This window comes from Pseudomonas sp. AMR01, from assembly GCF_041946035.1.
In the GTDB taxonomy this organism is placed as follows: Bacteria; Pseudomonadota; Gammaproteobacteria; order Pseudomonadales; family Pseudomonadaceae; genus Aquipseudomonas; species Aquipseudomonas antarctica_B.
The window spans coordinates 56,280-113,950 of the sequence record NZ_JAUTYR010000008.1; the positions used below are offsets into that span (position 1 = coordinate 56,280).

At 58.5% G+C, this 57,671-nt stretch carries 42 protein-coding genes and 2 pseudogenes (2 of these 44 cut by a window edge); 29 read left to right on the forward strand and 15 right to left on the reverse strand.

All coding sequences use genetic code 11. From position 1 onward, the window contains the following. The 8 genes in view from Q7C20_RS10050 to Q7C20_RS10085 are tightly spaced (at most 52 nt apart) and all read left to right on the forward strand, a layout consistent with a single transcriptional unit that may run on beyond the window. Positions 1-1,253: the 3' portion of an ABC transporter ATP-binding protein gene (locus tag Q7C20_RS10050; protein ID WP_375067047.1), read on the forward strand. 112 nt of this gene lie to the left of the window's left edge; 1,253 of the gene's 1,365 nt are visible here — the last part of the coding sequence; the start codon falls outside the window, past its left edge; the stop codon is at positions 1,251-1,253. Continuing rightward, positions 1,246-6,120, forward strand: a complete 4,875-nt coding sequence (locus Q7C20_RS10055; protein WP_375067048.1) for a glycosyltransferase — start codon at positions 1,246-1,248, stop codon at positions 6,118-6,120. The genes Q7C20_RS10050 and Q7C20_RS10055 overlap by 8 nt, the downstream gene beginning before the upstream one ends. Before the next feature lie 52 nt (positions 6,121-6,172). Then, complete coding sequence (locus Q7C20_RS10060) at positions 6,173-7,438, forward strand: DUF2142 domain-containing protein (protein WP_375067049.1); 1,266 nt, start codon at positions 6,173-6,175, stop codon at positions 7,436-7,438. Next, entirely contained in the window at positions 7,435-8,061 is a 627-nt protein-coding gene (locus Q7C20_RS10065; protein WP_375067051.1) for a hypothetical protein, read from the forward strand. Before Q7C20_RS10060 ends, Q7C20_RS10065 begins: the two co-directional genes overlap by 4 nt. A gap of 14 nt (positions 8,062-8,075) precedes the next feature. Continuing rightward, entirely contained in the window at positions 8,076-9,185 is a 1,110-nt protein-coding gene (locus Q7C20_RS10070; RefSeq protein ID WP_375067052.1) for a DegT/DnrJ/EryC1/StrS family aminotransferase, read from the forward strand. Next, positions 9,179-10,123: a glycosyltransferase family 2 protein gene (locus Q7C20_RS10075; protein ID WP_348058143.1), complete on the forward strand. Its 945-nt coding sequence runs from the start codon at positions 9,179-9,181 to the stop codon at positions 10,121-10,123. Before Q7C20_RS10070 ends, Q7C20_RS10075 begins: the two co-directional genes overlap by 7 nt. Beyond that, positions 10,110-11,063, forward strand: a complete 954-nt coding sequence (locus Q7C20_RS10080; RefSeq protein WP_348058145.1) for a WxcM-like domain-containing protein — start codon at positions 10,110-10,112, stop codon at positions 11,061-11,063. Before Q7C20_RS10075 ends, Q7C20_RS10080 begins: the two co-directional genes overlap by 14 nt. Further along, the gene (locus Q7C20_RS10085; RefSeq protein ID WP_375067179.1) at positions 11,063-11,476 is read left to right on the forward strand and encodes a GtrA family protein; all 414 of its coding nucleotides are present in this window, start codon (positions 11,063-11,065) and stop codon (positions 11,474-11,476) included. The genes Q7C20_RS10080 and Q7C20_RS10085 overlap by 1 nt, the downstream gene beginning before the upstream one ends. Before the next feature lie 93 nt (positions 11,477-11,569). On the opposite strand, the gene Q7C20_RS10090 is transcribed toward Q7C20_RS10085, so the two are convergent. The 4 genes from Q7C20_RS10090 to Q7C20_RS10105 all read right to left on the reverse strand — a co-directional run bounded on the left by Q7C20_RS10090 (position 11,570) and on the right by Q7C20_RS10105 (position 17,403). Next, on the reverse strand, positions 11,570-12,979 hold the full coding sequence (locus Q7C20_RS10090; RefSeq protein WP_375067055.1) for a hypothetical protein: 1,410 nt from the start codon (positions 12,977-12,979) through the stop codon (positions 11,570-11,572). A gap of 157 nt (positions 12,980-13,136) precedes the next feature. Further along, positions 13,137-14,735, reverse strand: a complete 1,599-nt coding sequence (locus Q7C20_RS10095) for a hypothetical protein (protein WP_375067057.1) — start codon at positions 14,733-14,735, stop codon at positions 13,137-13,139. An 87-nt stretch (positions 14,736-14,822) separates the two neighbouring features. Next, positions 14,823-15,713 (reverse strand): DMT family transporter, encoded by an 891-nt coding sequence (locus Q7C20_RS10100; RefSeq protein ID WP_348058151.1) that lies wholly within the window; start codon positions 15,711-15,713, stop codon positions 14,823-14,825. Between the two features lie 64 nt (positions 15,714-15,777). Next, positions 15,778-17,403, reverse strand: a complete 1,626-nt coding sequence (locus Q7C20_RS10105) for a methyl-accepting chemotaxis protein (protein WP_375067059.1) — start codon at positions 17,401-17,403, stop codon at positions 15,778-15,780. 387 nt (positions 17,404-17,790) lie between these two features. On the opposite strand from Q7C20_RS10105, the gene aceK reads away from it, so the two are divergent. From aceK to Q7C20_RS10130, 5 genes are all read left to right on the forward strand, one after another. Next, a complete protein-coding gene (gene aceK, locus Q7C20_RS10110; protein WP_375067061.1) occupies positions 17,791-19,500 on the forward strand; it encodes a bifunctional isocitrate dehydrogenase kinase/phosphatase in 1,710 nt (569 codons plus the stop codon). Positions 19,501-19,715: 215 nt separating this feature from the next. Beyond that, on the forward strand, positions 19,716-23,627 hold the full coding sequence (gene hrpA, locus Q7C20_RS10115; RefSeq protein WP_375067063.1) for an ATP-dependent RNA helicase HrpA: 3,912 nt from the start codon (positions 19,716-19,718) through the stop codon (positions 23,625-23,627). Positions 23,628-23,988: 361 nt separating this feature from the next. After that, the gene (locus Q7C20_RS10120) at positions 23,989-25,110 is read left to right on the forward strand and encodes a beta-ketoacyl-ACP synthase III (protein WP_348061422.1); all 1,122 of its coding nucleotides are present in this window, start codon (positions 23,989-23,991) and stop codon (positions 25,108-25,110) included. Positions 25,111-25,239: 129 nt separating this feature from the next. Further along, complete coding sequence (locus Q7C20_RS10125; RefSeq protein WP_348061424.1) at positions 25,240-25,854, forward strand: RNA polymerase sigma factor; 615 nt, start codon at positions 25,240-25,242, stop codon at positions 25,852-25,854. Continuing rightward, positions 25,848-26,081: an anti-sigma factor family protein gene (locus Q7C20_RS10130; protein ID WP_375067066.1), complete on the forward strand. Its 234-nt coding sequence runs from the start codon at positions 25,848-25,850 to the stop codon at positions 26,079-26,081. The genes Q7C20_RS10125 and Q7C20_RS10130 overlap by 7 nt, the downstream gene beginning before the upstream one ends. 121 nt (positions 26,082-26,202) lie before the next feature. On the opposite strand, the gene Q7C20_RS10135 is transcribed toward Q7C20_RS10130, so the two are convergent. Next, positions 26,203-27,525 carry a putative porin gene (locus Q7C20_RS10135; protein ID WP_348061428.1) on the reverse strand — a complete coding sequence of 441 codons (1,323 nt, stop codon included), beginning with the start codon at positions 27,523-27,525 and terminating at the stop codon, positions 26,203-26,205. Between the two features lie 281 nt (positions 27,526-27,806). Between Q7C20_RS10135 and Q7C20_RS10140 the strand changes: the two genes are divergently transcribed. Then, positions 27,807-28,931, forward strand: a complete 1,125-nt coding sequence (locus tag Q7C20_RS10140; protein ID WP_375067068.1) for a GNAT family N-acetyltransferase — start codon at positions 27,807-27,809, stop codon at positions 28,929-28,931. A gap of 152 nt (positions 28,932-29,083) precedes the next feature. On the opposite strand, the gene Q7C20_RS10145 is transcribed toward Q7C20_RS10140, so the two are convergent. The 4 genes from Q7C20_RS10145 to Q7C20_RS10160 all read right to left on the reverse strand — a co-directional run bounded on the left by Q7C20_RS10145 (position 29,084) and on the right by Q7C20_RS10160 (position 33,308). Continuing rightward, positions 29,084-30,916 (reverse strand): ABC transporter ATP-binding protein, encoded by a 1,833-nt coding sequence (locus tag Q7C20_RS10145; RefSeq protein WP_375067070.1) that lies wholly within the window; start codon positions 30,914-30,916, stop codon positions 29,084-29,086. A gap of 83 nt (positions 30,917-30,999) precedes the next feature. Then, entirely contained in the window at positions 31,000-31,563 is a 564-nt protein-coding gene (locus Q7C20_RS10150) for a peptidylprolyl isomerase (protein WP_375067071.1), read from the reverse strand. Positions 31,564-31,566: 3 nt separating this feature from the next. Next, positions 31,567-32,370, reverse strand: coding sequence for an alpha/beta fold hydrolase (locus tag Q7C20_RS10155; protein ID WP_375067073.1), 804 nt, complete (start codon positions 32,368-32,370; stop codon positions 31,567-31,569). 14 nt (positions 32,371-32,384) lie between these two features. After that, on the reverse strand, positions 32,385-33,308 hold the full coding sequence (locus Q7C20_RS10160) for a LysR family transcriptional regulator (RefSeq protein ID WP_375067075.1): 924 nt from the start codon (positions 33,306-33,308) through the stop codon (positions 32,385-32,387). A gap of 49 nt (positions 33,309-33,357) precedes the next feature. Between Q7C20_RS10160 and Q7C20_RS10165 the strand changes: the two genes are divergently transcribed. From Q7C20_RS10165 to Q7C20_RS10175, 3 genes and pseudogenes are all read left to right on the forward strand, one after another. Continuing rightward, positions 33,358-33,672, forward strand: coding sequence for a 3-phosphoglycerate kinase (locus Q7C20_RS10165; protein WP_375067077.1), 315 nt, complete (start codon positions 33,358-33,360; stop codon positions 33,670-33,672). A gap of 151 nt (positions 33,673-33,823) precedes the next feature. Continuing rightward, positions 33,824-34,423 (forward strand): annotated as a pseudogene (locus Q7C20_RS10170) (FMN-dependent NADH-azoreductase). Between the two features lie 203 nt (positions 34,424-34,626). After that, a complete protein-coding gene (locus Q7C20_RS10175; RefSeq protein WP_375067079.1) occupies positions 34,627-35,493 on the forward strand; it encodes a carboxylate/amino acid/amine transporter in 867 nt (288 codons plus the stop codon). A 122-nt stretch (positions 35,494-35,615) separates the two neighbouring features. On the opposite strand, the gene Q7C20_RS10180 is transcribed toward Q7C20_RS10175, so the two are convergent. Continuing rightward, on the reverse strand, positions 35,616-36,914 hold the full coding sequence (locus Q7C20_RS10180) for a mechanosensitive ion channel family protein (RefSeq protein WP_375067080.1): 1,299 nt from the start codon (positions 36,912-36,914) through the stop codon (positions 35,616-35,618). Positions 36,915-37,107: 193 nt separating this feature from the next. On the opposite strand from Q7C20_RS10180, the gene Q7C20_RS10185 reads away from it, so the two are divergent. After that, a complete protein-coding gene (locus Q7C20_RS10185) occupies positions 37,108-38,454 on the forward strand; it encodes a DEAD/DEAH box helicase (protein WP_348061565.1) in 1,347 nt (448 codons plus the stop codon). A gap of 50 nt (positions 38,455-38,504) precedes the next feature. Here Q7C20_RS10185 and Q7C20_RS10190 read toward each other — a convergent pair whose 3' ends face one another. Continuing rightward, a complete protein-coding gene (locus Q7C20_RS10190; RefSeq protein ID WP_375067082.1) occupies positions 38,505-38,780 on the reverse strand; it encodes a hypothetical protein in 276 nt (91 codons plus the stop codon). Between the two features lie 155 nt (positions 38,781-38,935). On the opposite strand from Q7C20_RS10190, the gene Q7C20_RS10195 reads away from it, so the two are divergent. Further along, positions 38,936-39,325: a transcriptional regulator gene (locus Q7C20_RS10195; protein ID WP_375067084.1), complete on the forward strand. Its 390-nt coding sequence runs from the start codon at positions 38,936-38,938 to the stop codon at positions 39,323-39,325. A gap of 113 nt (positions 39,326-39,438) precedes the next feature. On the opposite strand, the gene Q7C20_RS10200 is transcribed toward Q7C20_RS10195, so the two are convergent. The 3 genes from Q7C20_RS10200 to Q7C20_RS10210 form a co-directional block, all read right to left on the reverse strand. Beyond that, on the reverse strand, positions 39,439-40,305 hold the full coding sequence (locus tag Q7C20_RS10200) for a DUF6279 family lipoprotein (protein ID WP_375067085.1): 867 nt from the start codon (positions 40,303-40,305) through the stop codon (positions 39,439-39,441). A gap of 65 nt (positions 40,306-40,370) precedes the next feature. Then, positions 40,371-41,093 (reverse strand): TorF family putative porin, encoded by a 723-nt coding sequence (locus Q7C20_RS10205; RefSeq protein ID WP_348061572.1) that lies wholly within the window; start codon positions 41,091-41,093, stop codon positions 40,371-40,373. 205 nt (positions 41,094-41,298) lie between these two features. Continuing rightward, on the reverse strand, positions 41,299-41,478 hold the full coding sequence (locus Q7C20_RS10210; RefSeq protein WP_003193095.1) for a hypothetical protein: 180 nt from the start codon (positions 41,476-41,478) through the stop codon (positions 41,299-41,301). 324 nt (positions 41,479-41,802) lie between these two features. Here Q7C20_RS10210 and Q7C20_RS10215 point away from each other — a divergent pair, with 324 nt between their 5' ends. The 3 genes from Q7C20_RS10215 to Q7C20_RS10225 all read left to right on the forward strand — a co-directional run bounded on the left by Q7C20_RS10215 (position 41,803) and on the right by Q7C20_RS10225 (position 44,730). After that, positions 41,803-42,639 (forward strand): S1 RNA-binding domain-containing protein, encoded by an 837-nt coding sequence (locus tag Q7C20_RS10215; RefSeq protein WP_054897831.1) that lies wholly within the window; start codon positions 41,803-41,805, stop codon positions 42,637-42,639. Positions 42,640-42,691: 52 nt separating this feature from the next. Continuing rightward, on the forward strand, positions 42,692-43,090 hold the full coding sequence (locus Q7C20_RS10220; protein ID WP_348062307.1) for a DUF2177 family protein: 399 nt from the start codon (positions 42,692-42,694) through the stop codon (positions 43,088-43,090). A 197-nt stretch (positions 43,091-43,287) separates the two neighbouring features. Beyond that, positions 43,288-44,730, forward strand: a complete 1,443-nt coding sequence (locus tag Q7C20_RS10225) for an NCS1 family nucleobase:cation symporter-1 (RefSeq protein ID WP_348062306.1) — start codon at positions 43,288-43,290, stop codon at positions 44,728-44,730. Here Q7C20_RS10225 and Q7C20_RS10230 read toward each other — a convergent pair. Then, a pseudogene (locus tag Q7C20_RS10230) lies at positions 44,642-45,841 on the reverse strand (MFS transporter). The gene Q7C20_RS10225 and the pseudogene Q7C20_RS10230 overlap by 89 nt on opposite strands. 104 nt (positions 45,842-45,945) lie before the next feature. Between Q7C20_RS10230 and Q7C20_RS10235 the strand changes: the two are divergent. The 7 genes from Q7C20_RS10235 to relA all read left to right on the forward strand — a co-directional run. After that, positions 45,946-46,839: a LysR substrate-binding domain-containing protein gene (locus Q7C20_RS10235; RefSeq protein ID WP_375067092.1), complete on the forward strand. Its 894-nt coding sequence runs from the start codon at positions 45,946-45,948 to the stop codon at positions 46,837-46,839. A gap of 155 nt (positions 46,840-46,994) precedes the next feature. Next, on the forward strand, positions 46,995-47,117 hold the full coding sequence (locus Q7C20_RS10240) for a PA1414 family protein (RefSeq protein ID WP_003193089.1): 123 nt from the start codon (positions 46,995-46,997) through the stop codon (positions 47,115-47,117). 193 nt (positions 47,118-47,310) lie between these two features. Continuing rightward, on the forward strand, positions 47,311-47,907 hold the full coding sequence (locus tag Q7C20_RS10245; protein WP_348059511.1) for a DTW domain-containing protein: 597 nt from the start codon (positions 47,311-47,313) through the stop codon (positions 47,905-47,907). Between the two features lie 57 nt (positions 47,908-47,964). Beyond that, on the forward strand, positions 47,965-53,847 hold the full coding sequence (locus Q7C20_RS10250) for an NEL-type E3 ubiquitin ligase domain-containing protein (protein ID WP_375067094.1): 5,883 nt from the start codon (positions 47,965-47,967) through the stop codon (positions 53,845-53,847). 107 nt (positions 53,848-53,954) lie between these two features. After that, entirely contained in the window at positions 53,955-54,857 is a 903-nt protein-coding gene (cysM, locus tag Q7C20_RS10255; RefSeq protein WP_348059507.1) for a cysteine synthase CysM, read from the forward strand. Further along, positions 54,857-56,209, forward strand: a complete 1,353-nt coding sequence (gene rlmD / locus Q7C20_RS10260; RefSeq protein ID WP_375067097.1) for a 23S rRNA (uracil(1939)-C(5))-methyltransferase RlmD — start codon at positions 54,857-54,859, stop codon at positions 56,207-56,209. The genes cysM and rlmD overlap by 1 nt, the downstream gene beginning before the upstream one ends. A 137-nt stretch (positions 56,210-56,346) precedes the next feature. Continuing rightward, positions 56,347-57,671 carry the 5' portion of a GTP diphosphokinase gene (gene relA / locus Q7C20_RS10265; RefSeq protein ID WP_348059503.1) on the forward strand. It continues 919 nt past the right edge of the window, so only the first 1,325 of its 2,244 coding nucleotides appear in the window; it begins with the start codon at positions 56,347-56,349; its stop codon lies off the right edge, out of view.

The window sequence follows — 57,671 nt, forward strand, 5'->3', positions numbered from 1 at the left end:
GGGCGGGTGACAAAGTCACCAGTTACGGCAAGGAATTCTGGGCGCTGCGCGACATCAGCTTTGAAGTCGAAAAAGGTGAAACCGTCGGTATCGTCGGTCGTAATGGTTCGGGAAAGTCCACGCTGTTGCAGATTATCTGCGGCACGCTGACGCCGACCATCGGCGCGATCGAGACACGTGGCCGCATCGCTGCGCTGCTGGAGTTGGGCTCGGGGTTTAACCCGGAGTTTACCGGTCGCGAAAACGTCTACCTGAATGCGGCAGTGCTGGGGCTAACGCACGACGAAGTGAATGATCGCTTTGATGCAATCGCAGGCTTTGCCGATATTGGCGAGTTCCTCGATCATCCGGTCAAGACCTACTCCAGCGGTATGGCGGTCAGGCTTGCATTTGCGGTTCAGGCCCAAGTTGATCCTGAGATTCTCGTAGTCGATGAGGCGCTTTCGGTGGGCGACGCACGCTTTCAAGCCAAGTGCTTCGAGCGTCTTCGCCAACTTAAAGAGAATGGCACCAGCATTCTGTTAGTGACCCATTCCAGTGAGCAAGTGGTCACCCATTGCTCGCGGGCGATCCTGCTGGAGCAAAGCCGGGTTGAAATGATTGGAGCGTCGCGCCCGGTTATCAACCGCTACACCGACATCCTGTTTGGTCGCACTGCCAGTCCCGACGCAGGCAGTGCAGAACAGGACATTCCGGCAGGGGTGGTTGAGGCTGCCGCGCCCGCTGTGCAAACCGTACAGCTGTCGCTGGAAAGCGACAGGTACGCATCACGTGTGGGTTATAACGCTCACGAGTACCGCTGGGGCGATGGTGCTGCCACGTTGATGGATTTTCACTTGAGTGCCGGCGGGCGAGAGTTTCCAGCAAGCGTCACATCAGGTGAAGAAATCGTTCTTGGCCTGTCGCTTAAATTCAACCGCCCCGTGATTAACCCGATTCTTGGGTTCACCATCAAAACCAAAGAAGGTGTAACGGTATATGGCACCAACTCCTATTTGTTGGCGTGCGTCGAGACCCGGGCAATGGGCGAACCCGGAACAGTGGCGACTGCCAGTGTGAAGTTCACCAACAGATTGGCCACTGGCGATTACTTTATATCCATAGGGATTGCGTCCAGAGAGGGCGAGCACATCGTTCCCCATGATCGGCGTTACGACTCTATTCACTTTGTTGTCGAACCTACCCCGACGCTACTGGGATTGATTGACCTCGCCGCGACCATGAGCATCGATCAGGTAAGCCCTAATGTTTAAACTTGATCAATATGGTTATTCCAGGGATCGCGACACGGGTGTCTGGATGCGCTCGGACTACCAGGGCATCGCCTACAGCGACGGGGATGCTGCGGAAGTCGAACTGGCCAGCGTCATCAGCAACGCCAGCGACGTTTCAGTGTTATCGGATGAACTGCCGCAATATTGCACTGACTGGGCCAAGCTCTATCACCTGAGCGCGACACGCGCGAACATCCTGCGGCCCTTCGAGCACCTGTTCAACGCACGGATATTGGAAATTGGCGCCGGTTGCGGTGCCATCAGCCGTTACCTCGGTGAGTGCGGCGCCGACTTGCTGTGCCTGGAAGGAAGCCCACGCCGAGCGGCCATTGCAGCGAGCCGTACACGTGACCTGGATAACGTCACGGTGTTGGCCGAGCGCTTCGATGACTTTCAAGTCGAAGAGCAATTTGACGTCGTGACACTGATTGGCGTGCTTGAATACGCCAGTTTGTTCAGCAATGCGCCAGACCCCGCGTTAGCCATGCTCACGCGTGTTCGCCAGCTGTTAAAGCCTGACGGTCATCTTTTTATTGCCATCGAAAACCAGCTGGGATTGAAGTACTTTGCCGGTGCGCCGGAAGATCACGTCGGCATCACCATGTACGGTATCGAAGGCAGATATGAGCAGGGCCAGCCCAAGACATACGGCAAGAAAGGGCTCGAAGACCTTATAGCGCGTGCTGGTTTTACCTCTTCAAACTTCCTGGCGCCGAGCCCGGATTACAAGCTTCCCAACTCGATCATCACCGAGAATGGCTTTGAGTGTGCGGCGTTCGACGCCGCTGCATTGGCATGGCAAAACGTCAAGAAAGACCCGCAACTTCCAGAGCTGACAACCTTCAATCTCGAGAAGGCCTGGTCGGTGGTTATCGACAACCGTCTGGGGATGGAGCTTGCCAACTCCTTTTTGATTGTTGCCTCCTGCGCTGACGATCAACCCCTTGCCGATGATGTGCTTGCTTTCCACTACAGTACGGGCAGAAAGACGCGCTATTGCAAGGAGTCACTGTTCGTCAATACGCCGAACGGTATTCAGGTTCAGTACAGAAAACTGGGCAATGTGACGGGCGATGAGCCTGAAATACTTGCCGACGACGGCTTCAAGTATGTACTTCCGCGCGTGGACGCTTACGCGAAAGGCAGTGTATTGAGCTTTGAGTTCCTGGATGTCGCCTCGCGCCGCGATTGGAGCGTCGAGGGCTTTACGCCGTTTTTGCAGAAGTACCTCGCTTGCCTGCAGACGTTGCTGGACGAAGAGGGCGGGGGTATCAAGTTGCTGTCGGCCAAGACATTGCTGCCTGGCCGTTATATTGATGCCGTTCCGCAAAATATTGTCATTACCGCAGACAACACGCCCAAGTTTATTGATATTGAGTGGGAGATGCATGAAGGGGTCGAACTCGGCTACTTGATGATGCGAGCGCTGCTGCTGCTCATGGCGGCCGCAAACCCTTTCTACCCCAGCAGATCCTCGGTCAGCCGCCAGGCGTTTGTGACTCAACTGCTGGCAAGCGCGGGCATGGACATCAGCGCTGAAGACCTGACGCGTTATATAGCGACTGAGGCTGGCTTTCAGGAGCGAGTCACCGGCGAAGACGCCGACCAGTTCCTCAACTGGTCACCGGATGCCATGATTCACAAGATAGGCGCGCGGCATCTTCCTCCCAGGCACGCCAAGCTTTATATCAGCAATGAGGCTGGACACTTTTCTGAAGAGTCCGCCCTGGTTGACGTAGTTAATGACGGGCACCAACTGATCAGGTTCCGGCTGCCAGCTCTGCCCCGTGGCGCAGTGTTGCGATTTGATCCCGTTGATCGACGCCAAAGTTTCGCGATTGAAGCCATCAAGGTGTATTCCAGCACCGAATCGATTATGGGGTGGCAGGATGGCATCAGCGAGCCGCTGGTCATTGCGTCCGCCATGCGTATTTCCCGGGTCGGTCGCCACACGCTGTATCTAGCGTTGAGTGATGACCCGAGTGTAACGATCCCTATAGAAGACCACATACTATGTGGCACTGATCTGCTTGAGATTGAAGTAAGCCTTACTTTATTCACGGACGAGCAACTGGCTCAAGAGATCAATGTGCTGAACCAATCCGGACTCACCCGTCCCAACCCCGAGTTGCAAGACACACTCGATCAGCTTCTCGATTCAAACAGCAAACTGGATCAGCTGCTCGATTCAAACCGCAAGCTCGATCAAATTCTCGATTCCAACAGCAAGCTGGATCAGTTGCTCGATTCAAACCGTAAGCTCGATCAGATTCTCGATTCAAACAGTAAACTGGATCAGTTGCTCGATTCAAACCGCAAACTCGATCAACTTCTCGACTCAAACAGCAAACTGGATGAGCTGCTCGACTCAAGCGGCAAGCTGGATCAGATTCTTGATTCAGCCATCAAGCTCGATCAGATCGTCGATTCGAATCGAGCGATCACAGATGTGCTGGAATTGTTGAAGGCATCCGTTAACTCTACGCATGCCGAGATAATTGCTTACGCTGTAGGTGAGAAAGAGAAAGAAGTTAAAGCGGTGCTCAAGCGGCTGCGCTTGGCGGTTCAAGAACACCACACCTCCCTTCAATTGATGACTGAGCAGAAAAATCTCGAGCTGGATGAAAAAGACATTCAGATCAGTGAGTTTATAGCCTCGGTGGCGTTGGGAAATGCCCATTCGGAATCCGAGCGGCTGCAGATAGTCGAGGCGTTGAATGAACAGATAAGGATCAAGGATGATGCGGTGCAAAGTACGCTGGCGTCCTGGAAGGAGTCCTTGCAGGATAAAGATGTTCATATCGCCAACCTCGAAGAGCAGTTGCGGGCGCATCAGGTTCAAAAAGATACCCATATCCACAACTTGAACCTGCAGATTATCGCGATGCAGTCATCGTCCAGCTGGAAGGTAACGGCGCCGATTCGCACGTTGATCAGGCGTGTGGGGCAAGCCAAAAAAGGTATGCTTTTGTTGCCGGCGGTCATTCGTCGCGGTGGTGGCCTGAGCAACACCGTGCGCAAGGCCATCAAGGTGGCGCGCGAACAAGGTCTTGCGGGGTTGAAGGCTCGGGTCGTGTATGTCGCAACGTCGAGTAATCTTGCCTTTGTCGGCCAGGAAACGCGGGACGTGCCTGATCGCTTTGACTACGCCCGGTGGGTCGAGTATTACGACACGCTGGATGACAATGGCCGTTGGAAGCTCAGCGAAGAGATTCGCAAGTGGAAAACGAAGCCTCTGATTTCGATCATCATGCCTGTCTACAATCCGCCGCTTGACCTGCTGCGTGAGGCGATTGAAAGCGTCAAATCCCAGCTCTACAAGAACTGGGAGCTGTGTATTGCAGACGATGCGTCGACCGATGAAGAGGTTATCGCTTACCTCAAGACGCTGAGCAGCCAGGACAAGCGCTTCAACGTCATGTTCCGCACGGAAAACGGTCACATTTCCAAAGCTAGTAATTCGGCGCTGGAACTGGCCTCGGGGCAGTACATCGCGCTCATGGATAATGACGACCTCATTGCGGAAAACGCGTTGTATTGGGTAGCGCGGGCCATTCATGACAACCCGGATGCCGGCATTATTTACTCCGATGAAGACAAGATTGATGCCAGCGGAAAGCGCAGCTCGCCTTACTTCAAGTCGGACTGGAACGAGTTTTTGTTCCGCTCCCAAAACATGGTCTGCCACTTGGGGGTGTACCGTCTTGACCTGGTAAAAGCCGTGGGCGGCTTCCGCGAAGGCTTTGAAGGTGCACAGGATTACGATCTCGCGTTGCGCTGCGCCGAACAACTCGATCGCGCAAACATCGTGCACATCCCGCGTGTGCTGTATCACTGGCGGATTCACTCGGGCAGCACTGCCATGGCCGGGCAAGAAAAGCCTTACGCTGCCCTTGCCGGTGTGAAGGCGCTGGACGAGCATTTGCAGCGTAAGGGAAACATCGGTAGCACTGAGTTGCTGCCGATGGGCATGTACCGCGTACGCTACGCCCGTCCTGTCGAGGCGCCACTGGTTTCGCTGATTATTCCTACGCGTAATGCCTGTGATCTGGTCAAGCAATGCATCGACAGTATTCAGCGTCTGACGACGTACCCCAACTACGAAATTATCTTGATCGATAACGGGTCCGATGATCCTGCGTCGCTTGAGTATTTTGCGGCGCTTGATAGCCAGGACAACATTCGAGTCTTGCGTGACGATGGCCCGTTCAACTATTCCGCGCTGAACAATGGCGCTGTAAAAATTGCTCGCGGCGAGCTGATCGGCCTGATTAACAACGATATTGAAGTGATTTCGCCTGAGTGGCTCGATGAGATGGTGTCCATCGCATTGCAGGCCAATGTCGGGGCCGTGGGCGCTCGGCTGTGGTACCCGGATGACCGCTTGCAGCATGGCGGCGTTGTTGTCGGGGTTGGCGGTGTAGCGGGCCATTCCCATAAGTACTTGCCCAAGGGTGACTACGGCTACTTCTGCCGAGCAGGGTTGATTCAGGAGTTTTCGGCAGTGACTGCTGCGTGCCTGATCATCAAGAAGTCCACTTTCGAGCAAGTCGGTGGCCTGGACGAAGAGAACCTCAAAATCGCCTTTAATGATGTCGACTTCTGCCTGAGGGTTCAGGAAGCAGGCTACATCAATGTCTGGACGCCTTTTGCAGAGCTGTATCACCACGAGTCGGCGACACGCGGCCTTGAAGATACACCTGAGAAAAAACAACGGTTCTCCGGAGAAGTCCTGCATATTCAAGCGCGTTGGCCGAAGATCCAGGAAGACTACTCTTACAACCCGAACCTGACGCTGGATCATGAAGATTTCGGTTTGGCGTGGCCACCCAGGGTAAAACGCTAAGAAGTTCTACCTGCGAGACGGCTAATTTTCGATTAAGCATGGAGGCCTGATAGTGAATAATGAAATTCGAACCTGTAGTGCTACAGGCCTATCTGACTCCAGTTGGCAATGGATACTGGCAGTGTGTTACTTCCTGCTGGTAGCAGCGTGGTCGTTGGGCATTGCCTTTAATGGCGGGCCCGATGAGTCGACGCATTTTTTCTTGCTGGAGTTTCTGAAGGGCGCTCACGCTTTACCGCTCGCTTCTGAACCGCACGACGCCTTCGTCGGTGCGATATCCGGGCACACATGGCAAAAGGGTGAGTTCTGGTACCACGGGCTGCCGTTTCCTCACCTGTTGGGCGCATTGGCGACCACCTATGTCAGCAGCTGGCTGGTGTCACCCGACATGCTCTATCTGGGCGCTCGCAGCTTCAACTGGCTTTTGGGGGGCGTATTCATCTGTGCGCTTTTCCGCACTTCACGCGCCAGTGGTTTGTCGTCAGTCATGTCGGCCGTAATCGCCACCATTGTTGCGCTGATTCCCCAAGTAACTTTCGTGTTCTCCTACCTCAACAGTGATGCTTATGGGCTGGCGAGCATTGCGCTATTGATAAGCACACTGACGCACTTCATCCAGTCGCCCACCCGAAAGCGAGCCCTGTATTTTGGGCTGGCGATAGGCCTGATGTTGATGGCCAAGCTGTATTTCATTCCGGCGCTGGTGTTCGCTTTAGTGATGGTGGTATCGGTTCGAGTGTTCAAGAACAAGCAACTGCTTGTACACCTGCCAACCACGCTAATTGCCGCTGTGGTGTTAGCCGCACCGATGTTGATAGTGGTCTATCACACCTATGGCGAAATCTCCGGCATCTCGGGACAGATTGAATTCGTGAACTTGCACAGGCTCAATCCGGCAGCGGGGTTTGGTACCTGCTACTACCTGTGCGGGCACGATTTCTTGAACACCGGTAACGTGTGGCCCTGGTTGGGACTGACGTTTAAAAGCTATTTTTCGGTAACGGGCTGGATGAACCTGTTTCTGCCTAACGCCTATTACCAACTATCAGCGTTTGCCCTGATTGGTGTTATTGGCGTTGCGATCGACCAAATCAAACCTTTGAACGTGACCGAGTCCAGGCAGGACATTTTGCTGGATTACGTTTTGCCACTTGTCATGATTGTTGGGCTGTTTCCCGCCATGACATTGTTCAGTCTGATTGCATCGCAAAACTCACTACCGCAGCCGCAGGGCAGGTACTTGTTCGTGACGATTCCCTTTTTGGGGCTTCTTCTTTCTTTAACCGCCAAGCGGCTGGAAGAAAGGATGGTCAAATGACTGCTCATGAACGTATAAACAACAGTGCTGCAAAAAAAATCAGCATCGCTCTGGGTGTGTTACTCATTTTTATGATGTTGAGTAACCTGCTGAGTTGGAGTGCCAATATTACCGCCGCCGCTAACTTGAAAGGGTCGGTAATCGGCGGTGCGATCCAAAACGCTTTTTATCAAAGCCTCGGCAAAGGCGCCACGAGCAAGTTTTCACTGGCTCAAGAGGAAATCTTCAGCCGGCTGGTTGTCCCGGAAAAAACGCCGGCGTATCTGACCTTGCCTCGTTCTGCCGACTCAGTGGCGATGGGCAGTATTGATCAGGGCTTCAAGGTCGACAAAGGCTGGAAACTCAGCGGTTGGACCTATGTGCCGGAAAGCGTAGGCACAGCGGAATTCGTGATTGCCGTTGAAAATGAAAAGGTTATTGGCGTGTTGGCGATTGATGTGGAGCGACCGGATGTCGCCAAAGCACTCAATGCGCCAAGGGCTCTGCGCACCGGCTATTCGGGCCAGATAACAAGCCAGCTTGATACCGAGGGTTGCAAGGTAACGCTCTACACGCTCACCTCATCTTTGAAGCTTTTGGCGATGCCAAGCCTGTGTGACAAGGCCAACCATTCAGCTCAGTGACCAAGGACTTTTTTATGGAAAATATTGTTCTTTTCTCGGCTGTAAAGGCAAACGCTGGCCTTGATTTCCTCACCCCTCTGACCGCTGTACTGGACAGCCACTGGTACGTTTTGGGGAACGAGGTGACGCTGTTCGAGCAGGCATTCGCAGACTACGTGGGCATCAAACACTGCATCAGCGTAGCCAATGGCTCGGATGCACTTGAGCTCGCGCTGAAGGGGCTGGGCGTTGAAAGCGGCGATCGCGTCGTGGCGGTGGCCAATGCCGGTTTCTACGGCAGCACGGCGATTCACGCGGTGGGTGCGCAACCTCTCTACGTAGACATCGATCCGTCCAGCCTGACGATCTGCCCCAAGGCGTTTGCGGCCGTGCTCGACAGCAAGCCTGCCGCTGTGATCGTTACGCACCTCTACGGTCAACTGGCCAACGTCGAGGAAGTCGTGCGTATCGCCTCGGCTGCCGGCGTTGCGGTGCTGGAAGATTGCGCCCAATCCCATGGTGCCCGACGCAATGGCAAACGGGCTGGCAGCTTCGGCACCGTTGCCTGCTTCAGCTTTTACCCGACCAAAAACCTGGGTGCCCTGGGTGATGGCGGTGCGGTGGTCACCGATGACGACGCGCTCGCTACCCGCATCCGCCAGTTGCGCCAGTACGGCTGGAGCCAGAAATACCATGTGTCCATTCCGGGTGGCCGTAACAGTCGGCTGGACGAAATGCAGGCTGCGATCCTTCGCGTAAAACTGCCGCATCTGGACACCTGGAACGAGCAACGGCGTTCGATCGCAAAGCGCTACAACGCCGCCTTCGCAGCGCTGGATATGCAACTGCCATGCTCCACCGGCGAAGATTACGTGGCCCATCTCTACGTTGTGCGTGTCAAGACGCGAACCGAATTTGCCGCGGCCCTGAAAGAAAAAATGGTCACCACCGACATTCATTACCCAGTCGCCGACCATAAACAGCCGGCATATGCGGTCGTGAGCCCGCAAGCGTTGAATGCCACCGAGCAGGCGTGTGAGACGGTCATTTCGCTGCCTTGCTACCCTGGCCTGACGGGCGAAGAGGTCGAGCGCGTGATTGAGGCCGTCACCGCTTACTTTTCCGAGGGGAAACAACCGTGCTGACCTTGGTTATCCCCGTCTATCGCAACGAGAGCAATCTTCCCGATTTGCTCCTCGCCATTGCAGGCCTGAATACACAGCTGAATAACGACCTTGAAGTCGTGTTCGTTGTGGACGGCAGTCCTGACCGTTGCTATGAGATTTTGCGCGAGACACTGCCTTCGCAGCCTTTGCGGGCCAAGCTGATTTTGCTGTCGAAAAACTTTGGCTCGTTCATGGCCATTCGCACCGGGCTGCAAAACGGCACCGGCGATCGATTTGCAGTGATGGCCGCAGACCTGCAAGAGCCGCCAGAACTGGTTCTTGAAATGAATCGCGTGCTGTTGGGCCAGGATACCGATGTGGTCGTGGGCGTTCGCGAAGGTCGGCAGGACCCATGGGCCAGTCGCATGGCGTCGCAGCTCTTTTGGGGGCTTTACCGCCGTTATGTCATCCCGGAAATTCCACCGGGCGGTGTCGACATGTTTGCCTGCAATCGGGCTTTCAGGGACACGCTGCTCACCCTGGATGAGCGGCACAGCTCGCTGATTGCGCAGATTTTCTGGTTGGGTTATCGCCGCAAAGTCGTGACGTACTGCCGCCAGGAAAGAGTCCATGGCACGTCGGCCTGGACCTTGCGCAAGAAAGTCAATTACTTGATGGACAGTGTGTTTTCCTTCACTGACTTGCCTATCCGGTTGTTGACCCGCGTCGGCGCTTTCGGGTCGGGGCTCGCTGCGCTGTGCGGCTTATTCACTCTGGCGGCGAAGTTGCACGGCATGATCGACGTGCCGGGCTACGCGATGATCATGCTGACCATCACTTTTCTGGGCTGTTTGAATCTTCTGGGGCTGGGGATCGTAGGTTCCTATGCATGGCGTACCTACGAAAATACCAAGAATCGCCCACTGGCCATACCCATGCGTATTGAAGATTTTGGAGGCAAGAATGAGCAGCGCTAAGGATTTTTTCGTCCACAGCCATGCACTGTGCGAGTCCGACAATATTGGTAAAAACACGCGTGTCTGGGCGTTCGCGCACATTTTGCCAGGCGCCACCCTGGGCAGTGAGTGCAACGTATGCGACAACGTGTTTATTGAAAATGATGTGATCATCGGCGATCGCGTCACGCTCAAGTGCGGTGTGCAGGTGTGGGACGGCATTACGATCGAAGACGACGCCTTCATTGGCCCGAATGCAACCTTTACCAATGATCTGTTTCCGCGCAGCAAGGTATACCCGCAAGCCTTCGAGCGTACCGTCATACGCAAGGGCGCCTCGCTCGGTGCCAATTGCACCATCCTTCCGGGCCTTACCATTGGCATCAACGCGATGGTTGGCGCCGGTGCGGTTGTAACGCGGTCCATCCCGCCCAATGCCATCGTTGTCGGTAACCCTGCCAAAATTATCGGTTACGTTGACGCCAAACCTGTCAGCACCACCCAGGACGCAGCCGCTAATGCAGCGCTAAAACCGGGGGCGGTTCAGACCTCGGTCAAGGGCGTGACGCTGCACATGATGACGGCAGTCGCCGACATTCGTGGCAGTTTGTCCGCTGGCGAATTCGAGCGTACCGTCCCGTTCAAATCGGAACGGTATTTCCTGGTGTATGACGTGCCGACCGCAGAAACGCGTGGCGAACATGCGCACAAGGTCTGCCATCAGTTTTTGGTCGCCGTTAAGGGCTCGGTGCATGTGGTCGCGGACGACGGCAAGAACCGGGAAGAGTTCGTGCTGGACAGGCCGAGCAAGGGTATTTACCTGCCTCCCCTGACGTGGGGCATTCAGTACCGTTACTCCCACGATGCAGTGCTGATGGTGTTCGCGTCGCATTACTATGATTCGGCCGACTACATTCGTAACTACGATGATTTCAAATCGCTGATTGCTGTCGGTCAATGATGCAGGTGTTCAAAACAGCCGCAGCTAAAATTCTTCAAATGGATATTGCCCGGTTCTTGGTCTCGGGCGGTTTTAACACCGTTGTGACCTACGGGCTGTATTTGCTGCTGTTGAATGTGGTGTCCTATACAACAAGCTATACGATCGCGTACGTGGCCGGGATAGTGCTTGCGTACAGCCTGAACCGGTATTTTGTGTTCAAGAGCCATCAGGGCATCAAGTCGGTGGCGCTGTTTCCCCTGGTCTATCTGGCGCAGTACCTCACCAGCCTGTTGATACTTTGGGTGTGGGTTGAAAGGCTTGGATGGGACAGCCGTATTGCTCCGTTAATCGCTATTGCGATTACGGTACCCATGACTTTTGTTCTTTCCAGGTATGTGTTCTCGACTACCAAAAGTGATGTCGGCAAGTAAACGGGTCAACTGAGCCCTGAGCTGCTCGCGGTCACTTGATTGCCTGAATCAAGCTTCAGGGGCCAGGGCCTTGTTATGGGTGTGTCGTGAGCCTTAGCTTTCGACCTCGACAGCTTTTTTGTTGCCGGTTGCACCCAGGTACAGATAGGTAACAATCACTATGATCAAGGCGACCACGCCGGACTCATAAGACTCCACAGACATCCAAGGGCCTTGCCGCCCAAAGTAATACTGCCATTCGGAGCTCTGCAGCCCCAGCGTGTGCTCGACCGCTGTCTGCGAAGCCTCTCTGAGCCCGAACAGGGTAAACAGAGAGAATACCGCCAGGACCGCCATGAACACCTGCTGCCGCCAATTAATCTCCATCAGTGCGTAGATCACAATCGCCACCGGAAAGATCCCGATCCACTGCCGGCTCTCGGAGCCAAAGCTCAGAAGTGGAGAGAACAGGGTGAAAATCACCAGCAAACTGATCGGCACCTTACGGTCGCCGTTGAATGACCAGCGAATGCAGTACACGGCAACCAGCAAGACACAGAAACCAAAGTACAGGAAGTGCGAAATCCAGGGTTTGAGCGGCGCACCGGCGCTCTGCATCATCAGGTTGTCGAGCAGTGGGGGCCCTTGAAAACCTGTCGAAAAATCAATCAGCGTGCGCATTGTCAGAAAGCTGATGCCAACCGTGCAGACGCCCAGCACCAGGCCTTGCACGCTGAGGCCTCGATACAGTTGCGGGCTGCACGCAATACTCGCCGCTATCCAGGCGAGCAACCCGATAATGACCGATTGAATCAGTATCGAGATCGGTATGAAGCCCACCAGCGCGGTTTTACCACCGCTGATTATGTGGGTGGCAATTTTCATCTCAGTGATGTCTTTCATGAAGTGATGATAAGCCGCCAGGCCAACCACTAGAAAAACAGCAAATAGCGATTTCTGTATACGTTTTGAATGGGTGATGTGAAACGTGGTTGTGTTTTTATGCGCGTAAGGAAAGACAATTAAACCAAGTGGAACGACAAACAGCGCCGGGAATAACCAGACGAACCACGCGCAGATAATATGCAGCGCAACTGTTTTCTGATTAACCCAACACCACAAGGCGATGCAGCAAAAAGGAATGGCCAGATTATCGCTCAACAGTGGATAGAAAACAGGCATCACCAGGCCAGCCCAACTGAACGTAAACAAGGCCAAGGATAAAATTGCTTTATGCGGTGTAACGCCCAATGTGCGCAGGCAACTGAACAAGCAGCCAGTGCCAATGGCCATGCACCCAATGTCAAATAACAGCTGGATGAAAATCAGTGTTTCCTTGCCTTCTCCACGCCAGGCGAAAGGCATGAGCTGAAGGAACCCCGACATTCTGACCAGTCGATAGGGGTCATTGGTGATGGGTACGCCGGAGGCCAGCATCTGCACGTAGGCCACGTAATCGTTGCCGTCCCATCCCGCGCCGTCATGGAGTGGGATAAAGCCTATCCAGAAGTAGGTCAGGAACATCAACGCAACGACGGCTATCGCTATATGCCGGCCGGAAAGTCCGTCAAGGTGTCGATTAAAGTTAACCAAAACTGACCCATCCTCTTCAATAGGACGCTATATAACCATTACCGTGCACGCGGGCGGCGAGTTTACAAATCAACTGGCTATATTTTGATCACTCTACAACCTTTTCCCCGGTCAGTTTGTTTTTCGCCTCTGGAAGCGCCTTATAAATCTGATAAGCCGGGTCGGGTGTAGGCTGCACGGCTTCAAAATGGCTACGAACATAGTCGTCCACTAAACGGTGCGAATTGGAAAACCTCAGCGCTTCTCGACCGTCCATCGCCAGGTTAAAGACCAGTACAAACCCCGGATCGGCTTTTTTTATCCGTTCAATTTCTGCGCGCTGAAAGTCATCGGAGCGAGGTGATAGGGCGTAAATCTCCCACAGTGGTGCTTTGCGTTCCAGCAAGGGATAGGCGCCCGGCCAGAAGGGCAGTACCAGCACGGTTCTGCCGTCAGGGGCATAACGGTCTGTCAGGTCGCGCAAGAGTTTCACTGCATCGGCGGTGCCGGCGTCCATGGATAGCGTCGAGCCAGAAACCTCAACCTGCTGCCAGCCGTCCTGAGTGCGAGCGAGTATGCCAGGCTGCCACGCGGCCAGGATGAACAGGCTGATACAGGCAGTGAGTGCGGCCAGTGTCAATTTCCACGCCCACGAGTGGAGTGCCGCCAACAGGATGAAGGTGCCCAGCAGCACGGGGTAAATACCCTGGGCGAGGTGGCCGACGTCTGCCCGCGCAAAGGCAAAGTGCGCGTACGGCAGGGCAGCGCACGCCACTGCCACCAGTTCAGGGCGTACCGCTTTACCCTGCAGCCGTTGTTTGAACACCCAGCCGAGTGCGCCGATGCCGAATGCCAGCAATGCCATGAAGCACAGCCCGACAAGGAACCATCGCGTCTCGATGACAACGCCGGCGGTACCAAAGCCAACGGTCCAGGGCCATGGGATGGGCAGCGGCAGGTTGGTGTTTCCTTGCTCCAGCATGAACACGATCGTGTCGATGAAGGCTGAAAAATAACCGGGTATCAGCAAGCACAGGGCGACTACCGGCAGGTAGCCCACGACAACGCCCGCCATCCAGGCCCGGATGCCTTTGAAACCAGGGGCCGTGTGGGGCGCCTTGATGGCGAGCCAACCCATGGCGGTCACACTGGCGAGCGCGCCATACACCCCATGATTACGGCCGAATACCGCCGCGAGGCCGACAATGACGCCCAGCAGAAAGTAGCGCTTTACGCTTGGATTGAGCAGCAGGTAGGCCAGGCCTGCGACGATGATCATTGAAATGGATATATCAAAGATCTTGTGTCGCGGGTACATCCACGCCATGAGCGCGACGCCTGAAATAAACAGAAAAGCGAACTTTTTCAGCGCGCTTGCGCGTAGCGCAATGGAAAGCGTCCACAACCCCGCGTACATGCCCACCACCTGAAACACCGCGACGGAGGCGCGCAACGCGATGATTCCCGTATCGCCTGCGAGAGCAAAGTACCCCGCCGACCAGTAGTACCGGCCAGGGTCGTAGGCCATGAAATCCCGGATGGGCACCTGGCCGGCAATTATTTGCCTGGCGCCGTACCACAGGAACCCTTCATCCCACAGGTTGAAGCTGTCATGCCCTTGCCAAAGAAAATTGCCGATGACGAAAAAAGCCGACAAGGCCAAAAGAACGAATATGTTGACCGCCCGTCCATGTGCAGCGTTATTCATGGTTTATTCCGCGTCATTTCACAACGGCCTGCACCGTGCCTTGTCATGGGGCGCGGGGTAGGTGAGTCGATGGTTTTGCCAGCGCAGTCATCTGGCCAGCTTCCCGGCGCGTAACACCAGCCACAACGCCGCCCCGATCAACACGCCGCCATACAGGTGCGCCATTGAGAGCGGCTCATCCAGCAGCAACGCGCCCCACAGCACGCCAAATGGCGGAATCATGAAGGTCACCGTCATCGACTTGACCGGCCCGATGGACGATAGCAGGCGGAAGTACAGAATGTAGGCAAACGCCGTACACACCAGCCCCAACCCCAGCAATGACAACCACACGTGCCAGCCACCCCAGCTCGCCGGCGGGTGGCTGATCGCGCTGTAGGCAAAAAACGGCAGCAAGAACAGCGTGGCGCCGAGCATGCTGCCCAGGGCCGAGAGGCGGCTGTCCAGCCCGCCGCGCTGGTCGAGCCAGCGCCGTGCGAGGAAACCGGCAAAGCCATAGCACGTGGTGGCCAGCAGGCAGGCTAATGCGCCTGTCAGCAATTCCCTGTCAAACGCCACCGGCCCGGCACGGGACAGTACGCCCACGCCAAGCAGGCCTAGGCACACGCCGGCAATTTTGGAAGGTGTGAGGCGCTCACTGAAGAACAGCCCGCCGATCAACACGCCCATCAGCGGCGTGGTGGCGTTGAAGATTGCCGAATAGCCGGCGGGCAGCACTTGGGCGGCCACCGAGTACAGCGTCGCCGGAATCCCGGAGTTGATCACGCCCAGCAGCAGGACGGTCTTGAACTTGCCCTGGAAGTCCCATTTCACGCGCATCGCGGTGAAGATCACCAGCAAACCGGCAGCGGCAATCGACACGCGGAAAAACGCGGTCGGCACCGTGCCGATTTCTGGCGCGATGATGCGCATGAACAGAAAGCTCGCGCCCCAGATGGCAGCGAGCCCCAGCAAGTACAACGTATCGACAGGTCTCACGGCGCGCGCCTCTCTTCATAAGGCCGCGATTCTTGCCCAGTGGCCTGCCCGATACAATCGCTAATTACAGGACAAACCGGGTTACCAGGCCATTGAGGTCCACCGCCAGGCGTGACAGCTCCTGGCTGGCAGCCGACGTCTGGCTGGCACCGGCGGCAGTTTGCGAGGACAGGTCACGAATGTTCACCAGGCTGCGGTCCACTTCACGGGCCACCAGCGCTTGTTGCTCGGCCGCGCTGGCGATCACCAGGTTGCGCTGGCTGATTTGCGAGATGGCGGCGGTGATTTTTTCCAGGGCACTGCCCGCGCCGTTTGCCCGCTGCAAAGTCTGGCCAGCGTGCTCGGCGCTGCTGTTCAGCGCGCCGACGGTGTTCTGTGTGCCTTGCTGGATGCCGGTGATCATCTGTTCGATTTCTTCGGTGGAATCCTGCGTGCGTTGCGCCAGCGAGCGCACCTCGTCAGCGACCACCGCAAAACCGCGCCCGGCTTCGCCTGCGCGCGCGGCTTCGATGGCGGCGTTCAGCGCCAGCAAATTGGTTTGCCCGGCAATGCCGCGAATCACTTCCAGCACTTTGCTGATGTCTTGAGCCTGCGAAGCCAGACCTTCGGCTTTATTGGAGGCGCCGAGCACTTCGTCTACCAGGTTCTGGATCGAGCTGATGGTTTCGCTGATCTGATAATGGCCGTGCTTGCTGTCTTCATCGGAGGCCTTGGACGCTTCGGCGCTGGACACTGCATTGCCCGCCACTTCATCCACCGCCGCGCTCATCTCGTTGACGGCGGTGGCGGCTTGTTCGATTTCATCGTTCTGCGCCTGCAGGCCGCGTGTGCTCTGTTCCATCACCGAACTCATCTCTTCGGCGGCGGAGGCCAGTTGCTGCGCCGAGTCGCTGATGCCCCTGATGGTGGTTTGCAGTTGCGCTTGCATCGCGGCCAGCGCCGTCAGCAATTGCGCCGGCTCATCACGGCCACTCACCACAATGGGTCGGCTCAAGTCACCGGCGGCGATGGTGCGTGCCACGGCCAGCGCCTGGGCGATGGGCGTGGTGATGCTGCGGGTCAGTAACCATGCCAGCACCAAGGTCGCAACCAGTGCGCAGCCGATAATCAGGCCGACCACCCATTGGGCGCTGGTATACATTTGCGCCGCCGAGTTTGCCGCGCCCTTCACGCCTTTCTGGTTGAAGCTGATCAGGGCCTCAAGGCTTTTGTTGAGCACGGCGCCTTGAGGCGCGATGCGACTGGTGAGCAGATCAATGGCGTCTTGCTGCTGGCCCTTGTCCACCAGGGCGACCAACTGGCTGACAAGGGTGACGTAGGTGTTCACGTCGGCCTTGAGCTGCTCGAACATGGCGCGCTCCTCGTCGCCGCTCAACAGGTTTTCATGATGCTCAAACAGTGTTTGCAGTTCGCCGCGCTGGTGGGTGATCTGGCTTTTGCTGGTGTCGCGTATGCGCGACTCGTCGGTGGTCACCAGGCGCAGGGATTCCAGGCGGATAACCGCGATGTACGCGGCAGCGTCGTGGATACTCTCGATGTTCGGCATCCACGAATCTTCGATAACCAGTGCACTTTCTCGCAACTTGGCCATTTGCCCCAGGCTGAACATCCCGACGATCACCAGCAGACTTGCCAGCACGCCAAAACTCAGGCTGGCGCGCAGACCGATCCTCATATTCCTCAATGACATCTTATTGCTCCTTAGACGATTAGAACCTGTTCCCGGATCGGTCTTCTGACCTTGTTAGGGTGGGAAAGGGCGCGCTGTATAGCAAAGTGCCATTGATGTGGTAATCGGGGTTTCCCTTACGCTGTTTCAAAGTGTTTATAAGTGTGTAAGGTTGGGACAGCGTCGAGTTTTTACGGATCAGGCGCAAAGACGCGGGATAAAGGCTTGCAGGCGAAACGTGAGGCGTTTTGGAGTGATTTTTTTTGACCGTTTGGTCTGGTTATGAAGTGCAAAATAAATGTACGAATTCCAATAACTTGTACAACGTCGTTTGAAAAATCTTCCTTCTCCTGCCTTCGTTCACTGGCTAAGCTCAGGGCTTCCCGATGCCCGTTCGAGGTTTCCCGCATGTCGCAATCCGCCCTTGCCATCGCCCGGATGATCCTCGATGGATTTGACGATTACCGTGAGCAGTTTCGCCAGATCACCGACGGCGCCCGCGAACGTTTCGAGAAGGCGCAGTGGCAGCAGGGGCAAATCGCTTCAGCGGCGCGCATCAACTTGTACGAGGAGAAAGTCAGTGAGGTGACGGCGCGATTGCGCGCCGGCTTTGACCAGGCGACGTTGCTTGAAGTCGACGCGTGGCCTGTGGTCAAAAGCGCCTACATCGGCCTGATCGACCTGCGCTTTGACGATGAGCTGTCCGAGACCTGGTACAACTCGATCTTCTGCGGCCTGTTCAGCCATGACTTGATCAGCGACGCCTGCATGTTCATCCACACCACGCGGCCGAGCCTGGGCCGGGCGCGCGCTGCCCAAACACGCTTGTACACGCCGGCCGGCAAGATTGCCGAGATGCTCGCGCAGATCTTCGCCGATTACAGTTTCAGCGAACCCTACGCCGATTTGCCCGCCGACCTGCGCCGCCTCGAAGCACAGTTGCGCGAGAACCTGCCCGATTGGGTGTGCAAAGACCCGGACCTCAACGTCGAGCTGTTCTCCTCGGTGCTCTACCGCAATAAAGGTGCGTACCTGGTAGGACGCCTCTACACCCGCGACGAGCAATGGCCGCTGGCGATTCCGCTGCTGCACCAGGAAGGGCGCGGCATCCAGATTGACGCGCTGATCACCGACGAAGCCGACGTGTCGATCATCTTCTCGTTCACCCGTTCCTACTTCATGGTCGACGTGCCGGTGCCGGCGGAATTTATCGGCTTTCTCAAGCGCATCCTGCCCGGCAAACACATTGCCGAGCTGTACACCTCCATCGGTTTCTACAAGCATGGCAAGTCGGAGTTCTACCGCGCGCTGATCGACCACCTGGCAGGCACCGATGATCAATTCATCATGGCTCCCGGCGTGCGCGGCATGGTCATGAGCGTGTTCACCCTGCCGGGCTTCAACACCGTGTTCAAGATCATCAAGGACCGTTTTTCGCCGTCGAAAAACGTCAACCGCGCCACGGTGATCGAGAAGTATCGTTTGGTGAAAAGCGTCGACCGGGTAGGGCGCATGGCCGATACCCAGGAATTTGCCGATTTCCGCTTTCCCCTGAGCAAATTCGAACCCGAGTGCCTGGCCGAACTGCTTGAGGTTGCCGCCGGTACTGTCGAAGTCGACGGCGACACCGTGTTGATTCGCCACTGCTGGACCGAGCGGCGCATGACCCCGCTCAACCTCTACCTGGAAAACGCCAGCGACGCCCAGGTGCGTGAGGCGCTTGAGGACTACGGCCTGGCAATCAAGCAACTGGCGGCGGCGAACATCTTCCCCGGCGACATGCTGCTGAAAAACTTTGGCGTCACCCGTCACGGCCGCGTGGTGTTCTACGATTACGACGAAATCTGCTTTCTCACCGAGGCCAACTTTCGCCACATCCCCGCGCCCCGTACGCCGGAGGACGAAATGGCTTCCGAACCCTGGTATTCCATTGGCCCGCTGGACGTGTTCCCCGAAGAATTCCCGCCGTTCCTGTTTGCCGACGCCGCTCAGCGCAGGCTGTTCGACGAGTTGCACGGTGAGCTGTACAACGCCGACTACTGGAAAAGCCTGCAAGCGGCGATTCGCGCGGGCAAAGTCATCGACGTGTTCCCGTACCGGCGCAAAGAACCTCTGTAAACGCCGATCTCCTGTGGGAAAGAGCTTGTGTGGGAGCGGGCTTGCTCGCGAATGCTGGGTGTCAGTCAATGCATCTGTTGATTGATCCACCGTATTCGCGAGCAAGCCCGCTCCCACACAAGCCCGCTCCCACATTTGCATAGCTGTCTGCCCGATAAGGCGCTTTTCTGCCACACTTGGCGGCCGTGCCTATATAGATAACCGTCAAGTACCTGATGACTGACCAAGCGCCCACTATCGACCAACTGCTCAAAACCCTCGATCACGCCATGCTCGCCGACCGCAATCGCTTGCGGCGCCAGTTGCTTGAGCTGCGCAAGAAGCCCGACGAGGAGAAGCTGGCGCAGTGGGTCACGCGCATGCAGGCGTCCTGCGCACAAGTGACCGCGCGGCGCGCCAGCCTGCCGGTGATTCGCTACGACGACAGCCTGCCGATCGCCGCCAAGCGCGATGAAATCAAGGCCGCGCTGAACAAGCATCAAGTGCTGATCATTGCCGGTGAGACCGGTTCGGGTAAAACCACGCAGTTGCCGAAGATCTGCCTGGAAATCGGTCGCGGCCAGTACGGCCTGATCGGCCACACCCAGCCACGCCGAATTGCCGCGCGCAGTGTTGCCAGCCGGGTTGCCGAAGAACTGGCCACGCCATTGGGCGCGCTGGTCGGCTATCAGGTGCGCTTTGAAGACCAAAGCGATTCGAACACCCTGATCAAGCTGATGACTGACGGCATCCTGCTGGCGGAAACCCAGAACGACCGCTACCTCGAACGCTACGACACGATCATCGTCGACGAAGCTCACGAGCGCAGCCTGAACATCGACTTCCTGCTGGGCTACCTGAAAACCCTGCTGCCGCGTCGCCCCGACCTGAAAGTCATCATCACCTCGGCGACCATCGATCTTGAGCGCTTTTCCAGGCACTTCGACGACGCGCCGATCGTCGAGGTCTCGGGTCGCACTTTCCCGGTGGACACCTGGTATCGCCCGCTGACGCTGGAGCAGGACGAGGAGGGCAACCGCGTCGAGGACGACTTGACGGTCGACCAGGCAATCCTCGCTACCCTCGATGAAATCGCGGCCTACGAACGCAGCGAGCGCCGCAGCCCCGGCGATGTGCTGGTGTTTCTGCCGGGCGAGCGCGAGATCCGCGACGCCGCTGAAATGCTGCGCAAGGCTCAGCTCAAACACACCGAAATTCTGCCGCTGTACGCGCGTCTGTCGCCGGCTGAGCAGCAGCGGATTTTTCAGTCGCACCCTGGCCGGCGTGTGGTGCTGGCAACCAACGTCGCCGAAACCTCGCTGACCGTACCGGGCATTCGTTATGTAATCGACAGCGGCACCGCGCGCATCAGCCGCTACAGCTACCGCGCCAAGGTCCAGCGCCTGCCGATCGAGGCGATTTCCCAAGCCAGCGCCAACCAGCGTAAAGGCCGATGCGGCCGGGTTGAGCCGGGTATTTGCATTCGGCTGTTCAGCGAAGAAGATTTTATCGGGCGCCCGGAATTCACCGACCCGGAAATTTTGCGCACCAACCTTGCCGCTGTAATCCTGCAGATGCTGCACCTGCGCCTCGGCGAGATCACCGACTTCCCGTTTATCGAACCGCCGGATGGCAAGGCCATCAGCGACGGTTTCAACCTGCTGCAAGAGCTTTCGGCGGTCGACCGCAACAGCCAGCTCACGCCGCTTGGCCGCCAATTGGCGCGCCTGCCGGTGGACCCGCGCATGGGCCGCATGCTGCTGGAGGCGGCCAAACTCGGCAGCTTGCAGGAAGTGCTGATCGTGGCCAGCGCCATGTCGATCCAGGACCCGCGCGAGCGCCCGCCGGAGCGTCAACAAGCCGCCGATCAGGCGCACGCACAATGGAAAGACCCAGACTCGGACTTTGCCGGCCTGGTGAATCTGTGGCGCGGCTTTGAAGAGCAGCGCCAGGCGTTGACCGCCAGCCCGTTGCGTAACTGGTGCCGCAAGAATTTCCTGAATTACCTGCGCCTGCGTGAGTGGCGCGACTCCCATCGCCAACTCAGCCTGATCTGCCGCGACATGCAGCTGACGATCAACAAAGAGCCGGCGGACTTCCCGAAACTGCACAAGGCGGTGCTGTCAGGTCTGTTGAGCCAGATTGGCCAGAAAACCGAAGATGGCGATTATCTTGGCGCGCGTCAGCGACGCTTCTGGATTCACCCGTCGTCGGGCATCGGCAAAAAGCGCCCGCAATGGCTGATGACTGCCGAACTGGTGGAAACCACCAAGCTGTACGCGCGCATGGTGGCGAAAATCGACGCCGACTGGATCGAGCCGCTGGCAGGGCACCTGATCAAAAAAAACCACTTCGAGCCGCACTGGGAGAAGAAGCGCGGCCAAGTGGTGGCGTTTGAGCAGATCACCCTGTTCGGGCTGATTGTGGTCGGGCGCCGCCCGGTGCATTACGGGCCGATTGACCCGGTGGTGTCACGCGAGCTGTTTATCCGTGAGGGGTTGGTGCGTGGCGAGATTCAGTCGCGGGCCAAGTGCCTGACGGCCAATCAGCAACTGCTTGAGCGGCTCGATGAGCTGGAGGCCAAGGCGCGCCGCCGCGACATTCTGGCGGATGAAGAAACCCTGTACGCCTTCTATGACGCGCGCTTGCCGGCGGAGATCCATCAAACCGCCACGTTCGACAGCTGGTACAAGGTCAACAGTCAGAAAGACCCGCAACTGCTGATCATGCGCGAAGAAGACGTGCTGGCCCGCGAGGCCAGTGAAGTCACCGCTCTGCATTACCCTGACACGCTGCACCTGGGCGATCTGGAGTTGGCGCTGAGTTACCACTTCGAACCCAACCACCCGCGCGACGGTGTGACCCTGCGCGTGCCGGCGCCGCTGTTGCCGGCCTTGCCGCCGGAACGTCTGGAGTGGCTGGTGCCTGGAGTAATCGAAGCCAAGTGCATCGCGCTGGTGCGCAACTTGCCGAAAGCGCTGCGCAAAAACTTTGTACCGGTGCCGGACTTCGTCAAGGCCGCGCTGCAACGCATTGAGTTCGGCCAGGGCTCGCTGCCCCAGGCGCTGGGGCGCGAATTGCTGCGCATGACCGGCGCGCGGGTCAGCGATGAAGCGTGGGCCGAGGCGGCGCAGCAGGTGGAAAACCACTTGAAGATGAACCTGGAAGTGGTCGACGGCCAGGGCAAGTTCCTCGGCGAAGGCCGCGACCTCGCCGAGCTGACCGCGCGCTTTGCCGAGGCCAGTCAAGCCGCGTTGGCCGTGCCGCAAACCGCGAAAAGCCAGCAGCCGGTGGAAGCCAAGGTGTTTGCGGCGGTGGCCGAGAAGACCCAGCAAAAGATCGCCGGGCTGTCGATGACGGTTTACCCGGCGCTGGTCGAAGAAAACGGCACGGTCAAGGAAGGGCGTTTTTCGACGGCCGCCGAAGCCGAGTTCCAGCACCGCCGCGCATTGCAGCGTTTGCTGCTGCAACAACTGGCGGAACCGGCAAAATTCCTGCGTGGCAAACTTCCGGGGCTGACCGAACTGGGCCTGATGTACCGCGAGTTGGGGCGTATCGATGCGCTGGTGGAAGACATCCTGCTGGCCAGCCTCGACACCTGTGTACTTGAAGGCGAAGCCAGCCTGCCACGCGACGGTGCCGGGCTGGCGGCGTTGGCCGAACGCAAGCGGGGCGGCTGGACCGAGCACGCTGAACGCCTGGCGCGGCTTACCCTGGAAGTGCTGAAGCTGTGGCACGGCCTGCAAAAGCGCTTCAAAGGCAAAATCGACCTGGCCCAGGCGGTTGCGTTGAACGACATCAAGCAGCAACTGAGCAACCTGGTGTATCCGGGTTTCGTGCGGGAAACCCCGTCTCAGTGGTTCAAGGAGCTGCCGCGTTTCCTCAAGGCCATCGAACTGAGGCTGGAAAAACTGCCGAGCCAGGTGCAAAAAGACCGCGTGTGGAGCGGCGAGTTGGCCGGTTTGTGGGTTCAGTACGAAAACCGCCTGGAAAAACACGCCCAGGAAGGCAAGCGCGACCCGCAGTTGGAGCTCTACCGCTGGTGGCTTGAGGAGTACCGCGTGTCGTTGTTTGCTCAGCAACTGGGCACGAAGGTGCCGATTTCCGATAAGCGTTTGAGCAAGCAATGGAGTTTGGTCGAAGCCTGAGTCGGTTCTCGGTCTCCAGGGCGAAGCAGGTCAAAATGTGGGAGCGGGCTTGCTCGCGAATGCGGTGTATCAGTCAAGCAAGCAGTGACTGACACGCCGCATTCGCGAGCAAGCCCGCTCCCACACTCAATCCAGGGTCCCTCAGTGAGAGCGGAACTCACCCTGGAAATAGCGCCAAATCCCCGAGATTGTGGCAAACTTCGCGGTTATAAATGCCGGGATCGTCGTGATGCGCTGTTGCAGTCACGGCGTGATGGAATAAAGCGTTGCCAGTTTGATGCCCGCTGGAAGGCATCGGACGACTTAATATTTGGTACGACGGTACCAATATCTTCTGCCTGACAGATTTAGAGGAACGACCGTGCATAACGTCGTCATCAGCGGCACTGGCCTGTACACACCGGCCAACAGCATCTCCAATGAAGAGCTGGTGCAGTCTTTCAATGCTTACGTGCAACAGTTCAACGACAGCAACGCCGCCGCCATCGAGCGCGGTGAGGTGCAGGCGCTGACTGAATCCAGCGCAGCGTTTATCGAGAAAGCGTCGGGCATCAAGAGCCGCTTTGTGATGGACAAAGACGGCATCCTCGACCCGCAACGCATGGCCCCGCGCCTGCCCGAGCGCAGCAATGACGAATGGTCAGTGCTCTGCCAGATGGCCATCGGTGCTGCCGAACAAGCCTTGCAGCGCGCTGGCAAGACCGCTGCCGATATCGATGGCGTGATCGTCGCCTGCTCCAACCTGCAGCGCGCTTACCCGGCCATCGCCATTGAAGTGCAGGAAGCCCTGGGCATCGAAGGCTTCGGTTTCGACATGAACGTGGCGTGTTCCTCGGCGACGTTCGGCATTCAGAACGCCGCCAACAGCATCCAGCTGGGCCAGGCCCGGGCGATCCTGATGGTCAACCCGGAAGTCTGCACCGGCCATTTGAATTTCCGTGACCGCGACAGCCACTTCATTTTCGGCGATGCGGCCACTGCGGTGGTCCTGGAGCGTGCTGATCTGGCCACCTCCGAGCACCAATTCGACGTGGTAAGCACCAAGCTGCTGACCAAGTTCTCGAATAACATCCGCAACAACTTCGGCTTCCTCAACCGTACCGCGGAAGAAGGCGTTGGCGCTCCCGACAAGTTGTTTGTGCAGGAAGGCCGCAAGGTATTCCGTGACGTGTGCCCGATGGTCGCCGAGCTGATCGGTGTGCATTTGCAGGAAAACCAGCTGAACGTCGGCGATGTGAAGCGCTTCTGGCTGCATCAGGCTAACCTGAGCATGAACCACCTGATCGTGAAAAAACTGTTGGGCCGCGAGGCTTCGATCGAAGAGGCGCCGGTAATTCTCGATACCTACGCCAATACCAGCTCAGCCGGTTCGGTGATTGCGTTCCACACCTATCAGGACGATTTGCCGAAAGGTGCCGTCGCAGTGCTGAGTTCGTTTGGTGCCGGTTATTCGATCGGCAGCGTAATCCTGCGTAAACGCTGATAGACAGCCAGAATGCGGTTAATGTGGGAGCTGCCTTGCCTGCGATGACGAGGGTGAATTCACCGCCGCTATCGCAGGCAAGCCAGCTCCCACAGGTGTCGGATTTCCACAGCAGGATTGAGGTAAACGATGGCAGCAGCGGACGACACGCACCTGCTTGAACGATTGCTCAAGGGCGAGCAGCGGGCCTATAAGGAATTGGTCACCACCTACCAGAGCGCCATGCGTGCGGTGGCTTATGCGATTGTTGGCCAACGCCATGCTGACGAAGTGGTGCAGGATGCCTGGCTGTCTGTAGTGCGCAACCTGGCCAATTTCGAAGGGCGTTCCAGCCTCAAGACCTGGCTGCTGACCATCACCGCCAACTCCGCCAAAGGCCGCTACAAAAAAAATCGCCGGGAAGTGTTGCTCGACGATTTGCCTTCGCCCCACGGCACCATTGGTGACGACCGCTTCGTGCCAGACGATGGCCACTGGGCCGTCGCCCCGTATGCCTGGCACCAGGACACCCCGGAAGCCTTGCTGACCGAGGATGAATTGCGCAAATGCCTGGAACACACATTGTTGAGTTTGTCGGAGCTGCAAAGCAGCGTGCTGGTGCTGCGTGAACGCCAAGGACTGGAATTGGAGGAGATCTGTAATCTTCTGACTCTCTCGCTCTCCAATGTCCGTGTGCTGTTGCATCGAGCACGGCTTAAAGTCTTCGCCACGGTGGAGCATTTTGAGGAAACGGGCGAATGTTGACCTGTAAAGAACAAGTGGCCCGCTCCAGTGATTACCTCGATGGGCAATTGACCATTCGCGAGCGTCTGCTGGTGCGTCATCACTTGATGTTCTGCCCCAACTGCCGGCGTTTTATCCGTCAGATGCGCCTGATGCAGGCGACACTGAAAATCATGCCGGAGGAGCCGGTAAAGGATGCTGACGCATTGGCTGAACGGCTTGCGGCCGAACGGCTGAAAGATCAGTAAAGGCGGGGGAAAAGGCAGGCTCGCGTGGGTGAGTCGAACGGATGATGGGGATCGACCTGCCCACGAGAGGCTGTTGCAACCGCCTCGGGCCGTCCTGGCCCAAGGCTTTTCACACTTACCTTTAGAACTTGGCTTCAGCATCCAACTGCAGGGTGTTGGTGTTGGCATCACGCTGAGTGCGGCTGGCAAAGTCAGCCTTGGTCAGGAAGTACGTGGCGCCCAGAGCGAAGTTCTTGTCGATGTCGTAGCTGACCTTCATCTTGTGACCGCGCGAGCCGGTGGTGCCGTTGGCGAAGTCCGAATCGGTGAACGCGCCGACCACTGCATCACGTTGCGTGTCGCGGTAGTTGTAGTCCAGGTTGAAACCGAACACTTTGGACTTGGCACCGACCAACCAGGCAGTGTCCTGATCGGTCACGGCGTCATTGTTTTTCACGTACTGGCCGTAGAACGCCAGAGGCACAGCCAGGCCGCCGATGTCGGCTTGAGCAAAGCCTTCATAGAGTCGGAATTCGCCGTTGGCCGAGTTACCGTTGACCGCCAATGCGCAAGGCGTTGTGGTGGTGGTGCAGCGGCTGTCTTCGTCGTTTTTGTAAGCGTAGACGCTGCCGCCCAGGGTCATTTTCAGGTTGTCGGTCACCGAGAAACGCGTACCCAACTGGCCAGCGGTCATACGCAGGTCGTGACGGAATTGCACGCCGTCGCCATCCACGTTGTCCTTGAGGTTGTAGTTACCCAGGCTACCGAACAACTCGGCGCTGCTGCCCAATGGGTACTTGTAAGTCAATGCCAGGCCTTCTGGGTTGATGTCGCCATCCCAGATCACGTCGCCCATGTTGACCCATGGCTGGAGCATCTTGCCGCCAATCACGTGCAGGTTTTTGATCTGGGTCGGGTGGTAGTCGATATAGCCGAGGTCCAGCCAGATCGACTTCTTGTCGAAGTAGTTATCCAGGTCCTGGTTGGTCGAGCGAGCATCGTCGCCGCCGCCGGTGGCGATACGGATGCCGGTGTCCACTTGCGAGTTGATTTCGGTGTAGGCGCCCAGACGTGCACGGATACGTTGACGGTCCTTGTCACGCCCGCCGTTGTTGGGCTCGCCGTCGATCTTGATGGTTTCCTGACGGAACCGTACGTCACCCTTGAACTGGGTCTTGGCGGCCCAGGCCAGCTTCTGATCGAACACGCTCAGGTCGTTGGTCTTTTTCGCGGTGGCTGCGATCTGCTCGTTGCTTTCTTGTTGAGCCTGCCGTGCGATCTGCTGTTCTTTCTGGTCCCTGGCCAATTCCATTTGCAGTTCAGTGTACTGCGCATTGGTGATCTGGCCGTTGGCCTTGAGCATGTCGAGCAACTTGGCGTCGACTGCGGCGCTGGCCGGAACGCTAAGGGCCAGCATCAGGCCGCCGCAGAGGGCCGCCGCAGTTTTAGTGGAAGCAAGACGCATATCAATCTCCGAAAGTGAGGAGGGATGGCAAACCATCCATGGCACAACCGACCGGTGAAGGACGGAAATAGAGAGGCCGGCTATAACCATGCGCTCTAAAAACAGGCGTCAGTATCACGATCGTTTATTACGGTGCAGTGGCTAAGTGATGTCATCTAGATGACAATTTATTTATGAATGAAACATTGGCCTGGGTTTTGCCGAGCTATTTGCAGGTGTGCGAAATCCAGCGATAAGCGATACTCGCCAAGCTTTCACGCCCCGACGTAGTGAGGATGCCGATGCCGTTGCAACGCTTGAACAGCCTGTCCGAAATAGCCCCTGAGGCGTGGGACGCCCTGGTGCCACAGGCCCAGCCTTTTGTGCGGCACGCGTTCCTCAATGCCTTGGAAGACAGCGCCAGCGTGGGCCCGCACTCGGGCTGGCAGCCTGAGCATTTGCTGCACTGGGAAGGCGATCGCCTGGTGGCCGCACTGCCGAGTTATCGCAAATGGCATTCCTCTGGTGAGTACGTGTTCGATCACGGGTGGGCGGATGCCTGCGAACGCGCGGGCATCGATTACTACCCCAAGCTGCTGACGGCCGTGCCGTTCAGCCCGGTCAGCGGCCCGCGTGTGCTGGCAGCAACTGCGCAGGACGCTGTCGAACTGCTGAACGCGTTGCCGGGCTACCTGGAAATCGAAGGGCTCTCCAGCGCGCACATCAATTTCACCGACCCCTTGGCCGACGAGGCATTAGCCGGGCAACCGGGCTGGTTGCAGCGCCTGGGCTGCCAGTTTCATTGGCAAAACCGTGGCTACCGCGACTTCCAGGACTTTCTCGACGCCCTGAGTTCACGCAAGCGCAAACAAATGCGCAAAGAACGCGAGCAAGTGGCCGGGCAGGGCATCGACTTCGAATGGCTGCAAGGTCACGAACTGGGCGAAGCCCAGTGGGATTTTGTCTACGCCTGCTACGCCAACACCTACGCGGTGCGCCGCCAGTCGCCCTACCTGACCCGTGAGTTTTTCAGCCTGCTCGCCGAACGCATGCCCCAAGCCATCCGCGTGGTGCTGGCCAAGCAGGGTTCACGCGCGGTTGCCATGGCTTTCAGCCTGATCGGTGGCGACAGTTTCTACGGACGCTACTGGGGCTGCCTGGCGGAATTCGACCGCCTGCATTTTGAAACCTGCTTCTACCAGGGCATGGACTACGCCATCGCCCACGGCCTGCAACGTTTCGACGCGGGCGCGCAAGGCGAGCACAAATTGATTCGCGGGTTTGAGCCCGTGATCACCCGGTCGTGGCACTACCTGCGCCATCCGGGCTTGAAGAGTGCCGTAGAGGATTTTCTGGAGCGTGAGCGTGTGGGGATTGTGGCGTATGCCGAAGAGGCGAGGGCAGCGCTGCCTTATCGGCAAGGCTGAAAAAAATTGCGAGGCACGCCAAAACCTGCCTGTCGCAGATCAAGTGTGGGAGCTGGCTTGCCTGCGATAGCGTCCTGTCAGTCGACCGTTTAGTGACTGAAATAACGCTTTCGCAGGCAAGCCAGCTCCCACTTTTGGATAGATGTATATGTTCAGTCGATCCCGACGAACCCACCGGTCTGGTGCTGCCACAACCTGGCATACAAGCCGCCATGGGCGAGTAGCTCGGCGTGGCTGCCAACCTCGGCAATCTGGCCTTTCTCCAGCACCACCAGGCGGTCCATTCGCGCAATGGTCGACAGTCGGTGCGCAATCGCAATCACGGTTTTACCCTGCATCAGGGTTTCCAGGCTTTCCTGGATCGCCGCTTCCACTTCCGAGTCGAGTGCCGAGGTCGCTTCGTCCATGATCAGGATCGGCGCGTCCTTGAGTAGCACCCGCGCAATGGCGATGCGCTGACGTTGCCCGCCGGAGAGCTTCACCCCGCGCTCCCCCACATGCGCATCCAGCCCTGTGCGTTCTTCGGCGTCCGACAGCAACGGGATGAACTCATCGGCGCGGGCCTTGTGGATAGCGGCCACCAGTTCTTCTTCGGTGGCGTCGGGTTTGCCGTACAGCAAGTTGTCGCGGATCGAGCGGTGCAGCAGCGACGTGTCCTGAGTGATCATGCCGATCTGTTCGCGCAGAGATTCTTGGGCGACTTCAGCAATGTTCTGGCCGTCGATCAGAATACGCCCGCCTTGCAGGTCATACAGGCGCAGCAGCAGGTTGACCAGCGTCGACTTGCCAGCGCCGGACGGGCCGATCAGGCCGATTTTCTCGCCGGCCTTGATCTCAAGGTTCAGGCCACCAATGATCCCGCTCTTTTTGCCGTAGTGAAAATCCACCTGTTCAAAGCGCACTTCACCGTGGGGCACTGTCAGGCGCGGCGCGTTTTCGCGGTCGGTCACTGCCAGTGGCATGGCGATGGTTTTGAGGCCGTCCTGGACTATGCCGATGTTTTCAAAGATGCCGTTGACCACCCACATGATCCAGCCGGACATGTTGACGATACGAATCACCAAGCCCGTGGCCAGGGCAATCGCGCCCACGGAAATCAGCGAGTGCGTCCACAGCCACAGGGCCAAGCCGGTGGTGGTGACAATCAGCAGGCCGTTGAGGATGGAGATGGCCACGTCCATGCTGGTCAGCACGCGTGCCGCCAATTGGGTTTTCTCGGTTTGCTCGATGATCGCTTCCTTGGCGTATTCCTGCTCACTCTGCGTGTGGGCGAACAGCTTCAAGGTGGTGATGTTGGTGTAGCCGTCGACAATGCGGCCCATCAACTTGGAGCGCGCTTCGGAGGAAATCACCGAGCGTTCCTTAACCCGTGGCACGAAATAGCGCAGTGCCAGGCTGTAAAGAATGATCCAGGTGATCAGCGGGATCATCAGCCGCCAGTCGGCCTCGGCAAACAGCACCAAGGCGCTGATGGCGTAGATCGACACGTGCCAGATGGCTTCCGCCGTGGCCACCGCCGAGTCGCGCAGCGAGTTGCCGGTTTGCATGATGCGCTGGGCGATGCGCCCGGCGAAATCGTTCTGGAAGAAATTCAGGCTCTGTTTGAGCACGTAGCTGTGGTTCTGCCAGCGGATCAGGCTGGTCATACCGGGGTTGATCGTTTGGTGCACCAGCAAGTCATGCAGGCCGTTGAAGATCGGGCGCAGCAGCAGGGCGACCACGACCATCCAGATCAGCTCGGCGCTGTGAATCTGGAAAAAGTTGGCAGGCGGCGTGCCTTGGGCCAGGTCAATGATGCGGCTCAAGTAGCTGAACAGCGCCACTTCGATCAGTGCACCGATCAGCCCGACCACCAGCAAGGCGGCAAAACTGGGCCACACTTGGCGCAGGAAGTAGAGGTAGAAGGGCAGGACTTTGTTGGGCGGCGCGTCGCTGGGAGCGTCGCGGAAAATATCAATCAGTTGTTCAAAACGACGATAGAGCATTAGGGTTGACGCCCGCCGCGCGGGCTCTCCTGTTCAAATGCGCGCGGTGCCTTGTCAGCCCCGCGCGAAACCGCCTGTTGACCTCAGTCGATGCGCTTGGCCGACTTGATCAGGACAGGATCGATAGGCACGTTCTGCATGCCCTGCTTGGTGGTGGTCTGGGAGTTGACGATGATGTCGACCACGTCCATGCCTTTGACGACTTTGGCGAACACGGCATAACCGGCGTCGCGACCCGGGTCGAGGAAAGCATTGTCGGCCACGTTGATGAAGAACTGGCTGGTGGCCGAGTTCGCGTCATTGGTGCGCGCCATGGACAGGGTGCCACGCACGTTATGCAGGCCGTTGCTGGCTTCGTTCTTGATTGGCGCTTCAGTCGGCTTCTGCGACATCTGCGCGGTGAACCCGCCGCCCTGGACCATGAAGCCCGGGATCACGCGGTGGAAAATCGTGTTGGTGTAGAAGCCCTTGTCGACATAGGCCAGGAAATTCTTGGTACTGATCGGTGCCTTGACCGGGTCCAGTTCGATTTCAATGTCGCCATTGGTGGTGCTGATCAGTACGTGCGGGGCCTTGGCAGGCTGTGCCGCCATCAGGTTGGCAGCAAACAAAACGGAACCTGCAAAGAAGGCGATTTTTTTCAACATGGGTCAGTGATCCTGGGTAGTGGTTTCGACTGTCTTCAGAAAGTCGAGAAGAGTCGCGTTAAAGACGTCGGGTTGATCCAAGGGCGTGGCATGGCGGGAATCCTCGATCACCACCAGCCGCGCATCGGGCAGCAGTTTTACATAGTTTTGTTTTTGCGCCACGGGGGTGTAGTCGTGGTCGGCGCTGATGACCAGCGTAGGACAGGTAATTCTGGAAAGTTGTTCCTGCACGCCCCAGCCCACAATCGCATCAAAGCTGGCGAGATAAGCACGTTTGTCGTTTTTTGCCCAGCGCTCGGCCATTTTACGGCGCAGGTCGGCCTGATGCGGCTTGGGGAAGAGCCGGTCGCCCAGCGCCTTGCCAATGGTGGACAGGCTGAGCAACCGTGCCAGGCTCCAGCGTTTGGCCCACTGCCAGTAATCATCGGCGCTGCGCACCTTGACCTCGGGTGCACTGTTGACGATGCACAGGCTTTTCAGCAGTGCCGGTTGGTCCACGGCCAACTGAAAGGCGATCATGCCACCCATGGACAAGCCGACGACATGGGCCGGCGGCAGGTTCAGGTGTTCGATCAGCGCGATCAAATCGACAGTAAAACCCTGAATGCTGTAGCGCTCGCGGGGTTTGTCGGAGCGCCCGTGGCCGCGCACATCCACCACGATCAGGCGGTAATGCCGGGCCAGCACCGGAATCTGCAGCTCCCAATCCTGGCTGCTGGAGCCCAGACCGTGGATCAGGATCAGCGGGGCGCCGTGGCCATATTCCTCGTAGTGCAGGCTGCAGCCTTCATGGTCGAACCAGGCCATGGGTGAACTCCGTTTCAGGCTTGCTCGGGGGCGGCGAAAGGCGCGTCCAGCGAAGCGGTGTCAAAGGTGCGCAACAGATCGATAAGAATCTGCGTGGCCGGGCCCAGGGGTTTGTCTTTGTTCGAGTACAGGTGGAACGTCGGGTTGCGGCTGCCGCCTTTTTCCAAGGGTAGCTGCTTGAGCAGGCCTTCGCTGAGTTCGCGCTCGATCAAGTGCCGAGGCAACCAGGCAAAGCCCAAACCGCTGCTGACGAACGTGGCGGCGGTGGGCAGGCTGCCGACCGTCCAGCGCTGTTCGGCGCCGAGCCAGCCTACGTCCCGTGGCTGCTGGCGGCCGGAGTCGCGAATTACCACCTGCATCTGGCTCTCCAAATCCTGGAAGCTCAGCTCGCGCTGCAGGCGATGCAGTGAATGGTCGGGATGAGCGACGGCGATAAATTCCACATCGCTCATTTCCGTGCCCAGATAACCTGGAATGATGAAACTGCTGATAGCCAGGTCAGCCATGCCATCGATTAATAATTCTTCGACCCCCGACAACACTTCTTCGCGCAGGCGCACACGGCAACCCCGGCTTTGTGGCATGAACGCGGTGAGGGCACGCACCAGCCGCGCGTTAGGGTAGGCGGCATCCACCACCAGCCGCACTTCGGCCTCCCAGCCCTGTTCCATATGGTGGGCAAGGTCTTCCAATTGGCTGGCGTTTTTCACCAGTTGGCGGGAGCGGCGCAACAGCACTTCACCGGCGTCGGTGAGCACGGCTTTACGCCCGTCAATGCGCAGCAGCGGCACGCCGAGCTGGTCTTGCATGCGCGCCACGGTGTAACTCACCGAGGACTGCGAACGGTGCAGCGCTTCAGCTGCCTGGGCGAAGCCGCCATGGTCGACCACGGCCTGCAACGTGCGCCATTGATCGAGGGTAACGCGGGGCGCTTTCAAGATGAGCTCCTCTTGTCCTAAGCTGACAGTCCTTATTGGAGACTGCCGAATGAGAAAATTATGTTGTGTGTTGCTGGCGCTGCTGCCGATGAGCGCATTTGCCTACCCCATCGACGTGACTAAAAAGATCGAAGGCGTGCAAGTGGATTACACCGCCTCCGACGTGGACGGCGACATCAGTTCGATACGCCTCAACAACTACGGCACCGTTGACGCGGCGTGTTCAGTCACCTTCACCAACGGCCCGGAATCGCCGCGCACCCGTAAAGTCACGGTTGCGGCCGGTAAAAGCACTAACACCACGGTCAAGTTCAGCCGCGCAATTATCAAGATGCGCATCGCACTGGCGTGTGCCCCGAAATAAAGCAGCAGCGGAGCATGCCGACAGCAATACTCCGCTTATAAACAAATTTATAGATGGGTTATAGCAGTTTATTGCGCTTTTTAATCGAATGAGCCCCGTTTAATCTTTTCTCCATCGCCTTACAGCATTTACCGATGGAGCCTACACAGCCATGTCCAACGTTCTGATCATCGAAAGCAGCGCCCGCCAGCAGGACTCGATCTCCCGCCAACTGACCCAGCAGTTCATTCGTTAGTGGCAGGTTGCACACCCGGCGGACAAGATCACCGTGCGCGACGTAGCACTCAACCCGGTTCCGCACCTGGACGCCCATCTGCTGGGCGGCTGGATGAAACCTGCTGACCAGCGCAACACCCTCGAACAGGCGTCCCTGGATCGCTCCAACGAGCTGACCGATGAATTGCTCGCCGCTGACGTGCTGGTGATGGCCGCGCCGATGTACAACTTTGCCATTCCCAGCACCCTTAAAGCCTGGCTGGACCACGTGCTGCGTGCAGGTGTGACATTTAAATACACCGCCACCGGCCCTCAAGGTTTGCTGACCGGCAAGCGCGCCATTGTGTTGACCGCTCGCGGTGGCATTCACACCGGTGCCGCCTCCGATCACCAGGAACCCTACCTGCGTCAGGTCATGGCGTTTATCGGGATTCATGACGTGACGTTTATTCACGCCGAAGGGGTGAATTTGAGCGGTGACTTCCAGGAGAAGGGCATTAACCACGCCAAGGCGCTGTTGGCACAGGTGGCGTGATCCGTTAATCGCCAGATAATCGCGCGATGTTTATCTAGCCCCACGCAAACCCTTCAAGTACGCGTATCGAACCTCCCTTTGCACTTTTTGCTCCTGAGTGCTCCTACCCGACTGCCGCGATAGCGAGGTCGGGTTTTTTTTGCCTTGAGTTTCGTGAGCCGCTGAAAACCCTTAAAGTCGCGCCCATTCAATATGAGGCGCGCATGGGCTATCTACTGGTTGTTACCCTGATTCAGGCTTTTTCCTTCAGCTTGATCGGCGAATACCTCGCCGGTCATGTTGATAGCTACTTTGCCGTGCTGGTGCGCGTGGTGCTGGCCGGGCTGGTGTTTATCCCGCTCACCCGCTGGCGTTCGGTGGAGCCGGCGTTCATGCGCGGCATGCTGGTGATCGGCGCGCTGCAGTTTGGCGTGACGTATGTGTGTTTGTATTTGAGCTTTCGCGTGCTGACGGTGCCTGAGGTGCTGCTGTTCACCATCCTCACGCCGCTGCACGTCACGCTGATTGAAGATGCGCTTAACCGACGCTTCAACCCTTGGGCGCTGATCGCCGCGCTGGTGGCGGTGTGCGGCGCGGCGGTGATCCGTTTCGATCAGATTACGCCACACTTCCTGATGGGTTTTTTGCTGCTGCAACTGGCCAACTTCACCTACGCCGCCGGGCAGGTGATGTACAAGCACCTGGTGGCGCGCTATCCGAGTGATCTGCCGCATTATCGCCGCTTTGGTTACTTCTATTTGGGCGCTTTGATCGTGGTGTTGCCGGCGTTTCTGATGTTCGGCAAGACCAACTTCCTGCCCGAAGCACCGCTGCAATGGGGCGTGCTGGTATTTCTCGGGCTGGTCAGCACGGCGCTGGGTATGTACTGGTGGAACAAGGGTGCCTGCCTGGTCAATGGCGGCACGCTGGCAGTGATGAACAACCTGCATGTGCCAGTGGGGCTGCTGCTGAATTTGCTGATCTGGAACCAGCACGAGCCGCTGGGGCGCCTGGCATTGGGCGGGCTGGTGATTTTGGGGGCGGTGTGGATCAGCCGGTTGGGCGTGCGCAGGGCGTTAATTCCTCGCTGAACCCGCTGAGGAGCGGGCTTGTGTGGGAGCGGGCTTGCTCGCGAAGGCGGTGTACCAGTCAGTAGATGTGTGTCTGACACGACGCCTTCGCGAGCAAGCCCGCTCCCACAGGGTTCGTGTTGTTAAATCGAAGGTTGTTCCGGGGCTGGCAAATGACTGGCCCCCATCACCGCCGGCAACATCCCGGCGCGCAAATCGCTGCCACTCGGCTGCTGATACAGGCTCAAGCCAAACTCCGGCAACACCGCCAGCAAATAATCAAAAATATCCCCCTGGATGCGCTCGTAATCCGCCCACGCCGTGGTGCGGGTGAAGCAATAGATTTCCAGTGGCACGCCCTGGGCGGTGGTTTGCATTTGGCGCACCATGCAGGTCATGTTCGGCTGGATGTCCGGGTGGCTTTTCAGATAGGCCAGGGCATATGCGCGGAAGGTGCCGAGGTTGGTCATGCGGCGGCGGTTGGCTGACAGTTGCGCGCTGTTGCCCTGAGCTTCGTTCCAGGCCTTGAGTTCGGCCTGCTTGCGGCTGATGTAGTCGGTAAGCAGGTGCACCTGAGTCATGCGCACTTCTTCATCGTCATTCAAAAACCGAACGCCGCTGGCGTCGATATACAGGCTGCGCTTGATGCGTCGCCCGCCTGAGGCCTGCATGCCGCGCCAGTTTTTGAACGACTCGGACATCAGGCGCCAGGTCGGAATCGACACGATGGTCTTGTCGAAATTCTGCACCTTGACCGTGTGCAAGGTGATGTCGACCACATCACCGTCGGCGCCGACCTGGGGCATTTCGATCCAGTCGCCGACGCGCAGCATGTCGTTGCTGGTCAACTGCACGCTGGCGACGAACGACAGCATGGTGTCCTTGTAAACCAACAGGATCACTGCCGACATGGCGCCCAGGCCCGAGAGCAGCAACAGCGGTGAGCGGTCGATCAGGGTCGAGACGATAATGATCGCGGCAAACACGAACAACACCATCTTGGCCAGTTGCACGTAACCCTTGATCGAGCGCGTGCGCGCATGTTCGGTGCGCGCGTAGATGTCCAGCAGCGCACTGAGCACGGCGCTCACGGCCAGCGTCATGAATAGAATGGTGAAGGCCAGTGCCACGTTGCCGATAAACAGCGTGGCGGTCTTGCTCAGGTTCGGCACAAGGTACAGGCCGAACTGGATAACCAGGGACGGCGTCATTTGTGCCAGGCGATGAAAGACTTTGTTGTGCCGCAGGTCATTGAGCCAATGCAGCGCCGGTTGCCGGCCGAGCAGTTTGACAGCGTGCAGGATCAGGTAGCGCGCCGCCCGTCCCAGCAACAGGGCGACCACCAGCAATACCAGCAAACCCACGCCGGAATGCAATACCGGATGTTCATCGAGGGTGCCCCAAAGGTCTTGGACGTTGAGCCAGAGCTGTTTGATATCCATGGGTGAAACCGATTCTTCTGTGAGACAAGACGGGCCGATTAGAGCATTTAAGTGCAACAAAGTTGGCGTTGTGAACAAATTCACTGACAAAAAAGCAGCTGATTAGCACCGTTCGCGTAAAGAAACTCGGTTTGGACGCCCGAAACCGGTAACCTATGCCGCTGATATTTTGTAATTCTTCGAGGTAGCACCCGTGTTTTCCCAATTCGCCCTGCACGAACGCCTGCTCAAAGCCGTGGCCGAGCTTAAATTTGTCGAGCCTACGCCGGTGCAAGCAGCGGCCATCCCGCTCGCGCTAGAAGGGCGTGACCTGCGGGTGACGGCTCAAACCGGCAGCGGCAAAACCGCCGCTTTCGTCCTGCCGATTTTGAACCGCCTGATTGGCCCGGCCAAAGTCCGTGTCAGCATCAAGACGCTGATCCTGCTGCCGACCCGCGAGCTGGCCCAGCAGACCTTGAAAGAAGTGGAGCGCTTCTCGCAGTTCACCTTCATCAAGTCCGGCCTGATCACCGGTGGTGAAGACTTCAAGGTCCAGGCCGCCATGTTGCGCAAGGTGCCGGATATTCTCATCGGTACCCCGGGCCGCATGATTGAGCAACTCAACGCTGGCAACCTCGACCTCAAGGAAGTCGAAGTGCTGGTGCTGGACGAAGCTGACCGCATGCTCGACATGGGTTTTGCCGACGATGTGCAACGCCTGGTGGCTGAATGCGTCAACCGTCAGCAAACCATGCTGTTCTCCGCCACCACCGGCGGCTCGACCCTGCGCGACATGGTCGCCAAGGTTCTGAATAACCCAGAGCACTTGCAGGTCAACAACGTCAGCGACCTGAACGCGACCACGCGTCAGCAGATCGTGATGGCCGACCACAACGTGCACAAAGAGCAGATCCTCAACTGGCTGCTGGCCAACGAGACCTATCAGAAGGCCATCGTGTTCACCAACACCCGCGCTGCGGCTGATCGCATCTACGGTCGCCTGGTCGCACAGGAATACAAAGCGTTCGTGCTGCACGGCGAGAAAGACCAGAAAGATCGCAAGCTGGCCATCGACCGTCTGAAGGCTGGCGGCGTGAAGATCCTGGTGGCCACCGACGTGGCTGCCCGTGGCCTGGATGTTGACGGCCTGGACATGGTGATCAACTTTGATATGCCACGCAGCGGCGACGAATACGTGCACCGTATCGGCCGTACCGGGCGTGCCGGCAACGATGGCTTGGCCATCTCGCTGATCTGCCACGGCGACTGGAACCTGATGTCGAGCATCGAGCGCTACTTGAAGCAGTCGTTCGAGCGCCGCACCATCAAGGAAGTCAAAGGCACCTACACCGGGCCGAAAAAGGTCAAGGCGTCGGGCAAGGCGGTTGGCGTGAAGAAGAAAAAAACCGACGCCAAGGGCGAGAAGAAGAAAGCCGGCGCCAAGTCGCCGACCAAGCGCAAAATTGCCAACCGGCCGAAGACCGACAACCTGTCGCTCGTGAGCAAGGATGGCATGGCGCCGCTCAAGCGCCGCAAGCCTGAGGCTCCGGCTGCTGAATAAGCCTGCGCTGATTTGAAAAAAAAACCGGACGATGTCCGGTTTTTTTTTCCTCAACTTTTGGCTTTGGCCGCCGCTTCGTCGAGATCCTTGAGGCGTTGATCAATCAATTGGCATTTGTCGGGCAAGTCGGCTGAGGCCGTGTCCATGTCCATCTTCTGCAATTCTGCATTGATGTCCTTGGCTGTTTTCGGGTTCTGCTGAGTGAGCGCCTTAACTTTTTCGGCCAGTTGCTCGCGCTTGGCCGTGGCTTCGTCAGGTGTACAGGCCCAAACGGGTAGGGCGCTCAACAGTGTGGCGGCAATCGCCAGGTTTCTCAGGGTTTTCATGGTCGGACCTCCTTGGCAGGGTTATTCAGTTGAGGCCGTTTGTGATTGAAAAGTTCATAGAGGTGACGCCCGTCCGCCCGGCTGAACGGCCAGTGGCAAGACGTGTCACTACCTTGACGGGCTAAATTTTCCACAGGCCTGCAGGAGGAATCAGGATGACGCCTTACAACTGGGATTTGATCGAAAGGCTGCTGCATGAAGTGCAGAACGGCGAAGGCAGCTTCGCACCGCGCAAGTATGCCGAGCAGGAAGCGGCCGAGAAGGCCACGGCGGGCGAGTCCACCGGGAATCTGGATGCGCTGAAAAAGACCGCTGCGGATTATGAAGCGCTGCTATTCAAGCGTGGGTTTATTGAGTCGCGCCCTGAAGAGGAGGGCGGTAACGGCGAGAATTTCATTCTTACCGCGCTGGGTGCGCAGTTATTGGCGATGATTGATAGCTCGATTCCGGGCAAGGATCACCCGCGCCAAGTGCTGGATGAACAGGCCGACGCGCTGGACCCTGCGACGTTTGCTGAAGTGGCGTCCAAAGCTCAGATTGCCTGACAGGAATTACTCTATCCAAATGTGGGAGCGGGCTTGCTCGCGAAGGCGGTGAATCAGTCGATGAATTTATTAACTGACACTCCGCCTTCGCGAGCAAGCCCGTTCCCACACTTTTAATTCGAGGCGGCCTTGAGGCATTTCAGGGCTTTGAAATCGCTGCGTACGCCGTCAATTTTCTGCGTCAGCTTCATGCGCTGCTGCACAGTGCTTTCGGCCATCAGGTCGACAATCAAGCTGCGCGCTGCGGCCTCCGTCTGTGCGTAGGCTTGTTTGTACTGCGGGGTCCACAGGCTTTCGCGATCCACCAGCAATTGCTGCATTTTCTGCGGGAAGTCGGCGTCGTGACGTTTTTGCACCGCATCAATAAATTGCGCCTGCCAATGGGCGCGGTTGCCAATCCATTCCTGGTTCTGCTCGCCCAAGGCAATCGACCACGCCGTGACGCGGTTCTGTTGGCTGGCACTCAGCGGGCCCATCCAGGTATCCAGACGTTTGCTCATGCGCTCGGCGCGCTCTTTGATCTGCTGCGCCAGTGGCGGCTTGAGGTACTCGTCCTGACGCTTGCGCAAGTCCTTAGCCAGCGCGGCACTCATCTCGTTGACCTGTTTGTCGTCCAAACCTTGCAGCAGCTTAATGGCCGACGGTGTGATCTCCCGCGCCACCTCGCCAATCGCCTGCTTGGCCTCGACCGTGCGCGCCTGCAGCGCGGCATCGGTAACCTGATTGTTGTCGACCATCTGCTGCAGGCGGTCGAGCCAATCCAGGTAGCCGGGCAACTGCGTGGTGCAGTGCCAGGCCAGGTGATCCTTGAGTGTGTCGTTGAACCAGCTCTTCTGCCCGGCATTCATGTCCAGGTAGTCGTTGAGCGTCCAGGGGATGATCACATCAAGATTGCGGTAAGCCAGGCCTACGCGATTGCACCCGGCGAGCACCAGGCTCAGGGTCAGCAGTACCACCAGCAGTTTGAGCCGACGCAACATGGGCGAGTCCTTGCGCAGAGGAGTTAGTGCATGTGAACCCGCGCCGGGCGCGACAGTTCAGCCCATTAATAAAACGACCGCGCAGCCTTCAAGGTCAACAGGCCATCGCATTGCGAATTGTGTCCGGAGTAAGCCGAGCAGTCGCCGCCGCTGAGGCTTGAATCGCTGTAGATCAGGTCCAGGTCGACGCCCATCCACGCGCGAGAGAACTGCACCGACCAATCGCTGAAATTGCGAATCGAGCCACCGTCTACCGACACCGGCGTACCGAGTTGGTGAGTGGTGTATTTCATGCTCACGCCGATGCCGAAGGGCTGGGTGCCGCCGAGGTCGGCAAACAGCGTACTGTCCTGGCGATCCGGGTCATTGCTGAAGGACGCGCCGAAGCGATTGCCCAGCAGGTTCAGGCCACCGTAGAACTCCTGACTGTCTAGCAGGTTGAGTTTGGGGTAGCTGTAGTGAATCAAGCCGACTTCGTAGCCCAAGGTCTTGTCGAAGGGATGTTTGAAGCCCATGTAAGAGTCGACTTCAAGGTTGCTGGCCGAGGACAGCCCGATGTTGGGCGAGAATTGGCCGATATAAAGACCGCTGTCATGACTGAGGTCCAGGCCGCCGTGAAACGAGTCGCTACCCGGCGAGGTGGGTTTGACCAGCCCCTGCGCCATGCTGCGGCTGGGAGTGGTGCCCAATTTGAGGTCGAAGTCGCCCAGTTCGCGCTGAAAAATCTGCGCTTCGGCGAGGGGGCTGGCTGCGAGGGCAGCGAACAGGAAAATACAGGGTTTGAACACGCTTCACTCCATGAAAAGCGAGGAGCAGTAACGAAAGGACGGCAAGACGCCCGTGCTAGACGTGTGCAAGCATACCGGCGATTGCCAGGAGATGAGGCCCGTTCGTCGATTTACACATCAGAGGGTGAAGCAAGAGGGTGTTTCGGGCTCTAGTCCTAGCGCCTTGATGGCAAGACGCTTAGGGACCAGGTGTGTTGCGCAGGTTTTACTTTTTGCCCAGGCTGATCTGCTTGGACGGGCCGAAAGTCTGGCCGCTGACGCCCTTGGCAATTTGCTGGATTTCGCCGCCGGACTTGAGGAAAGCAGCAATCTGGCTGTTGATCGATTCGCTGGTTTCAACGGCTGGAGCTGGCTTTGCTTTGCTGTTGGATGCTTTTACACGCATGGCGGCCACTAACCTGTAGAAAATTAACTTGGCCATGCATCGTACAGGAAACACTTGACAATTGCTTGGCAAATATCCCCTTGGGAATAACGGAAGGCGCTGGAAATAGCCAACGTTCACGGGCGAAATAAATCGCTAACCTGCTGTTTTAAATGGAAACCCCAGGGGCTGCGGCGAATTGCATCATGACGGAAATTGATTCGCCTGATCAGACGAGCGGGGCGCAGCCAGTATTACGCCACGCCAGCCCGCGATTTTTCAGGTGCGCGGGCGTCTCAGGCGCAACTCGGGTAGAATGCCGCCCACGTAATGAGGGTATCGGAAATGGCTTTAGTCGGGCGCTACAACAGCTTGCAAGTGGTTAAACACACTAACTTTGGTTTGTACCTGGACGGTGCGCAAGATGGCGAAATCCTCTTGCCCAATCGGTATATCCCTAAAGATATTCCCAGTGAAGATGAAGACTGGCTGAACGTTTTCATCTACCTGGACAGCGATGACAAACTGATCGCCACGACTGAAAAACCGAAAGTTCAAGTCGGCGAATTTGCCAGTTTGAAAGTGGTGGAAGTCAACAGCATCGGCGTATTCCTTGACTGGGGTTTGCCGAAAGATCTGTTGCTGCCGTACTCCGAAGAAAAGCGCCAGATGACCGCCGGTGAGTATTGCGTGGTGCACGTTTACCTCGACAAGCACACCAAGCGCATCACTGCTACTGCGCGCCTGGATCGCTACCTCGACAAAACCCCGGCTAACTACCAGGTAGGCCAGGAAGTCGACCTGCTGGTGGCCGAAGCGACCGACATGGGCTTCAAGGCGATCATCAACAACAAGCACTGGGGCCTGATCCACAAGAATGAAGTGTTCAAGTTCCTGCGCCCGGGCAAGGAAGAGAAAGGCTTCATCAAAGAGATTCGCGCCGACGGCAACATCAGCCTGAGCCTGCAACCAGTCGGCCAGGAAGCGGCGTCCAGCCTCAATTCGAAGATTCTCGCCAAGCTACGCGACAATAATGGCAGCTTGCCGGTCAGCGATAAAAGCGACCCGGCGGTGATCAGCAACTTGTTCGGCGTCAGCAAGGGCAACTTCAAGAAGGCCATTGGCGCACTCTACAAGCAGGGTCAGATCGTCATTCATGCCGATCGCATTGAACTAAGCTGAGCCCGCTTCGCTCTTCCGTAGGCGCTAACCGGCGCCTACGGAGGTTGCACCCATGTCCAGAAACGTCATCTTTGCCTACCTTGGCACCTTGCTCGCTTTCCTGGTGCTCGACGGCCTGTGGCTCGGCGTCATCATGGGGCCAACCTATAAGGGCCTGCTCGGCCCGCTGATGCTCGATCAGCCTCGCCTGTTGCCCGCCGTGTTGTTCTATCTCCTGTATGTCATCGGTTGTGTGGTGTTTGTGGTACTGCCCAGCGCCAGTTGGCAACGTGCTGCGCGCCTGGGTGCGTTACTCGGCCTGGTGGCTTACGGCACCTATGACCTGAGCAACTGGGCCACGCTGCAAGGCTGGTCTGCCAATCTCGCGATCATGGACATGGCTTGGGGCACGTTCCTGACCGCCGTGTGTTGCACGGTTGGCTACCTGTGTTCACATCGAGTGCACCGCTGATTGTGTACAGGATTTTAGTGCACCGTTGCTGAGCGTAGTCCCTGTTTCCAAATAGCCTCAATCCCCTTTGCAACGTTGTGCAATGGGGATTGTGTTCTATTGGCACGCATTCTGCTGAATACCTCGTATACAAACCATGCCGCCTTCCGTATGCATCCTGTTATGGAAGCGCAGGCCGGTATTTCGAGGAGCCCGCGATGACCGAACAATTGCCCAAAGGCTACAGCCCGCGCCTTTACAACAAGGACCTGGGCCCGCTGCCGCAGAAGTGGAACTGGTACAACATTTTCGCCTTCTGGATGAGCGATGTGCACAGCGTTGGCGGTTATGTGTTTGCCGCCAGCCTGTTCGCCCTTGGGCTGGCCAGTTGGCAGGTATTGATCGCCTTGCTCGCGGGTATATGCATCGTGCAGTTGATCGCCAACCTCGTCGCCAAACCGAGTCAACAAGCCGCTGTGCCGTATCCGGTGATCTGCCGGCTGGCCTTTGGCGTATTCGGCGCGAATATTCCCGCAGTGATTCGCGGCCTGATCGCCGTAGCCTGGTACGGCATTCAGACGTACCTGGCATCAAGCGCCCTGATCATCGTGGTGTTGCGCTTCTTCCCACAGATGGCGGTGTATGCGGAGCCTCATTTCGCGGGTCTGTCGTACCTGGGCTGGATGGGTTTCCTCAGCCTATGGGTCCTGCAAGCGGCGGTGTTCTGGGCGGGTATGGAGTCGATCCGGCGCTTTATCGACTGGGCGGGGCCGGTGGTGTATGCGGTGATGTTTGCCCTGGCAGGCTGGATTGTATGGAAGGCAGGTTGGGCGAATATCAACTTCAGCCTGTCGGAAAAGTCCCTGTCGGGCTGGCAGGCCTTCGGCCAAGTGATCGTGGCGACGGCGTTGGTGGTGTCGTACTTCTCCGGGCCTACGCTGAACTTTGGCGATTTCAGCCGCTACTGCCGTAGCATGCAGGACGTGCGACGTGGCAATTTCTGGGGGCTGCCGGTAAATTTCCTGGCGTTCTCGCTGGTCACCGTGGTGATCGTGTCGGGCACCTTGCCGGTGTTTGGCGAGATGCTCCACGACCCGATTGCCACCGTTTCGCGTATCGATAACAGCATGGCCGTGCTGCTCGGCGCCTTCGCTTTCGTCACGGCCACCATCGGTATCAACATCGTGGCCAACTTTGTGTCCCCGGCGTTCGACTTCGCCAACGTTGCGCCAAGCAAAATCAGCTGGCGTGCCGGCGGAATGATCGCCGCCGTGGCGTCGATCTTTATCACCCCTTGGAACCTGTTCAATAACCCGCTGATGATCCACTACACCCTGGACATCCTTGCGGCCTTCATCGGGCCGCTGTTCGGGATTCTGTTGGTGGACTTCTACCTGATCAAAAAGCAGAAAATCGACGTCGATGCGCTGTTCGATGACAGCCCGACCGGGCGCTATTACTTCGACGGTGGCGTGAACTGGACGGCGGTCAAGGCGCTGGTGCCCGCGACGCTGGTGGGCGTCGCGATCACCTTCACGCCGGCCTTGCAAGTGATGGCCAACTTCGCCTGGTTTACCGGCTGCTTCCTGGGAGGGCTGTTTTTCCTGGTGCTCGCTCGGCGCGAGCAGGTTCGCCTGCCCGGGCCGCTGGTTGCCGGTTGACCAACACCGCACCCGCCAACACCAGGCCGCAGCCGGCAATGATCAGCGCCGGTTGCAGGCCGCCGCTGATGTGGCTGCTCACTGAGGCCAACAGCGGGCCGCATAATTGCCCGATGGCGAAGCTGGCGGTCAGTAGGCCAGTGCTGCGCTGGTAACCGTGGGGCGCCACTTCGCGCAAGCGTGCCATCACCAACTGCATGCACGCCAGGAAGGGCGCACCGCAGAGCAACACGCCTAGCGCCAAGCCCCAGCCATTGCCCAGCAGGCAGGCAAACACTCCGGCCGCCTGCAGCCACAAGGTGGTCATCAACCAGCGTCGGGTGGTCTGCGGGTCTTTGCGGCGCAAGCTTGCGACCACCACGCCAGCCGCTGCGGCCAGGCCAAAGCACGGCCAGAACACGTCGGCTTGCCAGGCGCCCTTGAACTGCGCGCTGGCCATTTGCGAGAGAAATGTCGCCGGAATGATGTAGCCCAGGCCGTACAGAAAGTAGATCCAGCCCAAGTGCGCAATACTTTCATTGCTGCCTGCATCAGCGGCGGGCGCATGGGCAAGGCTTGGCTGCGGCAAAAAGGGCAGAATTGCCAGCAACATCACCAGCGCCACGACGCCGTATACCAACCACAAGGTGGCTGAGTTCTGCCCCAGCACGTTGGAGCCCAAGGCCAGCAAGCCTGTAAGAAAAATCCCCAACCCCGGCCCGGCAAACACCAGCGCCCCCAGGCGTGGGCGGCCGGCAGCCATCGCCAGCGGCTGGCTCAGGCTGGTGATCATCACCAGCGCCCAGGCGCTCGCCACTCCCGTGCCAAAGCGCAGCAGCAAATGCGGCCAAAAGCCATTGGCCCAATACGATGCCAGAGTCAGCAGCACACATAACCACAGGCCCCCTTACATACGCCCGCGTACATGGTGATGGCTGCGGGCGAAAATCGAATCCACCGCGCCGACGAAATACCCCAGGTAATTGGCCGCCGCGATCAGGCCCGCGCCGGTCAGGTCGATTTGCCCTTCGCTGATCAGATGCGGCAGTTGCGGGGTAAGGGCGAAGCGGCCGATGCCCATGGCCATCATCAGGGCGATAAAGCTGGCAAGTAAGCGAGTCAGGGGAGACATGCTCTTAATTCCTTCAGTGGAACGAATGACCCTCAGGCTAAAGCCGATTGACTTTCTGTAAAAATGAATAATAGTGAGCAACTTGTTCAGTTTTGGAGAAAGGTATGGAGTTCAGTCAATTGCGCATTTTCCAGGCCGTGGCGGAAGAGGGCTCCATTACCCGTGCAGCCGAGCGCCTGCACCGCGTGCCCTCAAACCTGTCGACGCGGCTCAAGCAAATGGAGGAGCAACTCGGTGTAGAGCTGTTCGTGCGCGAACGACAGCGTTTGCAGCTTTCTCCTGCCGGCAAGGTGCTTTTGGACTACAGCACTCGTCTGCTGGCGCTGCACGATGAAGCCCAAGGCGCGGTACAAGGCGGGCAACCGGCCGGCGATTTCGTGGTCGGCAGCATGTACAGCACGGCAGCGGTTCATTTGCCGAAGCTGCTGGCGCGCTATCACAAAGCGTTTCCGATGGTGAACCTGCAGGTGCAATCGGCCCCCAGCGGTGAGTTGCTCGAGGGTTTGATCACCGGTCGCCTGGACGCAGCCTTCGTCGACGGCCCGATCACCATCGCGTCCCTGGACGGTGTGCCGTTGTGCGAGGAGCGCCTGGTATTGATTTGCGAAGCTGATCACCCGCCCGTGCGCGGGCCGCAGGACGTGGCCGGGCGCTCGGTGTTCACCTTCCGACGCAGTTGCGCTTACCGCGCGCGCCTTGAAACCTGGTTTTCCCACGACCGCGTGGCCATGGGCCGGGCCATTGAGATTGAGTCCTACCAGGGCATGCTCGCCTGCGTGATCGCCGGTTCCGGGGTGGCCTTGATGTCCGAATCCATGCTCGACAGCCTCCCGGGGAAGGACAGCGTGTCCGTTCATCCGCTGACCGGGCCTTTTGCCACTGCCACCACCTGGCTGATGTGGCGAAAGGGTATGCTCGGCGCTAACCTCAACGCATGGATCGACCTGCAGCAGGAAGGTCGCGCCGATTTGTTGCACGACACGCGCGAGACTGCGTGAACGATCCGTCAGGTTTCTGATCCATTCAGTAATAGTTCGTTGTGTTTTCGTTCAAGCATTACGTAGTACTTAGGGCTACTATCTGTAGGAAGCGGCGACATTGCATCACGCATTATTTCTACCGCCGACTCGCATTACCCTCAAAGGGGGCAACCATGAAAGAGAAAATTCAAAACTGGCTCCATGACCTCGGCGTTGCGCTGGGCCTTATCGAGCCTCCGCTGCAACCGGTGCCCATTCGCACGGATGACGAGCAGCGTCGGCCACGTCGCCGGTAATCTCGGGTCGGAGCAGAATTTAACGGTGGGAGCGGGCTTGCCCGCGACAGCGTTGTATCAGTCAATAAAGTACCGACTGACTCAACGCTATCGCGGGCAAGCCCGCTCCCACAGTCGTTTTTGTTTCAGGCAAAAAAACGGGCGCGACATCCGACGTCGCACCCAAAGCCCAGCTCAATCAGGCCTGAAAAATATGTCCCGACCTCAATGTTCCCGTTGCCTCAGGCCTGTCAGCCATTGCCTGTGCCCGCTGATCCCAAACCTCGACAGCCGCACCCGCGTGCTGCTTTTACAGCATCCGAGTGAGGTCAACCATGCGCTGAATACGGCGCGGCTGGCGGCGTTGGGGTTGAAGAATGCGCAGTTGGTGGTGGGGGAGGTGTTTGATGATTTGCAGACCTTGTTGAACCCGCCCGGCTACCAGGCACGGCTTTTATTTCCGGCCGACGACGCGCAGCCTTTAAAGGCTTACGCAGCTTCTGAAGAACCCTTGTTGCTGGTCGTCCCCGACGGCACGTGGCGCAAGGCGCGCAAGTTGCTGCACCTTAATCCGTTGTTGGCCGCCTTGCCCCGGGTGACATTGGCGGCGGGCGCCGTTTCCCGGTATCGGCTGCGCAAGGCACCGGGGCCAGGGGCATTGTCGACGGTGGAGGCCATTGTGCAGGCGTTGCAAGTGCTGGAAGCACCGGCGTCGTTCGAGCCGTTGCTCAGGCCGTTTGAGGCGTTGATCGAAGGGCAGATTGCGGCGATGGGGGAGGAGGTCTTTGCGAAAAACCACGGTGCTACATAGCTGCCGCAGGTTCTGATGACCGCCGGTTAGGCTGACCTTTTTTCAGGAATCGAAAAAATGGCCGAGCCTATCGCCCGCCTTGCATCAACGGACTCGCTGTCCGACTACAGGGCGCAACAACAGGGACCGCTGATGGCGGGCTCGGAATGGTCCGTCTTGCACACCCTGGACGCTCTGCGGCCCAGGTTCGACGGGTTTTTTAACGCGCTTGATGATGCGCAAAAACGCGAATATGTGCAGCTGCAACGGGCCTGGATCAACGCCCAGAGCGCTCTGGAACAGGGCATTCACCAACTCACCGAAGCCTTTAAAACACAGGCGTTGGCGTCGTTGCGCACGGCGCTGAAAACCCTGACGGGTCAAGACATCGACCCCACCGTCGCGAAAATTCATACCCGCTACCTTCACTCACCCAGCCGTTCCCGGCGCGCAGCTGACGAAGATAAGGTCATCAGGGTTGCCAGCCTTACGCTGTGGGACGCTGCCTGCATGAACTATGACGGCCTCACAGGGTGGAGTTACCCCGAGCGCACAGGCTTGGCGGATGCCAGTTATCTGGATAAGCACATCGAGGCCAGCGCGGCCGCGTTTATCGCGCTGGTACGCAGGCTTGATATCGGGGGGCAACTCAGGACGCAGCTGGATCAGGCGTTGCGCGCCAATGCTTTAATCGGTGGCCTGGTCATGAAACTGGCAGATGCCGAGTTTGAATTTGCCCTGATAGACGCCCTGAATAATTGCGCCTCAAGCCGCGTGGACGCGCACAAGTACCAGCAGGTGAGGTGCGCACTGGCGGGGCAGGTGCGTTGGCAGTCAGTGGAAGAGATGCTGTTGTTTGTTCCCTATGGTCTGGACGGCATCAGTTGGTTACCGCAATCGATGGGCCTGACCGGGCAATACCTGGGCAGGCCGCCGGGCGATAGCCTGAGCATTCCCCATATCGTGTTCTCCGTCAGTGGGTGTGACGGCGCCTTCAGTTTTTTCCCCAACCGCCCCGGTGGCTCGCTGCGCCACCACCTTAACCATCGCGAGGCGTGCGACGAGTTTTACGTGGCCTTTCAGGGTTTCTACCGCCGTGGCGAAGTAGATTGGCTCCTTCAGGTCATGTCGATCCGTGACTGCGCGCGCTTGAGCGAAATCGTCAACGTCACACCGCCGCTCAGCGATCTGAATGGGGTAGCCCAATTGCTGTATGCATTGGTCCAGGCCCTTCCGAAAACCGACAACGTGCGCAAGATCGGCTATGTGCGCAATGTTGTGCAGAACGTCCCTGTGGTCAGCCTGGGCAACTTCTACATCAAGCGCTGTCGCGGTAACCTGCAGGAGTTGGCCAATGAAACACCGGGTTTCATGCCAACCATGATTGAGTTTTTCAAGACGCTGATAAGCGAAATCGTCAATTTCCTGCTTATTCCGGTGCCCGGAGCACTCAAGGGGCTGGGGCGTGTGCGTGCATTTGTCATGTTCGCGACGTTGGGGCAGGGCTTGATCAAAAGCGGGCCTCTGGTGTCGCAAGGTGAGTATGGCGAGTTGCTGCAGACCTTTTCCGACTTGGCGGACCTGCTCATCAGCGGGCGCCTGCACACCCGTCTGGCCACTTCGGTGCGCCGTCGTCATCAACGCCTGTATCAGCAACTGTCGCAACAGCCGCTCCCCAGCCGTTCGGCCCTGACGAATTGCGAACTGATGGGGCGCATGCTGGGGGCCGACGGTGCGTCGCCCAAGGACCTGGAGGCGATACTTGCCACCAGCCAGACCTCACGAGACGCCTTGAACCAAGTCTGGGATGGCGCTCCGGCGTCAGCCTCGCTGGTCGAGGCGGCGCAGCGCTTCACGACCGATCGATTGATCGACTGGGTTGCCGGGGGCGCTGATTCCAGCCAGCCCTCGCCGATGGGTGCGTTTGACGTCATGGCGCCGCTGCTGACGCAGGCGGACGCCTGGCCGGTGAACACCGCCCTGTGTATTGAAAACCAGCAAGGCCAGGAGCTGCGCAGGTACAGCAAAGATGCCAAACATCCGCCTACAGAAGTCGTGACGGTCACCGCACTGGAAAACTATCAATTTGCCTACGCCACACCGCGCCGCGTCACTGCCCGACCGCTGGAGGCTATTGTGGCGTTATTGCCGGGGCGTTTTTCCGGCGCGGAGCAGGGGCTTTCCCAGCATTTGGCGGACCTTGCCAAGACCCTGCGGATGGACGTGTTTGAGGCACTTACGGAGTTTGCGCAGGCCAGCAGGTCGACGGCCACAGTGGCCCGCGCGGCAGTGCGCCGGTTGTTGCCTGATCGCCTGGGCAACGACCAAGCCGAACCCGACGTGGTGACACAGTTGCGGATTTTGCATCCCCACGTGAGCCGGGTGCGCTTGCTGGAGGTCCTGCGTGAACATCCGTTGTCACCTCATCAACAGACGCAATTGCTGGAGACACAATTGCAACCGGAAGCCCTGTACAACGCGCTGCGTGGTGCACGAAGGCGCGCGCGTCGCGAAGCCATCATTGATGGGCTTTTTCATGCGCGCCGGTTTGACCGGCAAACCCAGGGTTGGGCCTCTGAATTCGCCCCTGGCGTATTGCGCGAGCTGAATGGTCAGGCATTACTCGTCCGGGCAACCGGGCATGAGGGGCAGCCTGTTCCGGAGGCCGCGCAGGGGCGAACGGTTGTGGTCATTGATCAGCGACAGGGGCGGTTTTCTGCCGTTGACGTGCAAACGGCGCGCACCGCTGAGGGCCTGACCGATTTTTATGAGGCGATCGTCAGTCAGCTCTCCAGGGAAGATCACCTTCTACTGGGGGAGAGCACTCAGCAGGCCGTTACCCAGTTACGTCACTTGGTCGCCCGGGCCATGCTGAGTCATCGAGCGCTCGATGGCTCGTGTTACCCGGCCCGGCGCGAGATCAACAAGTACACCAGCGCGCCCACTGATGTCGGCTCTGAACCCGATAGGTTGGGTGTCTACAGTCAGGGCGCGGATCGCTACGTGTTCATTGAGGGTGAGTATTTCAAGGTCGCCCAGGCCGGACCGCTTGAGCCATGGCGGATTCAACACCCAGTCCTGGAGGACGCCTATCCACCCGTGTTGACCCACAACGGCGCCGGCGCCTGGCGCCATGAGTGGGAGAACCCGTTGGTCTGGGAAGGCCTGCGGCCGTTTTATCGTTTGGGGCCAATGGTCCGTGCATTATCGCCGGATGCCATTGAGCAGATTCAGCAGATCAGTGGTGTGACAGCAGACCTGTTACGGCGGGTTCATGTGCGTAACGAGCCGGCGCCGGTGATGTTGGTAGAAACCATCACGCGCTTTGCGACACATCAGCGGGTCAAGGCGGGTGTGCTGAGGGGGGCGGATTTCTTTGATGAGTTGCTTGGGGAAGTCGGCGCAGACAGCGCCGATAGCCTGGTTGGGCGTGCCGGTGTCGCTCGAGCCGATCAGGTCGAGGTGCTGGAGACCAGGGTTGCGGTCGACGCACCCCAAATGGAGCGGCATTTTTTCAAGGCGCTGCTCCATCAAGATGACCAGTCCCTTGACCCCTTGGTGCAGGTGTTGCAACGCCAGTTCACCGCCCTGACGAGGATGGTTGCGCAAGATCTGGTGCATCACACGACTGCGGATGAACGCAACACCCTGGCGGCGGGACGCGTTCCCTTGAGCATGACGCCGGGCATACGTTGGTGGCTGGAATATTTGCGCAAGACCAGAGCAATGGAAGGCGTGCATCTGTCTGCGGCAATGAATGAGGACAGTGCAAAACTGATTCTGCAGACCTTGCCAAGTATCGAGGGATGGCCACAGCAGTTGCGGGTCGAGTTGTGGGAAAGAGGGCATTTGCGCGACAGCATCGGCCCCCTTGACGGGGCTGTTAGCCGGATACTTGAGCCGGTCGCCGGGCAATACCAGGCCTATATTCCTCAACTGAACGGTGAGCGCACACCGACAGGCCCCCGTGGAGAATTCCTGGCTGTTTTGCTGGATTCACTCGCGCCCCAGGAGCGCCAGGCACTTGCCTACACCGCCGCCGAGCTGACGGCCGAGATAGGCAACCGTCTGACGCGCCATTGGGAGTTTGCGGGCACGCAGCTCGACGTTGGCCGTCGCCCTTGGTACAACCCGCCCCGGCGTCTGGCCGACGGTCGAATCGGTTATCCGTTGAGCGGTGGTGAGGGGCTGAGGCCGGTGGACCGTGCACAGGTGTCGCGCTTGCGCGAGTTGTTTCCGGCCAAAACCGACCGGCAAGCGTTGGATTTGCTGGAGAACTTGAGCGATTCCGTCAGTGAGCGCGATGAGGCTATCGACTTTCTGTTTCGTGAGCGAGATACCCTGAATGTCACGCTGGAACAGTGGAGTCGGCAAGGAGATGTCGCATGGGTGGCAACCCGCAATGAGGCTGCCGAACGGATTCGCCGTTGCTGGCGCAAAGAGGACTCCAATCGCGGCGTGCCGTTTGAACTCTGCCTCGATGATTTGGCACTTGAAGACCTGCCCGCGCTGGGTGCGCACTTTGGCCATGTGATGCAGTTGAGTGTCAGGAACAATCGACTCCAGGCGTTGCCGGCCAGGTTCCTCAGGTGCTTTACGGCGTTGCGCACGCTGCACCTTGATGGCAACCAACTGCAGCACGTGCCCCAAGGGCTGGAGCGGTTGATGCACCTGCACCACCTGAAACTGTCACACAATCAGATCCAGCCCAACCTGCGCGATATGCAGCGTCTGGAGGCGCTCTCCACGCTGACCAAGCTCGACCTGTCCCACAACCCGATCGGGCGGGGCGCGAGGCTGAATGTGCGCGCGCTGCGAGCGCTCCAGTCGCTGATGCTGCGCAATGCCAGCCTTCATGTGCTGCCGCTGGGCGTAGAAGCGCTGGAGAATCTGCGCATTTTTGATCTGCGTGACAACCCGTTAAGGGTCCTGACCGAATCTGATCTTGATGTGGGCGTGCGCGCTCACCGGGCGATGAACCTGCACGGCAATCAGCTTTCCCAGGCAACCCTGGACCTGCTCGGTGATTACCGCAGGCAGCCAGGTTATCAAAACGTGGATTTTGGGCTGTGGCGCGAAGGTGAGCTTCCGCTTCCTTCGGTGGAGCGGTGGTTGGTGCCGATTCCTCTGAATGAGGTGCCGCTGCGCAGAGCAGAATGGTCGCTGTTGGCGGGCGAGCAGATGGCCGACCGGTTTTTCGATTTGCTCTGGAATCTGTCTGCTTACCCTCCATTGATTGCCCTGGAGCATCAAACCCTGCGCCAGGACGTTACGCAGCGTATCTGGCGGCTGATTGACGGTGCCAATCACGATAGCCGGCTGCAACAGATACTTTTTCAAGCGCCCATGCACACCCTGAGCGGTGGCAATGATGGCTGGCTGTTGTGCCTCAATGACATTGAGCTGGCGATGTGGCCGGTGCAAAGAATGAGGAACAACGTTGAAACAGCGGGTCCTGACCTGTTGAATTACTACCGTGCCCTGCGGCGGCTGGCCGCTATCGATGACCAGTTGATACGTGCATTTCCCCAACAGTCGTCGCGAGAATTCTGTGCGCGTAGTTTGGTTTATCGAATCGCCTTGGCCCCCGGGCTAAACCTGCCACTTGCTCCCGCCGGGCGATTTGATTCGCCCAACGCCGTGCCGCGTGCTGAATCGGTCGATGAATTGCGCACCCATATTCTGCGCGAAGAACTTGGCCTCAACTGGCCTGATCGAGTGAAGAATGAGGAGTTTTGGGTGGAGTTCCTGGAGCGTAAGTACGTGTCGCGCTTCGAGTCATTCCTGGGGCACTACGATCGAGATCTGGAACGCGCGCTCGAAGCCGTGGAGCAGGGGGAGATGAGCGAAGGCGCCTACATGACTTATGTCGACACGATTCAGTCGTTGCGCAAGGCGGATGAAACCACGCTGATCGCTCAACTCACTCAGGAAGAGTGGACGGCTTTCGTGATTGACTGATTCTTTGCTTATGCCTTTAAGCCATAAGTACCGCACTTTGCGTGATATGGCCCGCCAGTCTTTCCCGGTATGATGTCTGCCCCCGCAGTCTGGATTGCGAATACGCCATGACCTTGCAGTACCCTACAATCGCCGATTGCGTCGGCAACACGCCCCTGGTCCGCTTGCAACGCATGGCGGGTGAAACCAGCAATACCCTGTTGCTCAAGCTCGAAGGGAACAACCCGGCCGGCTCCGTGAAGGACCGCCCGGCGTTGTCGATGATCACCCGTGCCGAGCTGCGTGGGCAGATCAAGCCAGGCGACACGCTCATCGAAGCCACCTCGGGTAACACCGGTATCGCACTGGCCATGGCCGCTGCGATCAAGGGTTACAAGATGGTGCTGATCATGCCCGACAACGGCAGTGCCGAGCGCAAGGCGGCGATGACCGCCTATGGCGCCCAATTGATCCTGGTGACCCAGGAAGAAGGCATGGAAGGCGCGCGTGACCTCGCCGAGCGCATGGCCGCCGAAGGCCGTGGCCTGGTGTTGGACCAGTTCGCCAATGGCGATAACCCTGAAGCGCACTACACCTCCACTGGCCCTGAAATCTGGCGTCAGACCGGCGGTACCATCACCCATTTCGTCAGTTCCATGGGCACCACCGGCACCATCATGGGCAACTCGCGATACCTCAAGGAGCAGAACCCGAACGTCCAGATCGTCGGCCTGCAGCCGATGGAAGGCGCGGCCATTCCGGGTATCCGCCGCTGGCCTGAAGAGTATTTGCCGAAGATCTACAACGCGACCCGCGTGGACCGCATTATCGACATGGCCCAGCGTGAAGCCGAAGACACCACCCGTCGCCTGGCGCGTGAAGAAGGCATCTTCTGCGGTGTGTCCTCCGGTGGCTCTGTGGCCGGAATGCTGCGTTTGTCGCGGGAAGTTGAAAACGCGGTGATCGTCGCGATCATCTGTGACCGAGGCGACCGTTACCTGTCGACCGGCATCTTCGACGAACCCAACTGATGGCCAAGCACGAGAGAGGCTTGCGCTTCCAACCGACGGGCGGCAGCCGGGCCCCGCAGATCCCGGTGGGCAAGAAACAACGCCTGACCATCGAGCGCCTGGCCAACGATGGCCGCGGCATCGTGTTCTTTGAGGGGCGTACCTGGTTTGTGAATGGTGCGCTGGCCGGTGAAGAGGTTGAGGCGCGGGTATTGGGTGCCCACGGCAAAGTGGTCGAGGCCCGCACCGAGCGTGTGTTCAAGGCCAGCGAACTGCGCCGTCCGGCACCCTGTGCGCACTTTGGCCGCTGCGGCGGTTGCAGCGTGCAGCACTTGCCCCAAAGCGAACAACTCGCACTGAAACAGCGCATGCTGGCCGAGCAACTGTCGCGTGTGGCGGGTGTCGAACCGCAAGAATGGGCTGCACCTTTGAGTGGGCCAGAATTCGGCTACCGACGCCGCGCCCGCGTGGCGGTGCGTTGGGATGCGAAGGCGAAACATCTTGAAGTAGGTTTTCGCGCCATGGCCAGCCAGGACATCGTCGCCATCGACGATTGCCCCGTGCTGGTACAGGCCTTGCAGCCGATCATGCAGCGTTTGCCAAACATGCTGCGTCGTTTGAGCAAACCTCAGGCGCTGGGGCACGTGGAGTTATTCAGCGGTTCGTCCATCGCCGTGTTGTTGCGGCATATGGCGCCGTTGTCCGACGCGGACCTGCTGATCCTTAACGAATTTTGCACGTTCCATGACGCACAATTGTGGCTGCATGGAGAGGGCCAGCCGGCGACAGTGAACGCGGAGGCCGCGTTGGGCTATCGGTTGGCGCCGTGGGACCTGGAGCTGGCCTATCGTCCGGGAGATTTTGTGCAGGTCAATGCCGAGGTAAACCAAACTATGGTCGCCCAGGCCCTTGCCTGGTTGGCGCCCCAGCCCGAAGAGCGGGTGTTGGACCTGTTTTGCGGGCTGGGCAATTTCGCACTGCCGCTGGCCAAACAGGTGCGTGAAGTGGTGGCGGTTGAAGGCGTGCAGACCATGGTCGAGCGCGCCGCACTGAATGCCGTAAGCAACAATTTGCATAATGTGCAGTTTTTTCAGGCCGATTTGTCTCAGCCTTTGACCGACGCGCAATGGGCCAAACAGGGCTTTTCTGCGGTACTCTTGGACCCACCCCGCGACGGTGCCCTGGAGGTTGTGCGAGAGCTCGCCACACTGGGCGCCAAGCGCCTGGTGTATGTGTCCTGCAACCCGGCAACGCTGGCGCGGGACACGGTTGAGTTGGTCAAGCAAGGCTACCGGCTAAAGCGTGCCGGGATCCTCGACATGTTTCCGCAAACGGCGCATGTCGAGGCCATGGCGTTATTTGAAGCGGGCTAGGATGCCCGTTTAATCCGACTGGCCTGTAATCTCCTGGGCTGTGACCTGTCAGGGAGTTGTACGTAGCCTTAGGTTACGCAGCGGGTCAGCGATGATTTTTGGCGCATCGAAGATGCGTCGTAGGGAAGGTAAGCAAGATGGTACAGGTGAGAGCACACCAGCCGATCAACACCGACGGCAGTATCAATCTCGAGGCATGGCTGGATCATGCCATCAGTGTCGACCCGGCACTGGACCGTGAAGCCTTGAAAGCAGCTTGCGAGTTCGCTCGTGAGTCTGAGCAGCAAAACAATGCGGCCAAGAACCTGTGGGCCGAAGGCACTTCAAGCTTTCGCACCGGCTTGGAAATCGCCGAGATCCTCGCCGATCTCAAGCTCGACCAGGATTCGCTGATCGCCGCCGTGCTCTATCGCGGCGTGCGCGAAGGGCATATTCAGCTGCCGATGGTCGGCCAGCGGTTTGGCGCCGTGGTCGCCAAGTTGATCGACGGCGTGCTGCGCATGGCGGCCATCAGCGCCAGCCTCAGCCCGCGTCAATCCCTGGTGCTGGGCACTCAGGGCCAGGTCGAGAACCTGCGCAAGATGCTGGTGGCCATGGTCGACGACGTGCGCGTCGCGCTGATCAAGCTGGCCGAGCGTACCTGCGCGATTCGTGCGGTAAAAACCGCCGACGACGAGAAGCGCAACCGCGTGGCTCGCGAGGTGTTCGACATCTACGCGCCGCTGGCGCACCGCCTGGGCATCGGCCATATCAAGTGGGAGCTGGAGGACTTGTCCTTCCGCTACCTCGAACCCGACCAATACAAACAGATTGCAACGTTGCTGCACGAGCGGCGGCTCGACCGCGAGCGCTTTATCAGTGACGTGATGGGCCAGCTGCGTTCCGAGTTGCAGGCCACCGGCGTAGACGCCGACATCAGCGGCCGCGCCAAACACATCTATTCCATCTGGCGCAAAATGCAGCGCAAGGGCCTGGCCTTCAGCCAGATCTACGACGTGCGCGCCGTGCGTGTGCTGGTGCCGGAGATGCGCGACTGCTATACCGCGCTGGGTATTGTCCACACGTTGTGGCGGCACATTCCCAAGGAATTCGACGACTACATCGCCAACCCCAAGGAAAACGGCTATCGCTCGCTGCACACTGCGGTGATCGGCCCCGAGGGCAAGGTGCTGGAAGTGCAGATTCGCACCCACGCCATGCACGAAGAGGCGGAGCTTGGGGTGTGTGCGCACTGGCGTTACAAGGGCACCGACGTCAAGGCCGGGTCCAACCAGTACGAAGAGAAAATTTCCTGGCTGCGCCAAGTGCTTGAATGGCACGAAGAACTGGGCGATATCGGCGGCCTCGCCGAACAGCTGCGGGTGGATATCGAGCCGGACCGGGTCTACATCTTCACCCCCGACGGCCACGCCATCGACTTGCCCAAAGGCTCCACGCCGCTGGACTTTGCCTACCGCGTGCA

Coding starts and splice junctions, on each gene's coding strand:
- Q7C20_RS10165 (WP_375067077.1), top strand. CDS start 33,358: ATGAGAAAATTATGTTGTGTGTTGCTGGCGCTGCTGCCGATGAGCGCA.
- Q7C20_RS10190 (WP_375067082.1), bottom strand. CDS start 38,780: ATGAAAACCCTGAGAAACCTGGCGATTGCCGCCACACTGTTGAGCGCC.
- Q7C20_RS10215 (WP_054897831.1), top strand. CDS start 41,803: ATGGCTTTAGTCGGGCGCTACAACAGCTTGCAAGTGGTTAAACACACT.
- Q7C20_RS10245 (WP_348059511.1), top strand. CDS start 47,311: ATGTCCCGACCTCAATGTTCCCGTTGCCTCAGGCCTGTCAGCCATTGC.
- Q7C20_RS10235 (WP_375067092.1), top strand. CDS start 45,946: ATGGAGTTCAGTCAATTGCGCATTTTCCAGGCCGTGGCGGAAGAGGGC.
- rlmD (WP_375067097.1), top strand. CDS start 54,857: ATGGCCAAGCACGAGAGAGGCTTGCGCTTCCAACCGACGGGCGGCAGC.
- Q7C20_RS10150 (WP_375067071.1), bottom strand. CDS start 31,563: ATGTTGAAAAAAATCGCCTTCTTTGCAGGTTCCGTTTTGTTTGCTGCC.
- Q7C20_RS10085 (WP_375067179.1), top strand. CDS start 11,063: ATGCAGGTGTTCAAAACAGCCGCAGCTAAAATTCTTCAAATGGATATT.
- Q7C20_RS10125 (WP_348061424.1), top strand. CDS start 25,240: ATGGCAGCAGCGGACGACACGCACCTGCTTGAACGATTGCTCAAGGGC.
- Q7C20_RS10240 (WP_003193089.1), top strand. CDS start 46,995: ATGAAAGAGAAAATTCAAAACTGGCTCCATGACCTCGGCGTTGCGCTG.
- Q7C20_RS10095 (WP_375067057.1), bottom strand. CDS start 14,735: ATGAATAACGCTGCACATGGACGGGCGGTCAACATATTCGTTCTTTTG.
- Q7C20_RS10070 (WP_375067052.1), top strand. CDS start 8,076: ATGGAAAATATTGTTCTTTTCTCGGCTGTAAAGGCAAACGCTGGCCTT.
- Q7C20_RS10105 (WP_375067059.1), bottom strand. CDS start 17,403: ATGTCATTGAGGAATATGAGGATCGGTCTGCGCGCCAGCCTGAGTTTT.
- Q7C20_RS10080 (WP_348058145.1), top strand. CDS start 10,110: ATGAGCAGCGCTAAGGATTTTTTCGTCCACAGCCATGCACTGTGCGAG.
- Q7C20_RS10195 (WP_375067084.1), top strand. CDS start 38,936: ATGACGCCTTACAACTGGGATTTGATCGAAAGGCTGCTGCATGAAGTG.
- Q7C20_RS10220 (WP_348062307.1), top strand. CDS start 42,692: ATGTCCAGAAACGTCATCTTTGCCTACCTTGGCACCTTGCTCGCTTTC.
- cysM (WP_348059507.1), top strand. CDS start 53,955: ATGACCTTGCAGTACCCTACAATCGCCGATTGCGTCGGCAACACGCCC.
- Q7C20_RS10225 (WP_348062306.1), top strand. CDS start 43,288: ATGACCGAACAATTGCCCAAAGGCTACAGCCCGCGCCTTTACAACAAG.
- Q7C20_RS10090 (WP_375067055.1), bottom strand. CDS start 12,979: ATGTTCCTGACCTACTTCTGGATAGGCTTTATCCCACTCCATGACGGC.
- Q7C20_RS10210 (WP_003193095.1), bottom strand. CDS start 41,478: ATGCGTGTAAAAGCATCCAACAGCAAAGCAAAGCCAGCTCCAGCCGTT.
- Q7C20_RS10200 (WP_375067085.1), bottom strand. CDS start 40,305: ATGTTGCGTCGGCTCAAACTGCTGGTGGTACTGCTGACCCTGAGCCTG.
- Q7C20_RS10155 (WP_375067073.1), bottom strand. CDS start 32,370: ATGGCCTGGTTCGACCATGAAGGCTGCAGCCTGCACTACGAGGAATAT.
- hrpA (WP_375067063.1), top strand. CDS start 19,716: ATGACTGACCAAGCGCCCACTATCGACCAACTGCTCAAAACCCTCGAT.
- Q7C20_RS10130 (WP_375067066.1), top strand. CDS start 25,848: ATGTTGACCTGTAAAGAACAAGTGGCCCGCTCCAGTGATTACCTCGAT.
- Q7C20_RS10175 (WP_375067079.1), top strand. CDS start 34,627: ATGGGCTATCTACTGGTTGTTACCCTGATTCAGGCTTTTTCCTTCAGC.
- Q7C20_RS10135 (WP_348061428.1), bottom strand. CDS start 27,525: ATGCGTCTTGCTTCCACTAAAACTGCGGCGGCCCTCTGCGGCGGCCTG.
- Q7C20_RS10055 (WP_375067048.1), top strand. CDS start 1,246: ATGTTTAAACTTGATCAATATGGTTATTCCAGGGATCGCGACACGGGT.
- aceK (WP_375067061.1), top strand. CDS start 17,791: ATGTCGCAATCCGCCCTTGCCATCGCCCGGATGATCCTCGATGGATTT.
- Q7C20_RS10180 (WP_375067080.1), bottom strand. CDS start 36,914: ATGGATATCAAACAGCTCTGGCTCAACGTCCAAGACCTTTGGGGCACC.
- Q7C20_RS10145 (WP_375067070.1), bottom strand. CDS start 30,916: ATGCTCTATCGTCGTTTTGAACAACTGATTGATATTTTCCGCGACGCT.
- Q7C20_RS10140 (WP_375067068.1), top strand. CDS start 27,807: ATGCCGTTGCAACGCTTGAACAGCCTGTCCGAAATAGCCCCTGAGGCG.
- Q7C20_RS10065 (WP_375067051.1), top strand. CDS start 7,435: ATGACTGCTCATGAACGTATAAACAACAGTGCTGCAAAAAAAATCAGC.
- Q7C20_RS10250 (WP_375067094.1), top strand. CDS start 47,965: ATGGCCGAGCCTATCGCCCGCCTTGCATCAACGGACTCGCTGTCCGAC.